The sequence below is a fragment of the Streptacidiphilus pinicola genome (genome assembly GCF_003258295.1).
GTDB lineage: Bacteria > Actinomycetota > Actinomycetes > Streptomycetales > Streptomycetaceae > Streptacidiphilus > Streptacidiphilus pinicola.
Genome location: NZ_QKYN01000067.1, coordinates 1 through 56133, shown reverse-complemented (window position 1 = coordinate 56133; position 56133 = coordinate 1). Strand labels below are relative to the sequence as shown.

The 56133-nt window shown below is 69.3% G+C and carries 55 protein-coding genes and 4 pseudogenes (1 of these 59 only partly in view); 32 read left to right on the top strand and 27 right to left on the bottom strand.

The features are described 5' to 3' along the window. Both DN069_RS17675 and DN069_RS17665 read right to left on the bottom strand, forming a co-directional pair. Positions 1-911: the 5' portion of a hypothetical protein gene (locus DN069_RS17675; RefSeq protein WP_133259955.1), read on the bottom strand. 154 nt of this gene lie to the left of the window's left edge; 911 of the gene's 1065 nt are visible here — the first part of the coding sequence; it begins with the start codon at positions 909-911; its stop codon lies beyond the left edge, outside the window. A gap of 353 nt (positions 912-1264) precedes the next feature. After that, on the bottom strand, positions 1265-2035 hold the full coding sequence (locus DN069_RS17665) for a carbonic anhydrase (protein WP_111501978.1): 771 nt from the start codon (positions 2033-2035) through the stop codon (positions 1265-1267). A 1077-nt stretch (positions 2036-3112) separates the two neighbouring features. On the opposite strand from DN069_RS17665, the gene DN069_RS17650 reads away from it, so the two are divergent. The 5 genes from DN069_RS17650 (at position 3113) to DN069_RS17625 (ending at position 8146) form a co-directional block, all read left to right on the top strand. Continuing rightward, positions 3113-4909, top strand: a complete 1797-nt coding sequence (locus DN069_RS17650) for an alkaline phosphatase family protein (RefSeq protein ID WP_111501976.1) — start codon at positions 3113-3115, stop codon at positions 4907-4909. 158 nt (positions 4910-5067) lie between these two features. Then, a complete protein-coding gene (locus DN069_RS41640) occupies positions 5068-5217 on the top strand; it encodes a hypothetical protein (RefSeq protein WP_243639373.1) in 150 nt (49 codons plus the stop codon). Between the two features lie 729 nt (positions 5218-5946). Then, positions 5947-6429, top strand: coding sequence for a SigE family RNA polymerase sigma factor (locus DN069_RS17635; protein WP_243639384.1), 483 nt, complete (start codon positions 5947-5949; stop codon positions 6427-6429). Positions 6430-6488: 59 nt separating this feature from the next. Then, positions 6489-6968, top strand: coding sequence for a PASTA domain-containing protein (locus tag DN069_RS17630; protein WP_111501974.1), 480 nt, complete (start codon positions 6489-6491; stop codon positions 6966-6968). A gap of 110 nt (positions 6969-7078) precedes the next feature. Beyond that, on the top strand, positions 7079-8146 hold the full coding sequence (locus DN069_RS17625) for an SMI1/KNR4 family protein (protein WP_133259953.1): 1068 nt from the start codon (positions 7079-7081) through the stop codon (positions 8144-8146). 22 nt (positions 8147-8168) lie between these two features. Here DN069_RS17625 and DN069_RS17620 read toward each other — a convergent pair whose 3' ends face one another. Then, positions 8169-9203 carry a LacI family DNA-binding transcriptional regulator gene (locus tag DN069_RS17620; protein ID WP_111501972.1) on the bottom strand — a complete coding sequence of 345 codons (1035 nt, stop codon included), beginning with the start codon at positions 9201-9203 and terminating at the stop codon, positions 8169-8171. 517 nt (positions 9204-9720) lie between these two features. Between DN069_RS17620 and DN069_RS17615 the strand changes: the two genes are divergently transcribed. The 8 genes from DN069_RS17615 (at position 9721) to DN069_RS17580 (ending at position 19650) form a co-directional block, all read left to right on the top strand. Continuing rightward, positions 9721-11196 (top strand): GH1 family beta-glucosidase, encoded by a 1476-nt coding sequence (locus DN069_RS17615; protein WP_111501971.1) that lies wholly within the window; start codon positions 9721-9723, stop codon positions 11194-11196. A gap of 255 nt (positions 11197-11451) precedes the next feature. Beyond that, the gene (locus DN069_RS17610) at positions 11452-11679 is read left to right on the top strand and encodes a LacI family transcriptional regulator (RefSeq protein WP_111501970.1); all 228 of its coding nucleotides are present in this window, start codon (positions 11452-11454) and stop codon (positions 11677-11679) included. 11 nt (positions 11680-11690) lie between these two features. After that, positions 11691-12677: an ABC transporter permease gene (locus tag DN069_RS17605; RefSeq protein WP_111501969.1), complete on the top strand. Its 987-nt coding sequence runs from the start codon at positions 11691-11693 to the stop codon at positions 12675-12677. Positions 12678-12680: 3 nt separating this feature from the next. Beyond that, positions 12681-13655, top strand: a complete 975-nt coding sequence (locus tag DN069_RS41630; RefSeq protein WP_111501968.1) for an ABC transporter permease — start codon at positions 12681-12683, stop codon at positions 13653-13655. Beyond that, positions 13652-14896 (top strand): ABC transporter ATP-binding protein, encoded by a 1245-nt coding sequence (locus DN069_RS17595; protein WP_243639371.1) that lies wholly within the window; start codon positions 13652-13654, stop codon positions 14894-14896. The genes DN069_RS41630 and DN069_RS17595 overlap by 4 nt, the downstream gene beginning before the upstream one ends. Beyond that, positions 14893-16029 (top strand): ABC transporter ATP-binding protein, encoded by a 1137-nt coding sequence (locus tag DN069_RS17590; RefSeq protein WP_111501966.1) that lies wholly within the window; start codon positions 14893-14895, stop codon positions 16027-16029. The genes DN069_RS17595 and DN069_RS17590 overlap by 4 nt, the downstream gene beginning before the upstream one ends. A 220-nt stretch (positions 16030-16249) precedes the next feature. After that, a complete protein-coding gene (locus DN069_RS17585) occupies positions 16250-17968 on the top strand; it encodes an ABC transporter substrate-binding protein (protein ID WP_165845531.1) in 1719 nt (572 codons plus the stop codon). Positions 17969-18240: 272 nt separating this feature from the next. Further along, positions 18241-19650 (top strand): GH1 family beta-glucosidase, encoded by a 1410-nt coding sequence (locus tag DN069_RS17580; protein WP_111501964.1) that lies wholly within the window; start codon positions 18241-18243, stop codon positions 19648-19650. Between the two features lie 248 nt (positions 19651-19898). Here DN069_RS17580 and DN069_RS39425 read toward each other — a convergent pair whose 3' ends face one another. Continuing rightward, positions 19899-20285: a hypothetical protein gene (locus DN069_RS39425; RefSeq protein ID WP_133259952.1), complete on the bottom strand. Its 387-nt coding sequence runs from the start codon at positions 20283-20285 to the stop codon at positions 19899-19901. Between the two features lie 106 nt (positions 20286-20391). Between DN069_RS39425 and DN069_RS17570 the strand changes: the two genes are divergently transcribed. After that, a complete protein-coding gene (locus DN069_RS17570; RefSeq protein WP_243639368.1) occupies positions 20392-20703 on the top strand; it encodes a transposase family protein in 312 nt (103 codons plus the stop codon). 8 nt (positions 20704-20711) lie between these two features. Here the strand turns inward: DN069_RS17570 and DN069_RS17565 are convergent, their stop codons facing one another. From DN069_RS17565 to thpR, 4 genes and pseudogenes are all read right to left on the bottom strand, one after another. Continuing rightward, positions 20712-21236, bottom strand: coding sequence for an RICIN domain-containing protein (locus DN069_RS17565; protein ID WP_111501962.1), 525 nt, complete (start codon positions 21234-21236; stop codon positions 20712-20714). A 294-nt stretch (positions 21237-21530) separates the two neighbouring features. Beyond that, positions 21531-21923, bottom strand: coding sequence for a peptidoglycan-binding domain-containing protein (locus tag DN069_RS17560; protein WP_111501961.1), 393 nt, complete (start codon positions 21921-21923; stop codon positions 21531-21533). Positions 21924-22168: 245 nt separating this feature from the next. Next, positions 22169-22370, bottom strand: a pseudogene (locus DN069_RS42860) (helix-turn-helix domain-containing protein); the annotation flags it as partial. 88 nt (positions 22371-22458) lie between these two features. After that, a complete protein-coding gene (gene thpR / locus DN069_RS17555) occupies positions 22459-23046 on the bottom strand; it encodes an RNA 2',3'-cyclic phosphodiesterase (RefSeq protein WP_243639366.1) in 588 nt (195 codons plus the stop codon). Between the two features lie 432 nt (positions 23047-23478). Here thpR and phoU point away from each other — a divergent pair, with 432 nt between their 5' ends. The 3 genes from phoU to DN069_RS40090 all read left to right on the top strand — a co-directional run bounded on the left by phoU (position 23479) and on the right by DN069_RS40090 (position 25491). Continuing rightward, entirely contained in the window at positions 23479-24138 is a 660-nt protein-coding gene (phoU, locus tag DN069_RS17550; RefSeq protein WP_111501960.1) for a phosphate signaling complex protein PhoU, read from the top strand. Between the two features lie 152 nt (positions 24139-24290). Continuing rightward, a complete protein-coding gene (locus tag DN069_RS17545; RefSeq protein WP_111501959.1) occupies positions 24291-25043 on the top strand; it encodes an SDR family oxidoreductase in 753 nt (250 codons plus the stop codon). A gap of 292 nt (positions 25044-25335) precedes the next feature. After that, a complete protein-coding gene (locus DN069_RS40090; protein WP_165845529.1) occupies positions 25336-25491 on the top strand; it encodes a hypothetical protein in 156 nt (51 codons plus the stop codon). Positions 25492-25513: 22 nt separating this feature from the next. Here the strand turns inward: DN069_RS40090 and DN069_RS17540 are convergent, their stop codons facing one another. Both DN069_RS17540 and DN069_RS17535 read right to left on the bottom strand, forming a co-directional pair. Then, positions 25514-26029, bottom strand: a complete 516-nt coding sequence (locus tag DN069_RS17540; RefSeq protein ID WP_207892179.1) for a hypothetical protein — start codon at positions 26027-26029, stop codon at positions 25514-25516. 41 nt (positions 26030-26070) lie between these two features. After that, positions 26071-27042, bottom strand: coding sequence for an AraC-like ligand-binding domain-containing protein (locus DN069_RS17535; protein ID WP_111501958.1), 972 nt, complete (start codon positions 27040-27042; stop codon positions 26071-26073). Between the two features lie 266 nt (positions 27043-27308). Here DN069_RS17535 and DN069_RS17530 point away from each other — a divergent pair, with 266 nt between their 5' ends. After that, positions 27309-28520, top strand: a complete 1212-nt coding sequence (locus DN069_RS17530) for an NAD(P)/FAD-dependent oxidoreductase (protein WP_111501957.1) — start codon at positions 27309-27311, stop codon at positions 28518-28520. A 125-nt stretch (positions 28521-28645) separates the two neighbouring features. Further along, the gene (locus tag DN069_RS17525) at positions 28646-29104 is read left to right on the top strand and encodes a DUF3995 domain-containing protein (protein ID WP_165845528.1); all 459 of its coding nucleotides are present in this window, start codon (positions 28646-28648) and stop codon (positions 29102-29104) included. Between the two features lie 33 nt (positions 29105-29137). Here the strand turns inward: DN069_RS17525 and DN069_RS17520 are convergent, their stop codons facing one another. Beyond that, a complete protein-coding gene (locus tag DN069_RS17520; RefSeq protein ID WP_165845527.1) occupies positions 29138-29965 on the bottom strand; it encodes a class I SAM-dependent methyltransferase in 828 nt (275 codons plus the stop codon). Positions 29966-30056: 91 nt separating this feature from the next. Here DN069_RS17520 and DN069_RS17515 point away from each other — a divergent pair, with 91 nt between their 5' ends. Next, positions 30057-30716, top strand: coding sequence for a winged helix-turn-helix transcriptional regulator (locus DN069_RS17515; protein ID WP_165845526.1), 660 nt, complete (start codon positions 30057-30059; stop codon positions 30714-30716). A 121-nt stretch (positions 30717-30837) separates the two neighbouring features. Then, positions 30838-31293: a VOC family protein gene (locus DN069_RS17510; protein ID WP_111501953.1), complete on the top strand. Its 456-nt coding sequence runs from the start codon at positions 30838-30840 to the stop codon at positions 31291-31293. A 21-nt stretch (positions 31294-31314) separates the two neighbouring features. Here DN069_RS17510 and DN069_RS17505 read toward each other — a convergent pair. The 3 genes and pseudogenes from DN069_RS17505 to DN069_RS17495 form a co-directional block, all read right to left on the bottom strand. Beyond that, positions 31315-31656, bottom strand: a pseudogene (locus DN069_RS17505) (transposase); the annotation flags it as partial. Between the two features lie 21 nt (positions 31657-31677). Continuing rightward, on the bottom strand, positions 31678-32067 hold the full coding sequence (locus tag DN069_RS17500; protein ID WP_111501952.1) for a VOC family protein: 390 nt from the start codon (positions 32065-32067) through the stop codon (positions 31678-31680). Between the two features lie 217 nt (positions 32068-32284). Beyond that, positions 32285-33394 (bottom strand): baeRF2 domain-containing protein, encoded by a 1110-nt coding sequence (locus DN069_RS17495; RefSeq protein ID WP_111501951.1) that lies wholly within the window; start codon positions 33392-33394, stop codon positions 32285-32287. A gap of 483 nt (positions 33395-33877) precedes the next feature. Here DN069_RS17495 and DN069_RS39420 point away from each other — a divergent pair, with 483 nt between their 5' ends. Both DN069_RS39420 and DN069_RS17485 read left to right on the top strand, forming a co-directional pair. Next, positions 33878-34072: a hypothetical protein gene (locus DN069_RS39420; RefSeq protein ID WP_133259950.1), complete on the top strand. Its 195-nt coding sequence runs from the start codon at positions 33878-33880 to the stop codon at positions 34070-34072. A gap of 434 nt (positions 34073-34506) precedes the next feature. Continuing rightward, complete coding sequence (locus DN069_RS17485) at positions 34507-36564, top strand: SpoIIE family protein phosphatase (protein ID WP_165845525.1); 2058 nt, start codon at positions 34507-34509, stop codon at positions 36562-36564. A gap of 188 nt (positions 36565-36752) precedes the next feature. On the opposite strand, the gene DN069_RS17480 is transcribed toward DN069_RS17485, so the two are convergent. After that, the gene (locus tag DN069_RS17480) at positions 36753-37778 is read right to left on the bottom strand and encodes a hypothetical protein (RefSeq protein WP_133259948.1); all 1026 of its coding nucleotides are present in this window, start codon (positions 37776-37778) and stop codon (positions 36753-36755) included. 80 nt (positions 37779-37858) lie between these two features. Between DN069_RS17480 and DN069_RS17475 the strand changes: the two genes are divergently transcribed. Together DN069_RS17475 and DN069_RS17470 are read left to right on the top strand one after the other, a co-directional pair. After that, positions 37859-38170 (top strand): PadR family transcriptional regulator, encoded by a 312-nt coding sequence (locus DN069_RS17475; RefSeq protein WP_111501947.1) that lies wholly within the window; start codon positions 37859-37861, stop codon positions 38168-38170. After that, the gene (locus DN069_RS17470; RefSeq protein ID WP_111501946.1) at positions 38167-38931 is read left to right on the top strand and encodes a hypothetical protein; all 765 of its coding nucleotides are present in this window, start codon (positions 38167-38169) and stop codon (positions 38929-38931) included. Before DN069_RS17475 ends, DN069_RS17470 begins: the two co-directional genes overlap by 4 nt. A 42-nt stretch (positions 38932-38973) precedes the next feature. Here the strand turns inward: DN069_RS17470 and DN069_RS17465 are convergent, their stop codons facing one another. Continuing rightward, complete coding sequence (locus DN069_RS17465) at positions 38974-39210, bottom strand: hypothetical protein (RefSeq protein ID WP_133259947.1); 237 nt, start codon at positions 39208-39210, stop codon at positions 38974-38976. Positions 39211-39347: 137 nt separating this feature from the next. On the opposite strand from DN069_RS17465, the gene DN069_RS17460 reads away from it, so the two are divergent. Continuing rightward, the gene (locus DN069_RS17460; RefSeq protein ID WP_111501944.1) at positions 39348-40106 is read left to right on the top strand and encodes a nuclear transport factor 2 family protein; all 759 of its coding nucleotides are present in this window, start codon (positions 39348-39350) and stop codon (positions 40104-40106) included. A gap of 511 nt (positions 40107-40617) precedes the next feature. Here the strand turns inward: DN069_RS17460 and DN069_RS17455 are convergent. Next, positions 40618-41196, bottom strand: a complete 579-nt coding sequence (locus DN069_RS17455; protein WP_341538479.1) for a GNAT family N-acetyltransferase — start codon at positions 41194-41196, stop codon at positions 40618-40620. 89 nt (positions 41197-41285) lie between these two features. Further along, positions 41286-41420 (bottom strand): annotated as a pseudogene (locus DN069_RS42855) (IS256 family transposase); the annotation flags it as partial. 396 nt (positions 41421-41816) lie between these two features. Between DN069_RS42855 and DN069_RS17450 the strand changes: the two are divergent. Both DN069_RS17450 and DN069_RS17445 read left to right on the top strand, forming a co-directional pair. Next, positions 41817-44096 (top strand): M4 family metallopeptidase, encoded by a 2280-nt coding sequence (locus tag DN069_RS17450; RefSeq protein WP_243639364.1) that lies wholly within the window; start codon positions 41817-41819, stop codon positions 44094-44096. 231 nt (positions 44097-44327) lie between these two features. After that, entirely contained in the window at positions 44328-44699 is a 372-nt protein-coding gene (locus DN069_RS17445) for a hypothetical protein (RefSeq protein WP_111501941.1), read from the top strand. 394 nt (positions 44700-45093) lie between these two features. Here DN069_RS17445 and DN069_RS42850 read toward each other — a convergent pair. The 4 genes and pseudogenes from DN069_RS42850 to DN069_RS17425 all read right to left on the bottom strand — a co-directional run. Next, positions 45094-45186 (bottom strand): annotated as a pseudogene (locus DN069_RS42850) (IS982 family transposase); the annotation flags it as partial. Positions 45187-45252: 66 nt separating this feature from the next. After that, positions 45253-45975, bottom strand: coding sequence for a class I SAM-dependent methyltransferase (locus tag DN069_RS17435; RefSeq protein WP_111501940.1), 723 nt, complete (start codon positions 45973-45975; stop codon positions 45253-45255). Between the two features lie 78 nt (positions 45976-46053). Continuing rightward, the gene (locus DN069_RS17430; RefSeq protein WP_111501939.1) at positions 46054-47274 is read right to left on the bottom strand and encodes a serine hydrolase domain-containing protein; all 1221 of its coding nucleotides are present in this window, start codon (positions 47272-47274) and stop codon (positions 46054-46056) included. A gap of 449 nt (positions 47275-47723) precedes the next feature. Beyond that, complete coding sequence (locus DN069_RS17425) at positions 47724-48002, bottom strand: hypothetical protein (protein WP_111501938.1); 279 nt, start codon at positions 48000-48002, stop codon at positions 47724-47726. A 119-nt stretch (positions 48003-48121) separates the two neighbouring features. Between DN069_RS17425 and DN069_RS41625 the strand changes: the two genes are divergently transcribed. Further along, positions 48122-48553, top strand: a complete 432-nt coding sequence (locus DN069_RS41625; RefSeq protein ID WP_243639362.1) for a YegP family protein — start codon at positions 48122-48124, stop codon at positions 48551-48553. A 149-nt stretch (positions 48554-48702) separates the two neighbouring features. On the opposite strand, the gene DN069_RS17415 is transcribed toward DN069_RS41625, so the two are convergent. The 3 genes from DN069_RS17415 to DN069_RS17405 form a co-directional block, all read right to left on the bottom strand. After that, positions 48703-49494, bottom strand: coding sequence for a TrmB family transcriptional regulator (locus DN069_RS17415; RefSeq protein WP_111501936.1), 792 nt, complete (start codon positions 49492-49494; stop codon positions 48703-48705). 201 nt (positions 49495-49695) lie between these two features. Next, positions 49696-50547, bottom strand: coding sequence for a class I SAM-dependent methyltransferase (locus DN069_RS17410; protein WP_111501935.1), 852 nt, complete (start codon positions 50545-50547; stop codon positions 49696-49698). Positions 50548-50924: 377 nt separating this feature from the next. Beyond that, on the bottom strand, positions 50925-51464 hold the full coding sequence (locus DN069_RS17405; RefSeq protein WP_111501934.1) for a COG4315 family predicted lipoprotein: 540 nt from the start codon (positions 51462-51464) through the stop codon (positions 50925-50927). A gap of 291 nt (positions 51465-51755) precedes the next feature. On the opposite strand from DN069_RS17405, the gene DN069_RS17400 reads away from it, so the two are divergent. The 3 genes from DN069_RS17400 to DN069_RS17390 all read left to right on the top strand — a co-directional run bounded on the left by DN069_RS17400 (position 51756) and on the right by DN069_RS17390 (position 53463). After that, complete coding sequence (locus DN069_RS17400) at positions 51756-52433, top strand: anti-sigma factor family protein (protein ID WP_111501933.1); 678 nt, start codon at positions 51756-51758, stop codon at positions 52431-52433. A 162-nt stretch (positions 52434-52595) separates the two neighbouring features. After that, positions 52596-53078 carry a hypothetical protein gene (locus DN069_RS17395; protein WP_207892178.1) on the top strand — a complete coding sequence of 161 codons (483 nt, stop codon included), beginning with the start codon at positions 52596-52598 and terminating at the stop codon, positions 53076-53078. A 157-nt stretch (positions 53079-53235) separates the two neighbouring features. Further along, entirely contained in the window at positions 53236-53463 is a 228-nt protein-coding gene (locus DN069_RS17390; protein WP_133259946.1) for a hypothetical protein, read from the top strand. A gap of 556 nt (positions 53464-54019) precedes the next feature. Here DN069_RS17390 and DN069_RS17380 read toward each other — a convergent pair. Together DN069_RS17380 and DN069_RS17375 are read right to left on the bottom strand one after the other, a co-directional pair. Further along, entirely contained in the window at positions 54020-54922 is a 903-nt protein-coding gene (locus DN069_RS17380) for a phosphorothioated DNA-binding restriction endonuclease (protein WP_111501931.1), read from the bottom strand. Positions 54923-55293: 371 nt separating this feature from the next. Beyond that, on the bottom strand, positions 55294-55833 hold the full coding sequence (locus tag DN069_RS17375; RefSeq protein ID WP_243639360.1) for an NUDIX hydrolase: 540 nt from the start codon (positions 55831-55833) through the stop codon (positions 55294-55296). Positions 55834-56133 lie beyond the last annotated feature (300 nt).

Below are 56133 nucleotides of genomic sequence, written 5' to 3'. Positions count from 1 at the left end.
AGAGCCGCCGCCGTGATCGCGTGGCGCGCGGCTCGCGCGGACCCGCGACGGCGGCCGTTCGCGCGCGGCACGGCGATCGACAGCGTCGCGTTGCAGAGCATCGCGAAGGCGAAGAACCCGCACGCGTGGACCGATGCGGCGGTGAGCCAGAGCAGCGGGTCGGTCCAGCCCTCGCCGACGGCCTCCGCGGCGGCCAGCAGCGCGCCGCCGAGCCAGGCCGCTGCTCCAGCGAGGCCCACGACGTGCCGACGGGTGAACCGCATGGCGGAGACGAAGGGCCGGAGCGTCACAGCCCGCTCTACCGCGCACGTCAGCGGGGCTGGGAGGCGCGCGGCCAGGTCCTGGGCCACGGGCGCTAGATCGTCGAGCCAGTCACCCGCCGCCGCACCCTCCCGGCGCCCGCGCAGGCCTGGTGGGAGCAGGCGACGAGCTTGCAGGACGCGTGCCCCCGCCAGGGCTGCCGCCGCCGTGGGGAGCGCCAGGGATACGACCAACCAGGGCGTCGTGCCGCTCCACCGATCGCGGTCGGCGCGCAGCGCCACGGCTGTCCAGTCGGTGAGCGCGGTGGCGGCGATCAGTGCGGCGCTCAGGCCCCAGGCGCGCAGGAGTTGACCGATCCGGAAGTGCGGCTGCGGCTCGTCGCGTCGCAGCAGGACGGACCGGGCGGTGGCGAGCGCCGCCAGGGCGGGAACGAGGAACAGGGTGAACGAGACCACGGCGTCGTACGGGTCGTCCTGCCACGGGCTGCCCGCGCGCACCGCTCGGACGTGGGAGGTGACCTCGGCGAAGGCGGTGAAGAGCACGGCCGCGGCGAGGCCGTCCCGCGCGGCCCGGCGGACCGCGGCCCGGGCGGGGTGGTCGGCGGGGAGCGTCGCGTCGGCGGTCGGCGGCGCGTCGGGACGGTTCGGCATGGCGGCATAGTACACGCCGCGTATTACGCTGTGCGTAGTAACCTGGGCCCAGGCGAACGGAGGGAGGCGGTCGACATGCAGGCCAACGACGCTCAGACGCTGGTGCTCTGCGCCCTGGCCGACGGGCCGCTGCACGGTTACGCCGTGAACGCGGCCATCGAGCAGTTGGTGGGAGAGCGCCTCGGGGCCGGCAGCGGCAGTGCCAGGATCGGCCTCGACGCCCATCATGAAAGGAGCCGCGCATGCACGACTTCGACCCCGGCTACAGGCAGCAGCCCTACGCTCCGCTCGTCCGGTCCTACCCCCGCACGGACACCTGTCCGACGGCGGACTTCCGCACGGGTCGGTGCGGATCAGAGGCAGAAGTCGACCGTTCCGGTGTCCAGGGAGTAGTAGGCGCCGATGACTCGGGCGCGGCCGACGCGCTCGAAAGGTTCTAGCAGTGCGTCGTGCTGCAACTGCCGAACGGTCAGCCGGATCTGGGTGCGGACCGTGTTGTCGACCTGGTCGCCCGGAAGTCCCTTGGCGGCCTCGTAGGCCGGGCGCAGTGCGTCCACGACGTCCTTGAGATGGGCGGGTGCCTCCCGCCCGGCGTTCAGTGTCTCCACGGTGAACACGACTGCGCCACAGCGCTGGTGACCCATCACGACCAGCAACGGCGTCAGTGCTTCCTGTACGCCGTACTCCACTGCGCCCTGGACCAGTCCGTCGTTCGTCTGTGCGGCGGTGCGCACCACGAACAGGTCACCGACGCCCCGATCGAACACGATCTCGGGGGGAACGCGTGAGTCGATGCACGAGAAGACTGTGGCCAGCGGATGCTGGCCGGCTGCTACCTGCTGACGACGCGCCACGCTCTGGTGTGGGTGCTGGAGCCGTCCTGCGACCCAGCGCCGGTTCCCGTCTTCGAGGATGTGCAGGACGCGCTCCGGGGTGAGTGGGCCGCTACCGGCCACGCCACCGGCCCCGGTGTCAGTCTCGGCCGCGTAGGCGCTGGGTGTCGGCCCTGCGGTGGTAGCCGACCACAGCGATGCTGTCGCGAGCGCTGCCGTTCCGGTGACCAGGACACGCCGACGTGTCGGTGAAGTCGGGTTGACCTGGGGAGGCGCTACGGGCTCGGACATCTCGGCAGCTCCTTCTGGAGATCGGAAATAGGTACTTCGCCCGATTGTGGGCGGCTCAGATCGAAATGCCCCGTCATTGCCGGTGGGTCGGGACCGATTTCACCTGGACGCCCAACAGGTGGTCGTGACCTGCCAGGTGGTGCAGTCGATCAAATGGCCGAAGGTGCTCCCAATGTCTCCGCTCGCCGGCACCCACTCGCCGGTGATCGCCAGGGGTGTCGGCGACGGCTCAATGTGGGTTCTGGATCACTTTTGGTGCTGATGCCACGAAGGGTCACCGGGCCGCGATCACCAACGGTCGTGACCCACGACCTGCTCCAGGACCTCTGGCTCCACCAGACCACCGACGTCGCGGTCAGCGCCGTCACACCATCCACGCCAACCACGACCGGGCTCATGCCGCGTGGAGGACGCGTTTGAGCAGGAGGTCGCAGTTGGCGCGGCCGAACATCTGGCGCTTGATCATCTTGATCTTGTTGTTGTTGTGGCCATCCACGGCGAACCCGCCGTCCTCGGGATCCGGGTGGCACCGTCCACCGTCTGGGAGCTCCTCCGAGCCGAGGGCATCGATCCCGCGCCGAACCGCTCAAGCGTCACGTGGGCGGACTTCCTGCGCTCGCAGGCGGAAGCGATCTTGGCGATGGACTCTATCGAGACCGTCACGCTCACCGGACAGCGCCAGTACATCCTTGCCGCTGTCCACCACGCGAGCCGCAGGATTCGGATACTCGGCACCACAACCCACCCGACCCATGCCTGGGTCACCCAGGCGATGCGGAACCTCCTGATGGACCTGGAGGTTCCGGCCAGTTCGCCGCAGTGCGGTTCCTGGTCCGGGACCGGGACGCCAAAACCACCGCCGATATGTCTCATTTCAGGAGGCTGCGCGTGTCGGGAGGCAGGGGCGAGGTGTGTCTGCGGATCCCGGCGACGGCTCGCGCGGTCCCGCAGCATCCGGACGTGGCCTGACGGTTGCTTGATGGACACCCAGTTTTTCTCGTGTGCCCGTCTGGGCGGTGAAGCATACGCGCGCACCGCAATGTGCGACTTCATTGGCTCGACTGTAGGGAGAGCACGATGCCCAGGTACACCCGTCCGGCCTTGGTCGGACTGGCCACGGCGACCGCAGCCGCGCTGTGTGGGCTTCCCGTTGTGAACGCCAGCGCCGAGGCAGACGCGCCCACCAGCAAGCACGTCCTGCTCATCTCGATCGATGGCATGCACCAGAGTGATCTCGACTGGTACATCGCCAACCACCCGGGCTCAACGCTCGCCAGACTGACACACACCGGCAGCGAGTACACCAATGCGGAGACGTCCAACCCGTCGGACTCCGACCCGGGCGGCACCGCGCTGATGACCGGCGGTAACCCCAGATCCACCGGCGTCTACTACGACGTCGAGTACAGCCACAAGACGGACGAGCCCGGGGCCACCTGCACGCCTGGCCGGCCGGCTACCGGTGGTGACGTCATCTACGACTCGCCGGACGACGCACTGGCGAACGTCAACGACTTCATCAACCCGGCGAACGGCACCTTCCCGTCGTTCGACGAGAACGGCTCGGTCTACCCCAAGGGTGTCGACACCAACCCGGCCGCGATCATGAACCTGAAGTTCAATCCGAAGACATCGCTCAACCCGAAGACGTTCCCGGTCGCCCCCAAGACCTGCAAGCCGATCACCCCGTGGGACTACCTCGGCGACAACACGATCTTCCAGGTCATCCACAACGCGGGCCTGCGCACCGCATGGTCCGACAAGCACGAGGTCTACGCGTCCTTCAACGGTCCCGGTTCGAACGGTCAGAGCATCGACGACCTCTTCTCGCCGGAGATCGACTCGCAGGCTGTCATGCCGAACGGCGTCCCGTACCCGCAGGATGACGACTGGGCCCACATCGACGCCGCCACGAAGCAGTACGACGGTTACAAGGTCCAGGCAGTCCTCAACGAGATCGGCGGCCGCGACCACTCGGGCAAGACCAAGGTCGGCGCCCCGGCGATCTTCGGCATGAACTTCCAGGCCGTCTCGGTCGCGCAGAAGATCCGCTCGACCCCGACGACGCTGATCGGTCCGGACGCCCACGGCAACTACACCACCAGCGCTCCGGAAGCGGGCGGCTACCAGTGGGTGCACGGCAAGCTGGTCCCCGGGCCGGTGCTGTCCAGCGCGCTCGACTATGTCAACGCCCAGCTCGGCCGCATGGTCCGCGCCATTCACAAGGACGGCCTCGCGGGCTCGACGACGATCATTGTGACGGCCAAGCACGGTCAGTCCCCGCAGGACCCCAACAAGCTCGTCACCGTCCAGGACGGTCCGATCATCAGCGCGATCAACGCTGCCTGGGCGAAGAGGCACCCGAGCAACAAGAGCCTCATCGTCGCCGGAACCGACGACGACCTGTGGCAGTCCTACCTGTCGGACAACTCGCAGGCCGCCAGCGACTTCGTCAAGCGCTACCTGTGGGACCACACCGCGCAGGGCTACGACGTCAACAAGAAGCCGGTCACCGTTGCGCACTCGGGCCTGGCGCAGATCTGGGCCGGCGCAGCCGCCGCGCACTTCTTCGGCGTCGCGGTGAACAACGGCCACTACCCGGACGTCTTCGGCGAGGTCCAGCAGGGCATCGTCTACGCGAAGCCGACCAAGCTGGCCGAGCACGGTGGCATGAACACCGGCGACCGGCACGTCCTGATGATTGTCGACGGCCCGGGCATCCCGGCTCAGGTCGAGTCCGCCTCGGTCGAGACCACTCAGGTCGCCCCCACGATCCTGTCCGTTCTGGGGCTCAACCCGCACAAGCTGACGGCCGTCAAGGTTGAGCACACGAAGGTCCTTCCCGGCCTCGCTGGACGCCGCTGGGAGCAGTGACCCGGTGCCTCTACTCGCCGGCTGATTGACCGGCAGCACCCAAGCGGGAGGCCGGGGCCGATTCGCCCCGGCCTCCTCGCGTCCGCCTCAGGCGGCTGATCGGCGCGAAGGCGCAGGTCACCGCGTGGCCGAGCGAGGTCTGGGACCACCACGCGCCCATGCCGTCATTCGATTCGTACGAGCGCGGCTGCCTGTCGCGGGACCTGCTTGACCAGATCGGCAGCAAGTGGGCGGTCCTCGTGCTCGGCGAGCTCGCCCGGAACGGGGCCTCCCAGTTCAGCCGGCTCCGCAGACGTTGGCGGGCGTGAGCGAGAAGATGCCCACCCAGACACTGCGCACCCTCGAGCGCGCCGGGCTGGTCAGCCGGACCGTCCACCCGGAGGTGCACCACACACGTGGTGCCGGGCTTCCGGCATTCCCGCCGTGGGGCCGCCGCGAAGCGCCGCCGACCGCACGGGGCGAAGGGGGCCGGGCCGGGGCGAGTCTGCGCATGGCGAGATGTCATCCGCCCAGTTCAGAGGCTGTCTGGGGTGACGGCAAGATGATCACCTGTGTTGCCCCGCCTTGCCCAGCCTGCCGGCTCCTACGCTTTCGCGGCCGTGCGACTCGCGGGTGGCCGCCGCGGGCCGGGGCGTCCACGGACGGTCGTGTCGATCCGTCACCTGGTGCTGCGGCTGGCGCAGGAGAACCCGTCCTGGGGCTACCGCCGCATCCACGGCGAACGGGCCGTCCTCGGCATCCGGGTAGCACCGTCCGCTGTCTCGGAGTTCCTCGAGGCCGGGGGCGTTGACCCCAGGCTGCACCGTTCAAGCGCCTCGGCAGCACTGCCCACGCCACCCATGCATGTCATTCGAGCGGGAGCGGCCACTGCTGTGATCTGCGCCACTCGTCTGGACTGCCGTGCAGCAGATCCGCCCGGCTCGGCGTCGTGGAGGGCGTGAAGAGTGAGGGTGGTCAGAAGGGGGCAGCCGGTGCGGCTACGCAGAAGCGGCCATGACATCGACTTCGTCGACTTCGTCGAACGAAGATCTGCCGCAATCTTCCGCACCGCGTACGTATTGACCGGTGACGCGCACACTGCGGAGGACCTCCTCCAGGAGGCGCTGGAGAAGGCGTGTCGGCACTGGCGGCGGGTTTGCAGAACGGACGCACCCGAGGCGTACGTGCGCCGGATCGTGGTGAATCTGGCCAACGACCGATGGCGCCGACTGAGCCGGGCCGGACGGCACTGGCCCGTGTCCGTCGCCGAGGGCCATGCCGACCCGAGCGACGCCTACCGGTCGGTCGAGCTGCGGGACGAACTCGTCCAGGCGCTGCACGCGCTGCCGATGGGTATGCGGACCGTCGTCGTCCTCCACTACCTGCACGACCTGGCGGACCAGGAGATCGCGCAGATGCTCGGCATCTCCGCCGGAGCCGTCCGCTCGCAGCTGGCCCGTGGCCTCGCGAAACTGCGGTCGGCGCTGCCACGCGAGGAAGAAACCCCTGTGCCCGTGACCTCCTGTGAGCGTGCCCGGTGAACCGATTCCCCTCCCACGGACCTGACGACGCCGACTTCGGAAAGGAACTGCTGGCTGTCATGAACGATTTCGCGAACGGGGCGGTGCCACCCGCGTTCGACGCCGCCCGGATGCGTGTCCGCGCCCGCCACCGCACCGGTCTCAACGCCGCTGCCGCAGCCGTCGTCCTCCTGGTCGCCGCTGCGGGCTCCGCCCTCGCCCTCACCGGGCCGTCACCCGAGCCGACTCAGCACGCCGTGACCGCCGCCAGCAGCGGCTCGTCTCCCGCGGGGAGTCCGGCGCCTCATTCGGGCTCGGCCTCGCCCGTGCCGCAGCCGACCGGTGGCGATCTGGTGGTCGTCCCCGACGTCATGGGAATGACGCTGCAGGAGGCGACCCATGTGCTCGTCCAGGCCGGGCTGACCGTCCAGACCCGTTCTGATCACGACTGGCGTACCCCGGCGGACCATGTCATCGACGCCCAACCGGCTGGCGGCACGAAGGCCCCCAAGGGCTCGACCGTGAGCCTCTTCATCAGCCTGGGGAAGCCGGGGAGTTGAACGGCCGTGCAGGGCAGCCTGCGGAACCGTCGGCGATCTGCCCAAGCAGCAAGGTGGGCGCCTGCACCACGCGGAGCGGTCCGAGAATGCCATGACGAAGGGGTATGCGCATGGGGCAGGGGAACGCGATGGAGCAACGGAAGGCACTGGCCGAGGCGATAGCCGACGCCCGCAGCGGCGACCCGGCCGCTACGGAACGCGCCGCCGGGCTGTTCCAGGAGACGGACTACTACGGACTGGTCGAGCACTACCTTGCCTACGCCGGGCTCGGCGAGCGGCAGCGGGACCAGGCGGCGTCGCGCCTGGCCGCGCACGCGCAAAGCTGCCAGTTCGCACCGCGGACGGCCACGCGGATGCTCAACGCCCTCGCAGATCTCGGCCCTGACCAGGCCCCGAAGTTGCATCAGGCGCTGGCGCACCTCCAGCAGAGGTGGGCGGGTGCGCCGCTGGCGAGGACGTGTCTGGGCGTCTTCCGCCGCCCGTTGGCGGACGTCGGGGCAGCGTTCGCGCCGCACGTGGCGGGTGAGGCGCTGCGGTCGCTTCGCGTCGACCCGGACCGGTTCTTGCCGCATCGCACTGACGGCTTCGTGATGCGGCGCGAGGAACGCGTCGTGGTGGAGCTGGCCGCCGGCACGACGGAGCAGCGCGAGCAGCTCGCCGCTGCCCTGGTCGAGCTGACGCACAATCAGGATCTGTCCCCGCTGCAGCGCCACCGGGCCGTGTCCGCGATGGAACACCTCGATGCTGCCGCCGGCCGGGATTGCGCCGCCCGGCTGCGCGCGGCCGGGATCGAGGATCCCGGCGACCCGATGCCCGATTCGGTGGTGGTTGCCCGCGTGGACGCGGCCTGGCAGCGGATCGAGGACGCCATGCGCGAGCGCTCCCCGCACCTGCTCGGCGAACTCGGCCCGCCGCTGCGGCCGCAGGATGTGGCCGTCTGTCGGCAGATCCTCGGCGTTCCGGACGCCTTCGCGGCGTGCCTGGCTCGCCACCGCTATGCCCGTCTGTTCCCGCACGAGCTGTCCTACGAGGACGTGCGCGGCATGCTCGGTCAGGTTGACGAGGAATGGTGGCAGGATGACGGCGACTGGGGCGACCTCCCGGAGCTCGCGGACGACGCGGCCTGGCTGGATCGCCTGCACGCCTACGCGGAGTATCTGGACTCCGGTGGCGCGTGAGCTTTCAGCTCGTGGAAGCCGGCTAGGCGGACTCGCGTATCACGAGTTCTGTGGAAAGGATGATCTGCCGGTGGCTGCGGCCGGGGGTGGCGATGTCCTCCAGCAGGAGCCGGGCCATGGCCCGGCCCATCTCCTCGCTCGGCTGGCGGACGCTGGTCATCGGGGGTTCGGTGTGGCGAGCGACGGGCGAGTCGTCGAAGCCGACGACCGCGACGTCCTGGGGGATGCGGCGGTCGGCGTGGCGTAGTGCGCGCATCGCGCCGACGGCCATGAGGTCGGAGGCGCAGAAGACGGCGTCGACGGCCGGCTCCCGCTGCAGCAGAGCGGCCATGGCCTGCTCGCCGGAGGCCTCGGAGAAGTCTCCGTGCGCGATCAGCTTGGCCTCGACCGTGAGGCCGGCCTCCTCCAGGGCCCTCCGGTAGCCCTCCAGGCGGACGCCGGAGGCCTCCATGTCCGGCGGACCGGTGATGGTCGCCACCCGTTGCCGCCCTAGGCCCACCAAGTGCCGAACGGCGGCCCATGCGCCGCGAAGGTTGTCCGAATCGACGTAGTTGAGAGGTTCCATCTCGGAACGGCGGCCGCCGAGAACGGCCGGCAGGCCGGTCCGCTCCACGAGTTCGGCTACGGGGTCGTCCGCGTGGACGGAGACCATGAGCACACCGTCGACCCGGCGTCCGTCGAGGAAGCCCGCGAGTCGCTCGCGCTCGCGTTGGGTGCTGACCAGGATCAGCAGCAGCTGCAGTTCGGTGTCGGAGAGCTCGCTGGCCACACCGCGGATGATCGAGGCGAAGAAGGGTTCGGAGGCGAGCCGGGTCTCGGTCTCCGGAATGATCAATGCGATCGCGTCGGCCTTGCTGGTGACCAGGGAGCGGGCGGCGCGGTTCGGCACGTAGCCGAGCTCCGCAATCGCCTGCTCGACCGCCGACCGCGCCCGGGGGCTGACTCCGGCGCCGCCGTTGACCACGCGCGACACCGTGCCGCGGCCGACGCCGGCCAGCGAGGCCACAGCCTCCAGCGTCGGTCGTCCCGTGCCGCGGTCGCTGAGCCTGCTGCCCATCCTGCCGCTCCTTTCCGTGTCCTTGGTCGTGATGTGGTGCAACGTCCTTCTTGCCGCCGGTCACTGACAGGCAGCCAGTGCGCGGACCCTGGTCTTCACGTGGCCCGCCAGGATCCCTCGGCCGGGCTCGCTCGGGGGCGTGGCCGTCGTGGGCCTGGAGTCTACGCCGTCGCTGCGAGAGCGATCTGGGAGCGCGCCCACTATGGCCTTCCTCGGATCGCTCCAGCTGCGACCGGGGCGTGGCCGGGTTGTGGCCGGGGTGTTGCGCAAGGGTGCGAGTCGCTGGCCTTGTAGTTCTCACCATAACGCATCCGTGATCTGGGATTGCTCCCAGATTTCTGGCAGATGTCCGGGAGGGTCTTGACATCCGCATGCAGGAAGATTCAGGCTTCCGGCACGGCAAGTTTTGGGAGCGCTCCCATCCGGCCCCGCCCGGAGTCGACCACCGGCTGCAACCGGAGCGCCTTCGATCTCCGCCTCACCGCATCCGCCTCGGAAACCTCGGGAGCCTGCTGCAATGACCTCCGTCGGCGCCTCGCCATCCCTTCGCCAGCCCGGCCTTCAGGCCGCGCCGCGTTCCCTGCCGGTTGACGACGGCCTGCTGCACTTCCCATCCGGCTTCCTGTGGGGCGCGGCGACCTCGGCCTACCAGATCGAGGGCGCGGCCGCCGAGGGCGGGCGCACGCCTTCCATCTGGGACACCTTCTGTGCCACGCCTGGCAAGGTGCATCACGGCGATACGGGGTCCATCGCGGTGGATCACTACCATCGCTTCCGCGAGGACGTGGCCCTGATGCGCGATCTCGGGCTCACCGCCTACCGCTTCTCGATCTCCTGGCCCCGGGTCCAGCCGACCGGCCACGGCCCGGCCGTCGAGCGGGGCTTCGACTTCTACCGCCGGCTCGTGGACGCCCTGCTGGAGGCCGGGATCACCCCGGTCGCCACCCTGTACCACTGGGATCTGCCGCAGGAACTGGAGGACAGTGGCGGCTGGCCGGTCCGGGACACGGCCGAGCGCTTCGGCGACTACGCGGCCCTGGCTGCGGAGGCCCTGGGCGACCGGGTGACCTGCTGGACCACGCTGAATGAGCCGTGGTGCTCGGCCTTCCTCGGCTACGGCTCCGGCGTGCACGCGCCCGGCCGGACCGATCCGGCCGACGCGCTGCGCGCCGCGCACCACCTCAACCTGGGCCACGGGCGGGCGGCCGCGGCGATCCGCGCCGCAGTACCGGATGCCCGACTGTCCGTCAGTCTCAACCTGCACCAGGTTCGCCCGCTGACCGACAGCGCGGCGGACGCGGAGGCGGTGCGGCGGATCGACGCCGTGGGCAACCGGATCTTCACGGGGCCGATGCTGCACGGCCGTTACGACGAGGACCTGCTCGCCGACACCGCCCACCTCGTCGACTGGGACGAACTGGTCCGGCCTGGAGACCTCGCCGCCGCGCACGCCCCGCTCGACTCGGTCGGGATCAACTACTACACCCCGGCGTGGGTTTCGGCCGACGGGGCGAGCACCAGCACGACGCACGGCACCGGCGGGGGCTCGCCGTGGCCGGGATCGGAGTCGGTCGCCTTTCATCAGCCGGAGGGCCCCGCCAGCAGCATGGGCTGGCCGATCGACGCCACCGGGCTGTTCGACCTGCTCTCCCGCGTGCACGAGGAGCGGCCCGATCTTCCGCTGCTGATCACCGAGAACGGCATGGCCTGTGAGGACTACCCGAACCCCGAGGGTGAGGTGCGCGATCCGGAACGCGTCGGCTATCTCCACGACCACTTGGCGGCCGTCCATCGCGCCATCTCGTCGGGTATCGACGTCCGCGGCTATTTCCAGTGGTCCCTGCTGGACAACTTCGAATGGGCCTACGGCTATGCCAAGCGTTTCGGCATGGTCTACGTGGACTTCGCCACGCAGCGGCGCACACTCAAGTCGAGCGCGCACTGGTACGGGGAGGCGGCGCGTAAGGGGGCGATTCCCCGGCCTGGAAACTGACACGCTTCTTACTGATGCATCCCTTACGGCCTTGACCTGCCAGGTCACTCCCTTCACCGGGACAGCAGGCCAGACGTTGTCCGTGTGCTGATCATTCGCCTTTGGCTGCCCTGAGTTCCTGTGCGGCGCGATACCCCCCGGGGCATCACAGTACCGTAACACCGCATGGCGGCTTCTTGAAATTGATTGAAAGCGCACCTAGTTTTTCCGCATCGATCCGGTAAGCGCTCGCTTGAGGCGCTTCCATCGTCCTCGGTGCAACTCACCACTGTGCGTCAGTCGATCCAGGAGATCGGCGCGCGAGCCTTCGAGGTCCTGCACTCCATGATCACTTCAGCTCCTCCGGTCACGCCTGCGGTCGGCTGGTACGCCATCCCCGCTGAGGCAAGCACCCACATCGTTCTGCCCACCCGGCTGGTCCGCCGCGAGAGCTGCGGCTGTTCCCCCGACCCCGCGACGCCGTCCTGGCGTCGCCTCGTCTGAGCGAGGCCGACATGCGAGCACTCCTGCGAAGGCTCTGGTTCTACCTGGTCGCCGCGTTCGCCGCGATCACGCTCAACTTCTTCATTCCCCGGATGGTGCCGGGCAGTGCCCTGCAGAACTTCCTGGCCAAGATGAACACCGCCTCGCTGACCCCGTCCCAGCTCCAGGCCCTTGAGGCCCAGTACGGCGGCGGTCACCAGGGGCTGGTGGCGCAGTACCTGACCTACCTGGGCAACCTGTTCCACGGCAATCTGGGCATGTCGACCTCGCTGTCCACGCCCGTCTCCACCGTGCTGGGCAACGACCTGCCCTGGACGATCGGCCTGGTCGGCTCGGCCACGGTGATCGCCTTCCTGGTCGGCACCCTGATCGGCGTGCTGGCCGGCTGGCGGCGCAGCGGTCTGCTGGACTCGCTGCTGCCGGCGGCCACCTTCTTCCAGGCCGTCCCCTACTTCATCCTGGCGTCGCTGCTGATGCTCACCCTGGGCTTCTACGGTGGGATGTTCCCGACGGGCGGCGCCTACGACACCGGTCGCTTCGCGACGGTCACGCCCGGGTGGAACGGGCCGTTCATGGCGAACGTGATCGACCACGCGGCGCTGCCGGCGGCGACCGTCGCGCTGGCCTCGATCGCCGGGTGGATCATCGGGATGCGCAACATGATGATCACCACCATGGACGAGGACTACGTCCTGGTGGCCGCGGCCAAGGGCCTGCCACGGTGGCGGGTGGTCGCGGTGGCGGCGCGCAACGCGCTGCTGCCGAGCATCTCCAACTTCGCGCTGTCGATCAGTCTTGTGGTCACCGGGTCGATCGTCACCGAGATCGTCTTCAACTACGCGGGCGTGGGGCGTGAGATCTTCAACGCCGCCCAGGCCGCCGACTACCCCGTGATGCAGGGCATCCTGCTCGTCGTCACGTTCACCGTGCTCGGCGCCAACCTGCTCGCGGACATCGTCTACGTCGCGCTCGACCCGCGCGCGAGGAAGGTGGCCTGAGCCGTGTCCCCTGTACTTCGACCCCGACGTCGCTCAGGCGGCAGTGGCAGCCGCCCGCGCTGGCTGCGGTCGCCCAAGGTCGCCGCAGGTTCGCTGATCCTGCTCTTCTTCGTGCTGCTGGCGGTCTTCGGGCCGATGGCGGCCCCGCACTCGCCCGAGTGGCAGGCGTCCACGCTGGACAACGTGCCGCACCCGCCGTCATCGCAGTTCTGGCTCGGCACGGACGTGCAGCAGCACGACCTGTTCTCGCAGCTGCTGGCCGGTGGCCGGGACACGCTGCTCATCGCCTTCGTGGGCGGGCTCGTCGCCACCGCCCTGTCCGTGGTCGTCGGCGTGAGCGCCGGCTTTCTCGGCGGCAAGGCCGACGAGGTGCTGTCGATCCTGACCAACATCTTCCTGGCGCTGCCGGGCCTGCTGATCCTTATGGTCGTCATGAAGATGATGCCGGACGGCGACACCGGCAACCCGCTGCTGATCGGCGCCGTCATCGCGCTCAGCGCCTGGGCCTGGGGCGCCCGCGTCCTGCGGGCGCAGACCCTGGCGCTGCGCAACCAGGACTACGTCGACTCCGCCCGCGTCGTGGGCGAGGGCCGGGTCCGGATCATCCTGTTCGAGATCCTGCCGAACCTCCTGCCCATCCTGGCCTCCTCGTTCATCTTCACCGTGATCTACGGCATCGGCGCCTACGCGTCCCTGGCCTGGCTCGGTCTGATCAATCCGACCAATGCCTCCTGGGGCACCATGCTCAACACCGCCCAGCAGTTCAGCGCGACCACCAGCGGCACCTGGTGGTGGTACGGGCCGCCGGCCCTGTGCATCGCCTTCGTCGGTATCGCCCTGGCCCTGCTCAACTTCGGTATCGACGAGATCGTCAACCCGCGGATGCGCAGCACCCGCAGGGGGCTGCGCAGCAAGGGACCGCGATTCCAGCTCGGCCTCACCCCCGTCGTCCGCGCAGAGGAAGGAACACGTCCGTGACGCAGACCCAGACGCTCAACCCGTCCAAGGCCACGACCGGACGGGAGGTCGTTCTTGAGATCCGCGGCCTCGACGTGGACTACGGCTTCGGTCCCGACGCGGTCCGTGCCGTCAGCGGTGCGGACCTCACCCTGCACCGGGGCGAGGTGCTCGGCCTCGCGGGCGAGAGCGGCTCCGGCAAGTCGACGCTCGCCTATGCGCTGACCCGGCTGCTGCGCGCACCCGGTGTGATCACCGGCGGGGAGGTGCTGTTCCACTCCCGCCCGCAGGGCGCCGACGCCGGTCCTGTCGAGACCGTCGACATCCTGGCCGCGGACGCGAAGGAGCTGGGCCGGATGCGCTGGTCGGAGCTGGCTGTGGTGTTCCAGAGCGCCATGCACGCCCTGAACCCCGTCGCCCGGATCGACGCCCAGCTGACGGACGTGCTCAAGGCGCACCGCCGGCACATGAGCCCCGCCGAGAGGCGCGAACGCGCGGTCGAGCTGCTGCGCATGGTGGGCATCAGCGCCGACCGGCTGCGCAGCTACCCCCACGAGCTCTCCGGCGGCATGCGCCAGCGCGTCATGATCGCGATGTCGCTGGCTCTGGAGCCGCAGGTCGTCATCATGGACGAACCCACCACCGCCCTCGACGTGGTGACGCAGCGCGAGATCCTCGAAGAGCTGATGCTGCTGCGCGAACGTCTCGGCTTCGCGGTCGTCTTCATCACCCACGACCTGTCCCTGCTGCTGGAGCTCGCCGACTCGATCGCCGTCATGTACGCGGGGCGGATCGTGGAGCGTGCGAGCGCGGCCGAGCTGTTCCGGGCACCCCGCCACCCCTACAGCCTCGGCCTCAAGGGCTCCTTCCCGAGCCTGCACGGCGAACGCGTCCGCATGGAGGGCATCCCCGGCGCCCCGCCCAGCCTGAAGTCCATGCCGAGCGGCTGCGCGTTCCACCCGCGCTGCAAGTTCGCCGTGGACCGCTGCAAGGTCGACCTCCCGCCCCTGGCCACCCCGGCCATGGACCGGATCGACGGCCTGCCGGACGTCTCCGCGCCGACGCCCACCCAGCGGGTGAGCTCCTGCTGGCTCCACGACGGACAGCAGGCCGCCCCCGACGCGCTGGCGCTCCCGTTCCCCACTCCGGTGCACCTGCCCGACCAGGTGGCCACAGCCCCCAACGGCGACACCGCATCCGGGGCGGACCGGGTGCCCAGCAGCACGACCGTGACCCACCCGACACTCGGGAGCACTTCATGACCGACATCGCCGACACGGTCAACGTCGAACGGGTGGTCCACGGGCCGGACCGTCCCGGGACGCCAGCGCTGGAGGCCCGCAACCTGACCAAGCACTTCAAGGTCCACGGCGGCCTGGGACGCGGCGCCGGCGTTGTGCACGCCGTCGAGGACATCTCCCTCGCGCTGCCCCGCGGCACCGTCACGGCGGTGGTCGGCGAGAGCGGCTCCGGCAAGTCCACCCTGGCCCGGATGCTCACCCAGCTGATCAGCCCAACCTCCGGCGAACTGCTGCTCGACGGCGAGCCGGTGCGCGGCGACGCGAAGTCCCGCCGCGCCTACACCAGCCGCGTGCACCTGGTGCTGCAGGACCCGTTCTCCTCGCTCAACTCGGTGCACACCGTCCGCTACCACCTGGAGCGCCCGCTCAAGCTCCACGCCGGCCGACGCCTGGGCCGGGAGGAGCTGGAGCGGCGCGTCCTCGACCTGCTGGAGCGCGTCTCCCTCACACCCGCTGACAACTACATCGACAAGTACCCGCACGAGCTCTCCGGCGGGCAGCGCCAACGCGTCGCCATCGCCCGCGGACTTGCCGTGGAGCCGGAGGTGCTGCTGGCCGACGAGCCCGTCTCGATGCTGGACGTGTCGATCCGGCTCGGCGTGCTCAACCTGCTCGACGAGCTGCGCGAGCGCGAGCAGTTGGCCATTCTCTACGTCACCCACGACATCGCCTCGGCCCGCTACCTCGCGGACTCGATCGTGGTCATGTACGCGGGGGAGATCGTCGAGTCCGGTGACGCGGTGCGGATCACCGACGCGCCGGCCCACCCCTACACCCAGCTCCTGCTCAGTGCCGCGCCCGACCCCGAGCGGGCCGAGCCTCCGGTGCTGCGCGGGCGGGGCGCGCCGCCCAGCCTGGTCTCCCCGCCCAGTGGCTGCCGCTTCCACCCGCGCTGCCCGTTCGCGATGCCGGTCTGCGCCGAGCAGGCGCCGCCCACGCTGCAGGCCCCCGACGCGGAGTCCGCGCGGCATGTCGCGGCCTGCTGGCTGCTCGACCCTGAGCACACACCCACCACGTCCGCCGAACCGGATGTGCCGCAGACGAGGCACATGCCCTCGCCCCAGCGCCACGAGGACCCGACGGATCCGGCGTGAACCGCCGCTCCGTCGGCCGGCACCTACCACCCAAGGATCGCCGGAATGCCCCGGGCGAGCGCCAACTCGCCCGAAGCGACGTCCGCTTCGACACACCGCGAACCGTCCGGCACGCACCGGCCGGATCGCAGCAGCACCACCGCACCACCGCTCACTGACCTGGACATGGTCGTTCACCACTGGCCGGCGCGCGCCGGTCGGACCCAAGGAGCGTACGACAATGAGACGCAGCACCACCTTCACGAGCATCGCCGTCCTGGCGGCCCTGGGAATGAGCCTCACGGCCTGTTCGAGCTCCTCCTCTCCCAAGTCGAGCGGCTCGGGCGGCGGCAGCGTCGCGGCGGAGACCCTCTACCTGGAGGACAACACCGGCGCGACCGCGTTCACCGAGGACTTCAACCCGTTCGACGGCAACTCCTTCGGCCGGACGCAGAACACCGACTCGCTGATCTACGAGCCGCTGCTGCAGTACAACACCCTCAACCCGACCCAGGCGCCCACCCCGTGGCTGGCCGACAAGATCGACTGGTCGAGCGACGGCAAGACCGCCACGATCCACCTGCACGCGGGCGTCAAGTGGTCCGACGGCTCCCCGCTCACCTCCGAGGACGTGGCCTTCACCTACCAGCTGGTGACGGACAACGCGGCGGCGAACACCCAGGGCGTGCCCAAGGCCGCCTCGATCGCCACGCCCGACACCAGCACCGTGGTGCTCACCTTCGCCTCGCCCGAGATGGCGAGCGCGCAGGCGATCGGCAATCAGCTGATCGTGCAGAAGAAGCAGTGGTCCGCGGTTTCCGGTCCGGCGACCGCGGTCATCAAGGCGTCGCAGGCGATAGGCACTGGCCCCTACGTGGTCGACGCCTTCGCCGCGCAGAAGGTCAGCTACAAGGCCAACCCGGCCTACTGGGGCGGCAAGCCCAAGGTTCCCGAGGTCGCCGTGGCCAACTACGCGAGCAACGACGCGGCCACCACCGCGCTCGCCCAGGGCCAGCTGGACCTGGCCGGCAACGACATCAACAACGTGCTGACCTCCTTCGTGGCCAAGGACACGCAGCACAACCACCTGTTCCAGACCGACGCGCCGTACTTCCCGGCCGGCAACACCGTCGCGCTGCTGCTCAACACCAAGAGCCCCACCGCGCCGGCGCTGGCCGACGTGGCGGTCCGCAAGGCCGTCAGCGCGGGCATCGACCGCGCCTCCATGGCCAGCCAGTGCGAGACGAACTACGAACTGCCCGCCTCCTCCTCCGGCGGCCTGACGCTGCCGCTGGACCAGAGCTCGCTCAACCCGGCGACCGCCAAGGACCTGAAGCCGGGTTCGGACGCGTCCGCGGTGCAGAGCCTGCTGAGCGCGGACGGCTACGCCAAGGTCGGCGGCAAGTGGACCAAGGGCGGCAAGACGATCTCGTTCACGATCATCGACCCGAACTCCTTCACGGACTACTGGTGCGACGCCAAGGCCATGCAGCAGACGCTGAACGGCCTCGGCTTCGACGTGAAGGTCAACGGCGACATGGACTACAACGGCTGGAACACGGCCATCACCACGGGCAAGTACGACGTGGCGCTGCACTGGGGCCAGGGCACCACGGCCTTCCAGCGGCTCCAGTTCATCCTGGACTCCACCCTGACCTCCCCGGTCGGCCAGCCCTCCGCCGGAGACTTCAGCCGCTACCAGAGCAGCGCGGCCGACGCCGCGGTGAAGCAGTACCAGAACGCGACCACCCCGGCCGACCAGCAGACGGCGCTCAACGCCCTGCAGCAGGAGCTCTCGACGAACGTGCCGGCCGTGCCGGTGCTCTACGGCGCGTCCTGGTACGAGTTCAGCACGGCCAACTTCACCGGCTGGCCGACGAAGGACAACGCCTACGTCAACCCGACCCCGCAGGATCAGTCGTACGAGTACATGATCCTGCACCTGACCCCGGTCAAGTAGGGCTGCAGATCGGACGATCCTCCCTCGGGCCGCGGTCAAGGAGTGCCTTCCCGCGGCGGTCCGAGGGACGGAGGAGAACCGTCGACGCGTGCTGCCCACCGTCGTCGTGACGCCTCCGAACCGCGGTGACGCGGAGGCACTACGGACCTCCTCGTCACCCGGTCCAGGACGCCGGCCCGGAATCCGACCCCGCGCCCGGCCGGCGTCCTGGACCAGCCCCGTTCCCCATGGTTCCCCGGTTCCTCCGCTCGGCCTCCGTAAGGAGCACATCCATGACTGACCGTCAGTTTCCGCCCGGCTTCATCTGGGGCACGGCCACGGCCGCGTACCAGATCGAGGGCGCTGCCGCCGTGGACGGGCGGTCTCCGTCGATCTGGGACACCTTCAGCCATACCCCCGGAAAGGTGGTCGGCGGCGACACCGGCGACGTCGCCGCCGACCACTACCGCCGCTGGCCCGACGACGTCGAGTTGATGACGCGGCTCGGCGTCGGCGCGTACCGCTTCTCGGTCTCCTGGTCGCGCGTCCAGCCGACCGGGACCGGTCCTGCCAACAAGCGCGGACTCGACTTCTATCGCGCGCTGGTGGACGACCTCCTCTCGCGGGGCATCCAGCCCTGCCTCACGCTCTACCACTGGGACCTGCCGCAGGAGCTGGAGGACGCCGGCGGCTGGCCCGAGCGCGAGACCGCCTACCGCTTCGCCGAGTACGCCGAACTGGTGGCGTCCGCGCTCGGCGACCGCGTCCGGCTGTGGACCACGCTCAACGAACCCTGGTGCAGCGCGTTCCTCGGCTACAGCTCCGGCGTGCACGCCCCCGGCCGGACCGATCCGGTGGCCTCGCTCAAGGCCGCGCACCATCTCAACCTCGGCCACGGCCTGGCCGTGAAGGCGCTGCGCGCCGGGCTGCCGACCGAGGCGCAGGTGTCGGTCACGCTCAACCCCGCCTACACCCGTCCCTTCTCCGACGCGCCCGCCGACGTCGACGCTGCGCGTCGCATCGACGCCCTGGCTACGCGCGTTTTCACCGGCCCGATGCTGGAGGGCGCCTACCCAGCAGACTTGCTGGCGGACACCGCGTCTCTGACCGACTGGTCCTTCGTGCGCGACGGCGACACCGCGACGAGCAACCAGCCCCTCGACAGTGTGGGCTTGAACTACTACTCGCCGACCCTGGTCTCGGCCGCCTCCGGCCACGGCCCACGCGTCATGGCCGACGGCCACAAGCCCAGCGAGTTCTCCGCCTGGCCCGCCGCCGACGACGTCGACTTCCACCAGGCACCCGGCGACCGGACCGCGATGGGATGGTCGATCGACCCCGCCGGGATGTACGAGCTGCTGATGCGGTTCACCCGCGCGTACCCGGCCCTGCCGCTGCTGATCACCGAGAACGGCGCCGCGTACGACGACAAGCCAGGGACCGACGGCTCAGTGCACGACCCGGAGCGGATCGCCTACCTGCACAGCCACCTGGACGCCGTGCGGCGCGCCATGGCGGACGGGGCCGACGTGCGCGGGTACTTCCTGTGGTCGCTGCTGGACAACTTCGAGTGGGCCTACGGCTACTCCAAGCGCTTCGGCGCGGTCCACGTCGACTATGCGACACAGCAGCGCACCCTGAAGTCCAGCGCCCTTTGGTACGCCGACCTGATCAGCACGGGCTGTCTCCCGCAGCTGGAGTGAGCGCCCGGCACCCCGAGGCAGGCGGCGGCCGCACACCTGAGGGTCTGTGCGGCCGCCGCCGCGTTCACACCCTGACGCACCGTCAAAGATGATGGCGACAGCCGCCTCGGGAGCAGTTTTTTGACCCTGCGCCTTCCGACGACCCAGGAAGGCGCTCCGCCCGTTGCGGCCCCGTGATCTGTCGCCGGTCAATGCGAGCCGGCCGGGTCGGGAACCCGGGCAGGCAGACCTTCGCGACAACGCGCCTGTTAGTAGTAGGTGTCCGGGCTGCTGTAGACAGCGCCGGTGGCCTTGTCGGTCAGCGTGATGTGGCAGGTGCCCTGCGGATCGACGTTCCAGAAGTACGTGTACCAGCCCGACGTCGGGGAGAAGGTACCGGAGTCGGGATCCACCCAGCCGTTGTTGCAGACCAGGGTGAAGTCCATGGGGTCACCGACCAGCGGGTTATTGCCGCCGTAGAACAACGCCTCGGCGTTGTAGCCGCCGTTTCCGCCCTGGGCACAGAGACGTACCCAATAGGCGCTGTCAGTGCAGTGGAGACTGTCGGCGTGGGCCGGTGCAGTGACAGCCAGCCCCATACCTGCAGCCATGCCAAGGGCGGTGGCTGCGGACGCGATGCGTCGCGTGATGCTCATGTGCTCTCCTTCGTTGTCAGTGCAAGCACTGAGAAGATGCTCTGGTAGGACTTGCCAGGTCTTCCGCTTCCAGAGCTGGTCGTTGTTGCCGTTGCAGTCCCACTGGATGGCCTGGGTGTCCGGGCGCCTGAGCCAGCTCCACCGCGCCCCCGTTCCCGACGAGCACCCCGGCCTGTTGGAACGCCTGACCGCTGTGCCCGATCCGCGCCGGCGCGCCGGCCGCCGTCATCCCCTGGACTTCGTCCTGGCACTGGCCGCGTGCGCCGTTGTCGGGGGCGCGAAGTCCCTGGCTGCGATCGTGGAGTGGGTCGCCGACGCGCCACTGGGCGTGCTCTCCCCGCTCGGCGGACCGGTGCGCGAACCGACCGAACCGGTCGCCCCGCCGAGGCCACGGGCGTTCACCGCAACCCCTGGATAAGGGTGGAATCAGCTGATGACTACGTCTTCGTTCGGGACGTCCGCGCACTGATACAGCTTCGCCGGGTTGCCATTGCCCAGACCGCCCCAGATGTTCAGACAGTTGGCGGCCGCCGACCTCGGCTGGAGCTGCAACCCGCCGATCGTGTTCACAGTGTTCCACGTACCGTCATTGTCACCGTTGCAGGTGTACAGCTTGATGTCGTTGCCGGAGACGTCGCCACCCTGCCAGTCGTTGGCGCACATGTTCGGGTTCGTCACCGACTGGATCTCGAAGTGGTAGCTGTCGGTGTAGATGATGTTCCACCTCTCCGCCTGGTCGGTGTTGCCGCATTGCCACGACGTGAGCTGCTGACCTGAGGCGGCGTTATTGCCGGGAATATCCAGACATTGGTAAGGCTGGTTGTTCCCGACCAGAGGGAACCAAATGTTGATGTTGTACTCGTTACTGGCGGCGTGCGCCGGGGCGGCACCGAGGGTGAGGGCTACGAGCGGAACAGCAGCGGCGGCCAGGGCGGCAAGACGCTTACGCATGGGTGACTCCCAGTCATGCTTCGGGGGAACGACGAGGCTGCCGTGAAAAACTCGGGCGCGCTTTCGGTCGGTGGAGATGCTGCCAGTCGTCCCGCCCACCGAGAACCCAGGATTTCGGTGGTTGCGGTCGAGGTGTCAGTTCTCGGTCCGCTGCACGCAGGCGACTCCCGGGCTGTAACTGCCCCGGCGCAGGTTGGTAGCTGAAATTGTCGCGGCGTCGGCCGTGGGCACCGCGGTGACAGGACGGTTCCGGCGGCGGCCATGCTGGCCGCACCACACCTGCTGGTGGAAGCACTAGGCGGGGGTCTGGCTAGTGGCCCAGGCCAGGCAGCTCATCGTGTTGGGGCCCGCGACGCCGTCGATGCCACCAGCGCAGTTCAGGGCGCTCTGGAACTTGTTCACCCAGTACAGGGTGTTCTGGCCGAAGTAGCCGTCTGTCGCAAGACCCGCCCCGAGTTCCTGGTTCAGTTCCTGCTGCAGGATGACGACGCAGCCGTCCTGATAGTTGGGCGCATAGGAAAGGTTGTGGTCGGGGATCCAGTAGCCCTTGGGGGCGAGGTCGGAGTTGTAGTAGATGGTTTGGTAGCAGTTGGCGTTCGCTGAGGCGGTCGTTGCGGTGGCGACGGTGCCGAGGCCAGCGAGCATGGCGGCGGCGACTGCAGTGCCGGCTGCCTTCTTGAGAATCAACCTGAGGTCCTTTCAAGATCTGAGCCCGGCTCTTCACTTCAGCCCAGCAGGAGGCCCCAAGGGCTGCCCTGGGTGGGTTGTGAAGGCCGAACGATGGGAGCCTATGAGGCCTGCGTCCATAGCTGTGTGCTTGCTGTGCAGACTGTCTTGACGATGCGCGCAAAGGCGCTGGAGGAAGGACGGGATGAGGGTCCGTGTCCCTCAACGGTCGGTTGTTCGGCTGTGGTGTTCACGGGGTGTGGTGCTTACGTGGTGCGGAAGGCTCGGCTGAAGGCGGCGGATTGGGTGAATCCCCAACGAGGGGCGATGGTGTGGACGGGCTGGTCGCGCAGGCGGGGGTTGGTGAGGTCGGCCTGGCAGTTCGAGTCGGTGTCGGCGGATGGACGCGGCCACGCTCTCTTGCTGGTCTTGGAACAGCAGGTAGAGGGTGCGCAGGGAGATGTGGTGGGTACCGCTGAACCACCTAGACCACCCCCGCGCTGCCGTGCCGGTCGCGGGGCCCCCGTCCGCGCGTCTCGCTCGCGCATCCCAGCGGTCAGGATCCGCCGGCGAGCCGCCAAGACTCAATGTCGCGGTAGCGGATCACCCCCGGGCCGCGGCCGATGTTGCTGCCCACCAGGTGGAGGCGCTCGGCCTGCCAGGTGCGGCCGGCGAAATCGGTGAGACTCGCGGCCGCCGACAGGATGTCGGCCTGCTGGCCACGCCGTCCCCGGGCCAACGTCAGGTGGGGGCGCAGCGGGCGCTCTTGGAAGGCGATGCCGCAGGCCCGCACCGAGTTCCGGACTTCATCGGCGAGGACGTGCAGTCCGTCGAGTTCCCCCTCGATCCCGCTCCACAGCAGCCGCTCGTCGAAGTGGCCGCCGCCATTCAGGTCCAAGTCCAGGGAAGGACGATCCGCAGCCAGATGGGCGAGGGCCGACCGCAGGAGTGGGACGACCGTGACCGGGAGCTCGCCGAGGAATGTCAGAGTGATGTGCCAGTCCTCGATCCGATTCCACCGCAGGTGGGGGTATTTCGCGTAGGCGAAGTGCAGGGCGCCCGCCAACTCATCCTTGGCATCGTCGGGTGGGGCCAACGCAACGAACAGACGCACGGTCGGGGACTGCTGAGGATGATCGGTCACCAGGGCTTTCTAGCATCCCTCGCGCGCCCGCCACGTTGTGCCTTCGGTGATCGAGTCCCAGGCCCGCCAGGAGCTTCCCTACTTCACCAGGCTGGCACAAAATGGCCCCGGTCAGGGCGAAGCCAGCCAGGAAGGGACCCCCGACCGATCCAGCCAGTCCGGCTGCCTCGGGATAGCCGAAGCGCAATGGTCGCCGCCAGCAGGGTGGCCTGGCCACGTCTGACCCGTCCTCGGGTGTGGCCGAAGCGCCGCGGCGGTGGATCGGGTGACGGGCCCGGCTGCCGAAGGCTCCGAAGCCGTTGTATAGGCCCTCAGCACCCGCGGGACGCTCCGGCACCGTGCGGCCGAGGGCACCTTGATGCGCCCGGGGTGTATCCCTGGGACCACACGACCGCACGTAGGGTAGCCACGGCGGGGATGAAGGGAAGCTGGATGCGCGATGCGTACCGCGAGGAACTTGCGGAGATCACCGACGGCCTGGAGCAGATGGCCCTGATCGCCGCCTCAGCGATCGGCCGTGCCACCACCGCCTTGCTGGACGCCGATCTCCAGCTCGCCGAAACTGTGATCGCCGCGGACGACCGGCTCGACCAGCTGCAGCGCGACCTGGAGGAACGGGCGATCGCCGTCCTCGCGCGCCAGCAGCCCGTCGCCACCGAACTGCGCACCGTGGTGACCGCGCTGCGGATCAGCGCCGAACTGGAGCGCTCTGGCGACCTGGCCCTGAACGTGGCCAAGCTGGCGCGCCGCCGCTTCCCCGACCATGCCGTCCCCCATGAGCTGCACGCCACCGTACTGGAGATGGGACACGTCGCTCAGCGCTTGATGGCCAAGGCCGCGGACGTCATTGCCACCCGCGAGCTCAAGACCGCGCTCGAACTCGAGGGCGACGACGATGCCATGGACGACCTGCACCGCGCCCTGTTCCGGCGCCTGATGGACGACCGCTGGCAGCACGGCGTCGAGGACGCCGTCGACGTCACCTTGGCCGGCCGCTTCTACGAACGCTTCGCCGACCATGCCGTCTCCGTCGCCAAGCGCGTCGTCTACCTCGTCACCGGCACCTACGCCGACGACCTTCCCCCGCAGTAGCCCTTGCTGGCACACGGGCTGACACGGGGCCGCCCCTCGGTCCGCCCAACCAGGGGCAGACCCGTCGGGATCCTCCCGCATCACGACGCCCATACAGGGACGATCCAGATGCCGGCAGCGGTGGTCGCTGCCGGCGAATCAAGGAGGTTGAGATGAGTGCGGGACTTGTCGGCAAGGTCTGCGTCGTCAATGGCGCGGCCAGCCTGATCGGCCAGGCCGTCGCCGAGCGGTTCGCACAAGAGGGCGCGGTCGTGGTCGGAGTGGACAAGGTCGAGCACAAGGTCGGCGCGCACACGCTGCAGGCCGACCTCACGGAAGAGGCCCAGGTCGAGGACATGTACCGGCAGATCGTGCTCGAGCACGGCCGGCTCGACGTCATCTACAACAACACGGGCCTGATGGACCGAGGCGACCACTCCGTCCTCGACATGAGTCTGCAGACGTGGCGCAACGCGCTGGATGCGAACCTCACCAGCGTCTTCCTTTCCTGCAAACACGGTATCCCGCACCTGCTGGCCACCGAACCGGCCGGTGGCAGCGTCATCAACGCCGCCTCGTTCCTGGCCGCTGTCGGTTCGGCGACCGCACCGATGGCTTACACCGTGGCGAAGGCCGGGGTCGTCCAGCTGACCAGGGACCTGGGCGTCCACCTCGCCCGCAGCAACGTGCGGGTCAACGCGGTGCTGTTCGGGCCCATCGAGACCCCGCAGCAGCGAGCCATCCTGGAACGCGACCCGAGCGTGCTTCAGAAAAGGCTCGTCCACTGGCCCATGGGCCGCTTCGGCACCCTCGACGAGGCCGCGGGCACGATCGCCTTCCTCGCCGGCGACGACGCCGGCTTCATCACCGGCGCCGCCATCCCCCTGGACGGCGGCATCACCGAGGCCTTCACCGTCCCCGAATGACATGCACGACCACGGGTCGATGTGGCTGGGCACCTGAACGCCCCGCTGACGCCGGAAGGGCGTCGCCTGGTGGTCGCTCGGCAGCCCTGCTCGCTCCCGCGCCGCCGGTTGCCTCGGGTTCGCAGAGGTGCCGGCGGGCATGAGGGCGTGAAGCCGGTGCCGGTGCTTGTCATGCCGGCCAGCAGGATCTCTCGTGCCGCCAGTTGAAGGTCGGTCGAGCGGCCGCCGCTCGCCCCGGGCAGAGCGGCGCGCTCAGTCGCGGCTGCTCCGTGGCTGGGCCGCCAGTAGTCATGTGCCCGCCGTGCCCGCCGTGCCCGCCGTGCCCGCCGTGCCCGCCACGGCCGCCGGGCACGCCTTGGCGCTGCGGGCGGCTGCTCGCCGCCCGCGCCATGCCGCCCGCTGCCCGGCCCGCCGCGGGGGCGCGCGCTGCATCCTCACCCACCCGTGAGCTTCCAGGGCAGGACAGATGATCAGTCATCGGCCGCAACGAGGAGGGTCAAGACCTGCCGATCGTGGTCGATGGCAACGAACTCGTGGAAGTCGATGTGGACCCCGCCCCAGTCGTGGAAGGCGTCACGGCCCAGGTCACGGAGACGGTAGAGACGGCTGGCTGAGTTCACCACAGCGAAGAGCGTCGCTTCGAGTGCGTCCTCCAGCGAGCCCGGAAGGCCGCCTTGCTGATTCGCCCACTCCTTCAAGACCTGCGCGGCCTCGGCGCGAGCGACCGGTTGGTAGTCGTGGGGGCTGACCGTGCGGAGCCAGTAGGGGCCGTGGCGGGTTCCGCCGGGATCGACGCCACCTCCTGCATAGTCGTCGCGGAACTGCGCGTGGGCGACGACAGCGGCCAGCAGGTCGGAGTCCCGGCTGCCTTGCGGAAAACGGAAGGACTTCAGGTCGACCCAGCGAAAGCCGTGGGCGCGTCCATCGGCGAATGGATGGTCCCGAAAGTTCACGAAGGTCAGGTCAACGAAGTCGAGCTCGGTCACTGAAGCACGCTATCCCGAGGCTGACGCAAGGCTGGTGTGCCTCAATGGCCGGTTGCTTGGCTGCGGTGTTCGCGGGGGGTGGTGCCGTAGCTTGTGCGGAAGGCTCGGCTGAACGCGGCGGGTTGGGTGAATCCCCACCGGGCGGCGATGGTGTGGATGGGCTGGTCGCGCAGGCGGGGGTTGGTGAGGTCGGCGTGGCAGTGTTCGAGTCGGCGTCGGCGGATGGATGCGGCGACGCTTTCTGGCTGGTCCTGGAACAGCAGGTACAGGGTGCGCAGGGAGATGTGGTGGCGGTCGGCGATCGCACGGGGCGTCAGCTCGGGATCGGCCAGGTTGGATTCGATGAAGGTGTTGATCTGCCGGAGCAGAGTCCGGCTATGAGACGCGCTGGACATGTCCGGCAGCTCACCGAGCTGCTGGGCCAGGCAGGCGCTGGTCAGTTCGACGGCTATGGTCCCGAGCCCGTCGAGATCCTGCGGGCGGCAGTCGGGACCGTGGCTGCCCAGGTTGATCAGGAATTGGGCGAGGATGGCGCCCAGCCCGGTCCTCCCGGAGATCTTCCGCGCCAGCAACCGGTCGATGTGGTCCGCGGGTAGCGGCAGCTGCGATTTGGGGATCTGCAGGACGAAGGCCTCGACCGTTGGATCGGTGGGTCCGCAGCCGGACTCGAAGGGGCGCGAGGTGTCCCACAGCACCATGTCCCCGATCAGTGTCCCGGATTCGCCCCGGTGCTGGGAGAGCCACATGGAGCCCTTGGTCACCAGCCCCAACTGGTACTGCTCCGGGTCATTCCTCCGGATCAGGGTCGGGGTGCGCCTGGCCCGGACCGGGGAGTAGGAGTAGCGCGAGATCTGGACGTGTCCGAGTGCCAAGGCGGCGCCCTCGGCTTGGAACGCCGTTGGGTTCTCGGTGGCGAGTGCCACCGGCGCCAGGGCGCTCGCGACGACCTCGTTGAACCAGTCGAACCTCTCCCGAGCCGAGACCTCCGCGGTCGAACCGCCGACCCACTCCATCAACGCCCCCGTTGTTCATCAGTTTTTACCGTCTGGACACCAGGGCGCCCAGGCAGTCTGCAGTCTGACGCACACGGCCTCGGCCGCGTCGCACGACACCCGGTGCTGGTCACGCCGGGCCCCTGTGTCCTGCCGCACGGAACGGCAAGGAGGTTTGCACGTCCTGCACACTCCCAAGATCGCCGGCCGCCTACGCTCCCAGGGGCGGCGGCAGTTCGGCCCCGCAGGTCCGGCCGGGCAGTGCCGGCGTGAACCGGGAGGACACCATGGTGAACACCGATCAGCACGACTTCGGCAAGGCAAGGCCGCACCGGGTTGTGATCTTGGGGGCCGGGTATGCGGGCATGTCTGCGGCTGTTCAGCTCGCCGTCCGCGTCAGGGGGCGCGAGGATGTGCTCGTGACCGTGGTGAACGCGCAGGAGCGCTTCACCGAGCGCCTGCGGCTGCACATGTCCGCGACGGGTCAGTCGCTGGCCGAACTGAGCATCGCGGAAATGCTGGAGAGCACCAGCGCTCGCTTCGTGCCAGGCCGGGTGGCCGCGGTGGATGCGGACGCGAAGGCGGTGCGGCTCGACGACGGCCGCGTGCTGCCCTACGACACGCTGGTGTACGGGCTCGGCGGGGTGGCCGATACCGCGGCGGTGCCCGGAGCCGATGACCACGCGTACACCCTGAGCAGCGCCCAGGACGCCGACCGGCTGCACGACCGGCTCTCGCGGCTCGGTAGCGGCACGGTGGTGGTGGCCGGCAGCGGGCTGACGGGCATCGAGTCGGCCGCGGAGATCGCGGAGCAGTTCCCCGGGCTGAACGTTGTCCTGCTCGGCAGGACGGCACCCGGGGCAGCCATGAACCCCAGAGCGCGGGCGTACCTGCGGACCGCGCTCGACCGGCTGAGCGTGCAGGTGCGAGTCGGCGTCGACGTGGTGAAGGTCCTGTCGGACACGGTCGAACTGGCCGACGGCGAGACCGCCACCGCGGACGTCGTCCTGTGGACGAGCGGCACCCGGGGCCTGCCGCTGGCCGCCGACGCCGGTCTGACTGTCGACGCGCTGGGGCGCATCGTCACCGACTCCACCCTGAGATCGGTGTCCCACCCGGACGTCTACGCGATCGGGGACGCGGCCGCGATCCGCCAGAAGTACGGCGTGATGCACGGCACCTGCCAGGGCGGCATGCCGACGGGGGTGCACGCCGCACTGTCGATCGTTCGCGTGCTGCGGGGCAAGCGGCCCAAGCCGTTTCGCTTCGGCTACTACCACACGCCGGTCAGTCTCGGGCGCGGTGACGGCGTCGTGCAGTTCACCCACCCAGACGACAGCCCGCGCCGGATCTGCCTGACCGGATCCCTCGCAGCGAAGTACAAGGAGACCGTGACTGCCGCGCCCTGGCCCACCTACGCTCGAATGGCGAAGTTGCCCGCCGCCGGCGCGTTCTGGCCCCGAGGGGGCCGCTTCACCCGCACCCGGAAGCCCCAGTGACAGGCGGCCACCCATCCCGCCGGTGGCGGCTGGGGGCTCCTCGGCGAAGCTGCTGTACCGCCGAACCACCCGAAGCACCTCCTGAATCGCTCAACCTGGTTGGCCGTGCCACCGTCAGTTGGGTCGTGGTCTTCGCTGGCTTCCACATCTACTGGGCACTCGGAGGCACCTTCGGCTTCGGCGACGCGAGCACCACCGTGCCGCCGGTCCACAGTGCGACCCAGTGGGCCTACACCGTCCTGGTCACCGGTCTGTTCGTCGTGGGCGCCGCATTGCCGTTCGCCCTGTACCGGTCCTGGGGGCGCGCGTTGCCCCGCTGGTTGCTCCACGGCTGTGCCTGGATCGGCGGCGCACTGCTGGGACTGCGCGGCTTCTCGGGGCTGCTTGACACCGCGCTGCGCCGGACCGGCCTGATGAAGAACGGACTCACCGGCCTGACGTACCAGCAGATCCTCGGCGTCGCCCATCCGGACGCCTACACCTTGTGGTCCTCCAGCGCCATCGACCTCTACTTCGCCACCGGCGGCGTCCTTTACTGCCTCCTGGCACTGGCGCACCAGCGCGCCCGGCCCCCCACGCCGTGACGCTGCCGCGGTGACCGGCACGCCGACGACCCGTCAGAGCTTCCGGTCGACGACGGTGATCAGATAGGCGGACTCGACCAGGACCCCGGGGTGCGGATCGTCGGCACGCCGGTTCCAGCGCGGGAACACCGCAGCGAGGTCCTCGTGCAGGGCCTGCCAACGCCCCTCGCCTTCCAGCCGGGGCCGTTCGGCCTGCACATGCCCGGCCGTGCGGAGCCAGAAGGCGGCCGCCTCCGACGCCGAGGCGAAGGAGAAACCGTGCCGCTCCACCCGGCTCGTGACCGAGACCGTGCCAGGCACATCGAACAACGCGCGGACGAAGTCCGGGTCACCCCAGCGGGTCGGTGGCTGGGCGCCGACCGGGGGAGGAGGGAGGTAGGGGCCAATGGCCCGGTTGATGGTGGCCATCAGGCCGTCCGGGGTCCAGGCGGCCAGGACGATCCGCCCGTCGGGTGAGCACGCGCGCAGCATGGCCGCTGCGGCCTTGTCGGCGTCCGGCGCGTACATGGCGCCGAAGACCGATACCACCCGGTCGTGGACACCGGGGAGTTCCTCGGCGTCCGTCTGTCGCCACTCGACCGTCAGCCCTTCGACGCGGGCGCGTTCGACGGCCAGAGCCAGCAGTTCCGGCGTGGGGTCGGACATCGTGACCGCCGCGCCGAGGCGCGCGGCAGCGAGCGCGGCGTTGCCCGTGCCGCAGCCGACGTCCAGCAGAGTCATACCCGGGGTGAAGCCTGCCGCGGTGAGGACGCGGTCCGCGACGGGTTCCAGACGCCGGGCCATAGCTGGGTAGTCGCCCAGCGCCCAGGCGGCGGCGGCCGGGCGGGAGGTGGAACTGCGGGGAGGGTTCTCGGTCACCATGGAGCCTTTCTCGCTGTGATGTCCCCCAAGCCTCGTACGATCGAACGGCAAGCGGTGGTACAGGAACTGGACCGCTCGGATCTGGAGAAGCGTGCGACAGGGGATTGAGTACTGCCCGGTCACGGCCGGCGTCGAGGCGGTCGGCGACCGCTGGACACTGCTGGTGCTGCGGGAACTGCTGCTCGGCTCGCACCGGTTCAACGACATCCACCGCGGCCTGCCCGGCATCAGCCGAACCCTCCTTTCGGCGCGGCTGCGCCGAATGACCGACATCGGCCTGCTCACCCGCACGGTGGACGAGTCAGGCCGCCCCCGCTACCTGCTGACGCCGGCCGGCACCGCGCTGGAGCCGCTCGTCTGGCAGCTCGGAGACTGGGCGCGCCGCTGGTTCTTCGGCGACCCGGATACGGAGCAACTGGACCCTGGCTGGCTGCTGTGGCGGCTACGGCAGTTCGCCATCCACGACGCGCTGCCCACGGGCCGGGTCGTGGTCGAGTTCGTGCTGACCGGCGGTCAGACCGAGCGCGCCTGGCTGGTCCTGGCACCCAACGACGTCAGCGCCTGCCGCAAGCACCCGGGGCACGACACCGACATCTGGGTCACCGCCGACCAGCGGGAACTGCACCGCATCGTCGCGGGAACCAGCACACTGGTCACCGCCACGCGCCAGGGCCTGCTCCGCCTCGACGGCGAGCCCCGGCTCGTCGCTGCCTTCCCGACCTGGTTCGCCTGGCGGACACCGGGCAGCTGACACTGCGTTCGGCGGCCGCTATCTTGATCCACAAGCCGGACCGCAGATCGGTGTGAAGGGCAAGCAAGGGGGCTGCCGCGGAATTGGATCGCCCGTCATACCTGTCTGGGAGGCTCCGGGCATGGAATCGACAATGCAGCTGACGATCGACTGCTCCGACCCGCAGAGGATGGTCGCTTTCTGGGCCCTGGCTCTGGGCTATGTGCCCGAGCCCCCGCCGGACGGGCACGCCACGTGGCGCGCCTACTGGGAGGCGATAGGGGTGCCCGCGGAGGAGTTGCCGACCGGGGCCGGCGACATTCCGGAGTCGATCGTCGATCCGGCGGGTCGTGGACCGCGCGTGTGGTTCCAGCAGGTTCCGGAGCCGAAGACCGCCAAGAACCGGTGGCACTTCGACCTGAAGGTCGGTGGCGGCCGTGACGTCCCGCTGGACGTCCGCGCGCGGCGGGTCAGGGCCGCGGTGGACCAACTGGTCGAGGCCGGCGCCACCGTGCTGAAGATCAAGGATGAGCCGAACGCGGGGCTCTACGCCGCGGCCATGCAGGACCCCGAGGGCAACGAGTTCGACGTCGTCTGAGGAGCGTCGCGATGGTGCCTGTCACAGCCACTCATTCACGGCTGCGACAAGCACGGTCGCCTCGTTGCGAACAGCGAGCTTGTCGTAGCGCGTGGCGACAGCACGGTTTCTCTTGAGGCGGTTGATGCCGCACTCGACCGCGTGGCGCTCGCGGTAGTCGGTCGGCTCGAAGCACGGCGGCCGACCACCGCGGGATCCGAGCTTCTCGCGGTTGTGTGCCTGGTCGGCCTTCTCCGGGATGGTACAGCGGATCCCGCGGCGGCGCAGATAGGCGCGGTTCTTGCGGGACGCGTAGGCCGTGTCGGCCCGTACCCGATCGGGGCGGATGCGTGGCCGACCCGGCCCGATGCGGGGCACGCGGACGATCCCGGGCAGGAGCGCCGGTCACCTGAGGTAGTCCGCGCGTCCCTCGTCGTCGAGTTCGAACGGGCCCTCAGGGATGATGCAGAACTCATTGCCCTCAGGGTCCGCCATCACCAGGAACCCGCCGTCTGCGTACTGCTCCAACCTGTGTCCGCCGAGCGTCTCAACACGCTGTTGCTCGGCGGCGGGGTCGGGTGAGCTGACGTCGAAGTGCATGCGGTTCTTGCCCAACTTGGGTCCGGCGGTCTGCTGGAAGCCCAGCCCCAGGTCGTTCTCCCGTCGCAGCCATACGTAGGGGCCCATTCGGGCCACGATCGGCCTGCCGAGCAGTTCGGACCAGAACGTAGCCAGCTGCTCCGGGTCAGTGGCATCGATGATGAGGGCATTGATCCGCACAGATGAGTCCGCCATGCGCTGATCCTCTCAGGTCGCGCGGGGCTGCCCAGGCGAGTACACCGACGCCTTCGACGCCGTCTTCGAGGCCGAAGGCATCGGCGTGCTGCTCAGCGCACCTCAAAGCGCACTTCCACCGACCCGCACCGTTCACGAGACCAACGGCCGCCGGAGGCCGCGGAACAGCAGCCGGACCTGTCCGTGAATGCGGCGGGCAAGCTGCTGGTGGCGGTTCTTACCCGGCGTACCGGAGCACGGCGGCGCAGCCGTCGTCGGCGCGTTCGCCCGGAAGCAGCTCGCTGAAGGTGGCATCGGTGGCCGTCGCCGCGCGCAGCAAGGACGTCGCCGCCGAGGCCTGGAATGCCGCGCCGGCGTGATCGCCGAGGGCCTCCCGGGCGCTGCCCACGAGTTGTGGGGCGGTGTGGCTGCCCCACTTGAGCGGGTCGTTCCCGCGATCCGCGCTCAGTAGCAGGGTGCGGACGTTTCCGCGGGCGAAGGCCTCGCTGACAGCGGGGATGCCGTGAACGGCCAGGCCCTGGCCGAGTGCGGCCCGGTAGTCGTCCATCGCCTGCCGGTGACTGCGCAGTGAGGCCTCGGCCAGGGCCCGGTCGACGTCGGCGCGCAGCGCGGCGAGGGCATCGTCGCCACCCCGGCCGCCGCCGACGTCCACCAGTTCCACGTCGAGCCGGTGCGGCGCCAGCGCCTCGCGCAGCACACCGAGGGCCTTGGGGTCGGCACCGACGAACACGACCTTCGCGTCGACCGACTTGACGGCTTCGGCGAGCTCTTCGGCGACCCCCGCCGCGTTCTCCGACCAGAGGTTCCGGCTGCGCCGATGGTACGAGGCCATGGACGGGCCGCCCGCTCGAACGCGGGTGATGTGCAGGGTGCTGCCGTCGTAGGTGCGGCTGGTGGCGGGATCGAACGCGCCGGCCGGGTAGGCGTCGATGTCACCGCCTTCCCGGTCCAGCGCGACGACCGCGTAGGGCAGCTGGTGGTCCAGATCGAGCACGGTCTCCAGCGGGTCCGCGAGCGGCCCGGTGACCGCCCGGCTGCGCGTCGGCGGAGTGGTGAGGGTGAACGCCCCGAGCAGCCGGCCCTCGGTGGCGAACAGCGACTCGCCCTGCGGGCCCATCACGTGCGGGGCACCGCCCACCGCGTCGTCGAGTACTTCCAGGGTGGCCACGTCCACGCCCTCGGCCTGAAGCGTGCGGCGCAGATCCCGCCAGGTCACCTCGAGGCGCTTGTCGGAATCCTGGTCGATCCGGCTGGTGTCCAGGTGGACCGACACCACGGGCGCGGATCCGTCGGAGGCGTACAGCGGACGGAGCAGTTCGAGTTCCATGACGGACCTTCCAACTCGGCCCGCATCGGGGCTGGCTACCGGTGAGGTACCGGGCACATGACTCTCATGGGACAGCACGTCAACCCGGCTGGCGAGCAGGGTGATCCCCCCGGGTGACAAGGGTCCGCGACGCAGACCGGGGCCCCGATCGCGCGGAGGATCGGGCGGGAGCTGGCCCGCCCCGGGGCTTCAGCGCCTTTCGGTCTGCAGACGACGTGCGAGTGGCATGTTGTAGGCGGTCGCGGGCCGTTTGGCCGTCATCGCCCAGACAGGCGGTCGGCGCGGTCCTGCTTGCAGCGCTTCCGAGCCGCCATCAATCCGAGCGTCAGGCCGACTACGCCGGCAGCCCAGAGGTGCTGCGGGTCGGCATGCCCGGTCGCCCTAGAAAATGCGGCGCCCGCGATCGTCGCGGGGACGGCAATGAGCAGCGTGATCAGCGCGAAGCGGAGAGCAGGAGGCACGCGCGGACCCTACTGTCCGGCCGTGTGGCTGGTCGATCCGCATGCCACCATCCGAGACACCATCGTCCGGGGGCTCGCCCGGTCTGCACCTGAACGACGAGAGGACCACATGCTGACACTGCTCGAGATCGTGACGCCGTTGGTCTGCATGTTGCTGCTCGTGGTGGTCGTCACGACCATCGTGTCCCTACTGTGCCGGAGGCTCGGCAGGCAGTAGTGCGGACTTGAGGCCACAGCCGCGGCCGCCCTCGTACCTCCGAGTGCAGACGCCGTGCCGGCTGAGGGAACGTCACTCGATCGGTGTCTCTCAATCGGCGGAGAATTCCGGCCGCACGGACAAGCACATCGCAGCCACGTACAGAGCAAGGGTGGCCCTCTACCGCCAGGCCTTGGAGCGCCGGCTCCGCGATATGTAGCAATAGGCCCGGGCACGGGCGGCAACCGCCCCCCAGAAACCGGCGTGAGCCCGCGTCCTTTGGGGGCGGCGCGCTGGCGGCTGCAATGTCGTGGGGCGGGCCCGGATTCAGGGATCATGTGGGCCATGAACGAGCGTGTGGCCGTGGGGTGCTCCGCGATGGACGGCCGGTCGAGCAGCCGGTTGTCTCGCGAAGGGCCGAGTCGGGCGCTTGGGTGGTCGGGTCGGTGAGCGGGGTGGAGGAGTCGGTTGAGGGGCTGACGCTGGACGCGCTGCTCAGTCTGTCGCCATTAGGGCTGCACATCTTCGACGCGGGGCTGCGCTTGGCGCGGATCAATCCGGCGACGGCGGCCATGCGGGGCCGTGACGTCGGGGAGCTGGTGGGTCTGCCTCTGCGGGAGGTGTTCGCGTTGGAGGATCCGGATTTGGTGGAGGCTCTGGCGCGTTCGGTGCTCGAGGACGGGCGGCCGGTGCTGGAGCGGCGTGTGAGGGCGTTCGTCGACTCGCATCCGGCGTCGGCACGGACACTCTCGGTGTCGCTGTTCCGGTTGCGGTCGCCGTCGGGGGCGGTGCTCGGGCTGGCGGCCGCGGTGGTGGACGTGACGGAGCTGGAGGTGGCGCAGGCGGCCTCACAGGTCCTGGGCGCGGTACGGGCACGGGCGGGTGCCTCACTGGACGCCGTCGACATCTGCCGGGAGGCGGCGGATGTTCTCGCGGGCGGGATGGCTGATGCGGTGGTCGTGGAGGTCGTCGACGCGGTGATGACGGGCGACGATCCTCCGCTGCTGCCTTCACCGCAGTTCACAGCCCTGCACTGCGCGGCCGTGGGACGTCGCGGTACCGGTAGGGGAAATGGGCCGTTCGGGTCCTCGCGTGTGCCGGACGCGACGTCGCCCGCTGGCCTTGCGCTGGCGCAGGGCAGACCGGTCACGGCCACGATGGAGGGCGATCCGGCCTGGCTGCACACCGCCGCCGACCACGCCGCCGCCTTGCGTGGCGCGGCACCCGTGGCGGTGCTGGTGGCGCCGCTCATGGTGCGGGGCACGCTGTTGGGCTTGGTGAGCCTGTACCGGTGGCGGGGGTCGCCTTCCTTCACTCAGGAGGACACGGGCCTGGCCACGACGGTGGCCGACTACGTCGCCCTGTGTCTGGACAACTCGCGTCGCTACACCCGAGAGCACGCGGTGGCCGCCACCGTGGCGCGCAGGTTCCTGCCGCAGGCACCGCAGACAGCCGTCGGCCTGGAGACCGCGCCGGGGCATCTGGCGACGCGTCCGGCCAGCGGTGGCTGGTACGACGTCATTCCGCTCTCCGGCGCCCGTACCGCGCTGGTCGTCGGCGAGGTCGACGGGGCCGGGATCCACACGGCCGCGACGATGGGCCAGCTGCGCACCGCTCTGCGCTGCCTTGCATCGCTCGACCTGGAGCCGGACGAGCTGTTGGCCCGCTTGGATGAGACCACCCGGCAGCTGGCAGCGGAACGGCGTGCCCTTCCCGCGGCCGACCCGCTGCGGGAGCAGGCGCTGACGGCGAGCTGCCTGTGCGCGGTCTACGACCCGGTGGCCGGCACCCTCATCGCGGCGCGCGCTGGAGGCGCTGGTCTGGTCCTCGTCGACCCGGACGGATCCCTCGCTGAGGTCGACCTGCCGGATGGGCCGGTCCTCGGGACTTCCGAAACCGCGCCCTTCGCCGGGACCAGGATGCCCGTCCCCGACGGCACGGTCCTGGCGCTCACCACCCCGGCCCTTTTCAAGGCCCTCGGCGCGCAGGGTCTGCACGCTCAACTCGCCTCGGCCGGCGGCTCACTGCGCGAGCGGTGCGACCAGGCCCTGCTCGCCTCCGAACCCGCCGACGAGGCGGGAGCGGTGATCCTGCTTCTGGGCCGGGCCACCGGACTGGCTGGCGACGACGCCGTCGACTGGGTTCTGGACGCCGACGAGCGAGCCCCGGCACAAGCACGGTCACTTGTCCGGCTGCAGCTGGGACACTGGGGACTGCCCCAGGAGGCCGTGGACACCACCGAGCTCCTGGTGAGCGAGCTGGTGACCAACGTCGTCCGCTACGGCAAAGCCCCCTGCCGCCTGGGCCTGATCCGCGCCGACCGTTTGAGCGTTCAGGTCAGCGACGGCGAGGCTTCCAGCCCCCACCTGCGCCACGCCCGGACCACGGACGAAGGCGGCCGCGGGCTCTACATCGTGTCGCAACTCGCGGACCGATGGGGCGTCCGATTCACGGACAGGGGAAAGACCGTGTGGGTCGAGCAACGTTTCGCGGACGGGACCGGCCCGGCCTGAAAGAGGACTCCTGTGCGGCCCAGCCGCCAGGGGATCGGAACCGAGCAGTGCGCAGATCTGGCCGGCTTCCACGGCGAAGCCGAGCTCGCTGACGGCCTGCCTGCGTCTGTACCGTTTGGACAGCTCGCGGGCGCAGATCGCAGGTGTTGCCTGTTCCTGCGGTGTGAACAGGTGCATTGTCACGCCTTTCACCGGTGCTTGTCCGGTCGTCGAAGGTGAGTGGCGGCCGCGCCGAAGCGGCGGCGCAAGCCAAAGGAGTCGTCCGGTGAGCAGGCGAGCAGGACCGCGGCCGTGACCAGAGAGGTGGCCAGCCCCACGCCGAGTGTGAGGGCGACCAAAGCCGGCACGGACGTCAGCGATCCCGTCCCGAACATCGGCCAGAGTGCGTCGCGGAACGCCGTCGCCACACTGATCGCGACGCATCCGGTGACAACCGATACCTCGGCGACACGGCGGAGCCGGGTACGGGCCGGCCGGGCGATGAATCCCGCGACCGCGTTGCTGATCGCGCAGAACGCGAGGTTGGAGGTCGCTGCCACGACCAGAAACCAGGCGATGAGCAGCGGATCCGTCCAGCGTTCGCCGATGGCCTGCGCACTGGTGACGGCCGCCCCGGCCAGCGTGCTCAGCGCGACGAACACCGTCATCGCGCGACGGCGCACCCAGACCGCCGCGTCCGGACCGACCCAGCGCCGCAGTACGGGAATCCGTCGGCAGAGGAAGACGACGTCGCCGAGCCAGTCATGCCGCCATGGGTCGGCCGAGCCGTGCCCTCTGCGGCCTCGCACGAGCAACACCGCGACCGCCACGGTGAGTACGGAATTGACGACCAGCCCGCCGATCAGCACCGATGCCCACGTCCCCGAGGATGAGGCAGGCGTCCTGGAGACGACCGCAGCCCACTCGGACACCACCGTGAGCCCGACCAGCGTGACCATCGCCCCCGCCGCACGAACCGTCTGCCGCGCCCGGTCCGCGCCGCCCGGCGCCCGCCACACGAGCAGCCGTAACGCGATCACCAGCGCGAGCATCGGCACCGCAAACTGAGCCAGGGACACCACCACGTCGTACGGGTCGTCCTGCCACGGGCTGGCAGCCCTGACCGTCTTGTCCTGGGTCTCCAGCACCGTCAACGCCTCGAACACACCGGCCGCGCCGAGGCTCGCCCACACCATGGCCGAGGAGGCCCGGCCGTTCGCCATCAGGTGTTCCATGGCGGCCATAGTACGCACCTCGTACTACGTGACAAGTAGCATCGCGACTCGTAGTATGTGGATCGGAGGGAAGGAGGCTCATGCACAGCAACGACGCCCAGATGCTCGTGCTCACCGTCCTCGCGGACAGGCCGCTGCACGGATACGCCATCAACACCGCGATCGAAGAGCTCACCGGCCGCAGACTCGGCCCCGGCAGTCTCTACGGCGCGCTGTCCCGACTGGAGGGGCGCGGGCTGATCCAGCCTGCGGACGAGGCGGCCGACCCCCAGGAACGCCACCGCACCATGCAAATCACCGACGCCGGTCGCGACCAACTGCGCGCCGAACTTCAGCAGATGGCCCGGATCTCCGCCGCAGGCCTGCGCGCGCTCGGGGTCAACCCGGCATGAACGCGGCCACGCTCCTGACCTGGCTCTACCCACCAGCCGTGCGCGAGCGATGGGGCGAGGACATCCGTCACGAGATGTCCGCCTCCGGAATCCGGTCCTGGCCCGACACCCTCGCGGGGGCCGCGCGCCTCTGGCTGCACCCCGGCGACTGGCCCGAGACATGCACCGGGCAGACCCGCCGTGTGGTAACCGTCGCCCTCTTCGCGCTCACCGCGGCCACCGGACTGCTGCTGCGCTCGGCCGAACCCTCCTCCACCCTCAAGGCCGACATCCACCACCCCGCCACCAGCCTCTGGCTCGTCCCGCTCTTGCTCGGCATCGGTCTCGCCGCACCACTTCCCCCGCTGAGCGGCGCAGCGCTCCGCAACATGACCGCCGCTGCGGTCCGCACCCTGGCCGTTCCGACCGCCGCGGTCGTCGCCCTGTGCCTGACGGCATGGAGCGGTATGGCCGAACGCCTCACCGGCTTCGCCGACACAGCTGCGGTCACCTGCTACTGGCTCACGCTCGGATTCGTCGCACTCCGCCTCTGCGTCCTCGTCGCCCGCATCGCCCGAACCGCTGCCCTGCCGACCACGCGCCGGCTGTCCACGGCCCTGCTGCACATCGGGACCGGACTGACCCTCGCTGCGAGCCAGAACCTCCTTGCCATGGTCCGGACTACTCCTCATCCAGGGTCCCTGGCCGAGAGCACGGCACTGGGCCTCCTGGCCGCCATGGCCATCAGCGCCGGCCACGACCTACGGCAGAAGAGGGCGTAGACCCCAATCAGTGGAGTGCGATCAGCGCTCCGCGACGCACGATCACCGGTTTGATCGGGAGAGGGTGTGCCGGGCGCTGTCCGGGATGCCGCTCCGATCAGGGTCGAGCGCCTGCTGCGCGGTCAGCAGCACCCTTGGTGCGAGTGGCACGGTCGTGATGAGCGAGGTGACGTCGGCGCCGTGCACCGCGCCGTCGTCGTTCAGGACGAAGGCCACCGGCGGGCCCGTCGCGAGCGCGCCGCGGTCGTAGTCGGCCAGTCGGCGTACGCCTGCTTGCACGGCGCACACGATCGGGGCTGACTGGGGGTCGAAGGCGCGATGGATGGGCGCGGAGCCGCCGGCCGGCGGTTCCGCGTCGGACACCCTCCAGCGACCAGCAACACTGTCCGCCTCCCACCGCACGAAACGGACCCGTGATGAACAACAGGGAAGTCGTCCTCAAGGCGGTCGGCGAACTGTTCGGCGACAAGGACCCCTCCGCGGTCGACCGATGGGTCGCCCCCGACTACAAGCAGCACAGCTCGCTGGCCGCCGACGGACCCGAGGCGTTGCGCGGCCTGGTGGCCGGGCTGCCGGAGGGCTTCCGCTACGAGAATGCCCGGGTGATCGCGGACGGCGACCTGGTCGCCCTGCACGGCACTTACCACGGTTTCGGCCCCGAACCGCTGGTCGCCTTCGACCTCTTCCGTGTCAAGGACGGCAAGCTCGCCGAGCACTGGGACGCACTCACCCCCATGGCCAAGACCACCAACGTCTCCGGCCGCTCGCAAACCGACGGCCCCACCACCCCGACCGAGCTCGACCGGACCGAGGCCAACCGGAGGCTGGTCACAGAATTCGCGAAGAAGGTCCTCAAAGGCGCCGACTACTCCCTGCTGACCGAGTACATCTCCACCCAGACCTACCTCCAGCACAACCCCGAGGCCGGCGACGGCCTCGAAGGCTTCGCCACGGCCGCGGCAAAGTGGGCCGAGCAGGGCAAGCACTTGGTGTTCAAGACCACGCACAAGGTCGTCGCCGAAGGCGACTTCGTGCTCCTGCAGTCCGAGGGCGAGTTTGGCACCCCGGTCGCCTTCTGGGACCTGCTCCGCGTCAAGGACAGCAAGATCGTCGAGCACTGGGACATCATCGTCCCGATCCCCGCCGAGCTCCCGCACACCAACGGCCTCTTCTGAACCCAGCCAGGTTGACGAGGTGGGGCAGCGCATGGTCGGCCAGGGCCGGGGTGATGATGATCTGCAGGACGACGAGCAGGATGACCGGGACGGTCCGCTGACCCGTCAGCGCCGCGAGGCCGTGTCCGACGGTGAACCCGATGATCAGGTGGAGCTCGAGCCACAGTCCGGCGAAGCAGGGTGTAGTTCCGTCCGGAGGACGGCGCGCCTCTCGCCGCTGCAGGCACCGCTGCCGCGAGGCTTCCGAGCCGGTTGCGGCTGCTGGTCGCCCGGACACGGTGCTGCGGTGGCACCGTGATCTCATGAGGCAGCATCATGCGCGCACCTGGCGGACGAGGCGGCCCGGGTGGCCTTGTGAGGTTCCAGGGCATCCTTGACGCTTTGTCACCATGACTCGCTTGTCGTACTGGCAGGCGACTCGGGAGATGCTTGACGCCCTGGCGCTCGGAAGGCCGCTCCCGAGGCAGGTACGCCTCGGCTCAGTCCCGACCCAAGCCTCGGGCGAGCTATGTCAAGACCTGTGGATCGGCTCCGGTGATGACTGCTGGTGGTCGTGCTGCTGAGCCCAGGTCTCGCGCGTGATCGCGTACTCCGCGTCGCCGTGCTCAGCCCCCTCGATGTATTCCGGCCACTCCTCGAAGAAGGTGCGGATCAAGGACAGTCCTACCTTCTCCATGACGCGCCGGGAGGGGGTGTTGACCGTCATCGTGGTGGCCACGATCAGGTCCACTTGCAGCTCGGTGAACGCGTGGTGCAGCAGTGCTCGCGCGCCTTCGGTGGCATAGCCCAGGCCCCAGACGGAGGGAAGCATGCGGTAGCCCAGCTCCGTTCCGCTGTTCAGGCCGATGCTGGCCGCGGGTCGCAGTGAGAGCCACCCAAGGAACTTGCCGGACGACTTCTCCGCCGCGACGAAGCAGCCGTGTCCGCTCGGGAGCTCGTCGTACTCGCGCAGGATGCGCGGGAGCTGCTGCCGCGTGACGACGGCCTGGGGCACGGGTCGGCCGTTGTCGATGTGCCGCATGACGTCGGGGTGACCGTGCAGAGCGGCCAGGTCGTCGACGTCCGCCTCGGTGAAGCGGCGAAGATGCATCCGCCCGGTTTCCAAGTAAGCGTCCACGAGCGCGATTCGAGCAGGACGCCCGCCGAGCGGCAACTGCTTCCCCCCGCGCAGTCACCTGATCAGGCCGCGGCGGCCTCCTCGCGCTCGACCAGGGCGCCGTCTTGAACCAGGTGCCGGAGCGGACCAGGGCGACGAGGGAGGCCCCTGATGGCGCGCCAGCGTTCCTGGGCGGACTCGATGAGCTTGAAAACCATCGTTCGGCCCGGCAGCCTCTGACCACCCTCTGTGGGGGTGATAGCTGGACGTGAGCGGTACCTACCTGGTGTCCGGCCGACAAGAGTGCGGATGGCGGCCGGGTGTCCGGTCGTGGCTGGCAGACCGGGGTGTGGCGCGAGGCTTCTGGATTGTTCGACTGGAGTGGCTGGGACCCCGGCCGACCTGCGTGGCTATGAATTTCCTGTGAATCCCATTGACGCAGGCGCGCACGCCCTGCTTCCCTGATGGCAATGCGGCACACCACGCCTTGTGGTGACAAGCCGTCGGTTCCTCCGCGCCGAATCCCGGCGTGTGCTCCATTCGTTGACATGCACACGATATGAGAGTTGAGGATCTCCATGGGCATTTCGCGACCCCGCGTCGCCTTAGCCGGATTGGCCGCGGCCGCACTGATCGGTGCCGCGCTGGCCACGACCGCACCAGCTGCCACCGCCGTCCCACCGCCCTCGCCGAACACCGCCCAGGCGCTCGCCGCCCGAAGCGCCGACACGTTGGTCGCCAGCCGACCGGCCTTCCTCCACGCAAGCGCGAACGAGCAGTTCGTTCGGCACGCGGTCGCCTCGTCGAACGGGACGCAGTACGTGCCCTACGACCGCGCCTACGCGGGTGTCCCCGTCGTCGGCGGCGACTTCGTGGTGGTAACGAACAGCGCCGGCCAGGTGCTGTTCCACTCCGTCGCGCAGCAGCACGCCATCGGCCAACTGTCGGTCACGCCGACGGTGAGCAGCGCCAAGGCCGCCTCCGTGGCCGCGGCGCAGCTGCGGTCGGTGTCCAAGGTCGAGGGCACCCGACTGGTGGTGGACGCGCTCGGCTCGGCGCCCGCCGCGCTGGCGTGGGAGACCACGGTCGACGGTGTGGGCGCCGACGGTTACAGCCGGTTGAGCGTGGACGTGGACGCGCACACCGGGCGCGTTCTGCGCACTCAGGAACACGTGGCGCACGGCAGCGGCACCGGTGCGTGGAACGGCCCCGAGCCACTCACCATCGGCACCACCGCCTCCGGCGGCTCGTACTCCATGGACAGCCCGGGCATCGCCAACATGCCCTGCCAGGACGCCGCGACAAACACCACCTTCACGAAGTCGACCGACACCTGGGGCAACGGCGACGCCACCAACCGGGAGACCGGCTGCGTCGACGCCCTCTACGTCGCCCAGGGCGAGTTCCGGATGCTCGGACAGTGGCTGGGCCGCAACGGCATGGACGGCAACGGCGGCGCCTGGCCGATCCGGGTTGGCCTCGCCGATGTCAACGCCTTCTACGACGGCACCCAGGTCCAGATCGGGCACAACAACGCCAACCAGTGGATCAGCGCGGTCGACGTCGTCGCCCATGAGATGGGCCACGGCATCGACGACCACACCCCGGGCGGTATCTCCGGCAACGGTACCCAGGAGTTCATCGCCGACGTCTACGGAGCCTCCACCGAGTTCTTCCTCAACGAGCCCTCGCCCTACGCGGTCCCCGACTTCCTGGTCGGCGACCAGATCAACCTGGTGGGCAGCGGCCCGATCCGCAACATGTACAACCCCTCGCTGGTCAACAACGACCCCAACTGCTACGACAGCAGCATCCCCAGCGCCGAGGTGCACGCGGCAGCCGGGCCGGGCAACCACTGGTTCTACCTGCTCGCCGAGGGCAGCAACCCCGCCGGCGGCCCGACCAGCCCCACCTGCAACGGCTCCAGCGTCACCGGGATCGGCGTGGAGAACGCCCTCAAGGTTGTCTACAACGCCCAGCTGATGAAGACCTCAGCCAGCGACTACCTGTCCTACCGCACCTGGACCCTGCAGGCGGCCAAGAACCTCGACGCGTCCTGCGTCGAGTTCAACACCGTGAAGGCCGCCTGGGACGCCGTCAGCGTGCCCGCACAGTCCGGCGACCCGACCTGCACCAGCGGCACCAGCGACTTCTCCATGGCCGTCTCGCCCAGCTCCGGCACCGTCAGCCCCGGCGGTTCACTGACCACGACCGTGTCCACCACGCTCACCAACGGGACCGCGCAGACGGTCAACCTCTCCGCCTCCGGCCTGCCCGCAGGCGCGACCGCCTCCTTCAACCCCGCCTCGATCGCGGCCGGGGGCACCTCGCAGCTGACCATCACCACCGCGGCCTCGACACCCGCCGGGGCATCCACGGTCACCATTACCGGCGCCGGAGCCTCCACCACGCGCACGACCACCTTCGCGCTGACGGTGGGCGGCACAGGCGGCCCCGGCATCACCAACGGGGGCTTCGAGACCGGTAGCCTCTCCGGCTGGACCACCTCCGGCGCCTCGGCCACCGTCGTGAACAGCGGTGCCCACTCCGGGACCTATGCCGCGCGGCTCGGCAGCACCTCGGCGACCAACGGGGACTCGAGTGCGGCGCAGACCTTCACCGCCGCCACCGGCAACACGGCGTTGTCGTTCTGGTACAACGTCACCTGCCCTGACACCGTCGCCTACGACTGGGCGACCGCCACGCTGAACGACAACACCGCGGGCACCACAACTACGGTTCTGGCCCAGACCTGCGTGAGCAGTTCAGGCTGGACCCAGGTCAGCGCGCCAGTCACCGCCGGGCACAGCTACACGCTGACCCTGACCTCGCACGACGACAACTACAGCGGCGACGCCACCTACACCCTCTTCGACGACGTCAGCGTGAGCTGACACGTCCGACACCGCCTCGTCCGGGACCGTCGCCTCGACGGTCCCGGACGAGGTTCGCACCGCATCGCACATCTCGGGGCAAGGGAGAATCATGACCGTGCGAGGCAAGCCATGAAGACGAGACTGGCGGCTGCCGTGATCCGAACTGGGCTGGTGCTGAGCGTTCTGATGACCACGGCGTGCGGTGTCCAGAACGCCGGAACGGCCCGCCATGGCCCTGTAGGAGACAACATGCCCAGCGCCGATCACTGGCCGCCGATCACCCTCCAGCGGACCGGCGGCTTTGCCGGCCTCAAGGACACCGTGTTCCTCGACCCACGCGGGGCATGGACCGTCACCGACAGAGCGGGTGCCCAGACCACCGGAGAACTGACCGCCGTTCAGGTAGCGGCTGTGATGACCCTTGCAGCCGATCCGCAACTCGCCTCTGAGGCAGGCCGCACACCAGCGCCCAGCCGATGCACCGACGCCTACCACTACATCCTCACCGTCGGCACCGCGCGGATCAGCTACGCCGACTGTCCTGCCGATCCGGACCAGCCGGTAGCCAGCATGGCTCTGGTACGTCAGCTCCTGTACTTCGCTGGGCTCGCCCCGGCATGAGAGTCGGCCCGAATGGTCTCGCTCACCAGCTGCCGCGAGCCGAGTGCGTTCTGGTGCAGTGCTGCGACAGGGAGGGACCGCGCTGGCCGTCGCCTCCTGCCCCGTCGTCGTGCGTGGCCTGGCGGTTCGCACGGCGTTGAGCAGCGCGGATGGGCCAAGAGGGCGGCGCCGTGAACGTGATTCCGATGCCACCGATGGCGCCGATCAGTTCGGGGCCGGCGCTGGGTGAGGTCGCCCGATTCCATGTTCCTAGCCACGCGCACCGCGGTGATCGGTTTCTTCGGGTGGGGCGTGCTGGTCACCGTACGCGCACGGTGACCAGTTCCCGCCGGGCCGTGCCGCGGCGTGGCTCGGGGGAGTCGCGGTGATCGCAACCGCCACCTGTCGACGTCTCCGGACGCCAGGGGGCAAGCTGCGGCGAATCCTTCAGCAAGTCGTCGGTCTTGACGTAAAGTGCGGTCGCGAGGGAGTCCAAGTCAGTCTTCACACACAGACATTGGGATCCCTCGTCCTGCTTTGCTGTCGAACGGATGCGGTTGGCACCGGTTTGTAGTCAAGCGCGGCGAGCGCGGATGACAAGGAACGGGGGCAGCCCGCTCCTGTGTGGTTGCTGAGCCGCCACCTGGACGGATGGGGCTGGCTCGGTGACGGCTTCCAGGAGGAAGCCGTGCCGCAGCAATGCGGTCAGGTACGTGGACAGCGTCCGGTGCTGGTTGCCGGCCCGGCGGACGGCCTGGGGGTTGTCCGAGCGCCAGAAGCCTTCGGCGAGGTAGTGCCCGATCACCCGACGGACGGCACCCTCGGTGACCGGTGTCCAAGTCGCGTCAGGCGCTTCGAAACAGGGGTGAGGGATACTGAAAGCGAGGGAGCCCCGGGCCTTCAGCACCCGCCGTACAGCCGCGAGCGCGGCATCGAGGTCGGGCACGTGGTTCAGGGACAGCCCAGCAGTCACCCAGTGAACCGAGTCGTCGGCAACTGTGCCAAGGACGCATCCGTCGTCGACGGTGTAGGTCACCGTGCCGGGCCCGGCAGTCCCAGCGCTCCGCGCATGTTCGATCAAGCGCAGCGACGGATCGATACCCACGACAGAAGCCCCACGGGCGGCCACCGCACGGGCGATGAGCCCCTCGCCACACCCGAGATCAAGGACATGATGGTCACTCAGCGCATCAGGGAGATGGTCGAGTAGAACGTCACGATTGAAGTCGTTCAGAGCGGAGCCAGCCCGCAGGAGTTCCGCGTACCAGTCGGCGATGGTGTCCCAGGAGTCAGTCATCAAAGCCAGAACGCTACCCAGCCTCTCCCGGGTGCCTCTACCGATTTTCCTTCCGGCTCGTCCCTTGGAATCAGTCGTCTAGAAGGGGCCCAGGGTCAGCGGGTCGTTCGGCACGAGTGGCTTGGAGATGTCCTCGGCGACGTTCTGGGCGAGGTTGGTGATGTTCGGGTTGGTGTCGGCGGTGTCGGTCGCGGCCACGGCGATCGACAGGTGCCTGGACGGCAGGTACGCCATGATCGCGGCGTATCCGGTGAAGGACGGGTTCTGAATGATCCAGCCGTTGACGACCAGCACGGACATCCCGAAGTGTGCGGCCTTCGTCCCATGGATGCAGTGCGGGCATCGCTGCGTCGGCTCACCGAGGCCGATCGTGCCCGGGTTGAGCAGGGTCCGGTGGCCCTTGGGGGTGAGTGTCTGCCCCGAGCCGATGCCGGCGCCCGCACGGGCGAGGTCGCAGATGTCCATGGTGATGACCGCGCCCGGGGCCGTCGTCCACGAGGGGTTCCAGAACGTTGTCTCCTCGTACTTGCCACGCCCGGCGGAGAAGGCGTGCAGCACCGGGGTAGGGATGTCGGGGGTGTAGCTGTTCGAGGTCGCGTCCAGGCCGAGGGGGCGGTAGATCCGCTGCTCCAGCAGATGGTCGAGCCGGGTGTGGGTGATCCGCTCCAGCGCCTCGCCCAGCAGCAGGAAGTTGCCGTGCGCGTAGCTGAAGTTGGTGCCGGGCTTGTAGAGCAGGTCCTTCGGTCTCGTGTAGGCAAGGAGCTCCTGGGGTGTCCAGTGCCGGAACGGGTGTGACACCAGCTCGGCGACGAAGGCGGGGTTCTTGACGTAGTCCTGGAACCCGCTGGTGGTGTCGCCCAGCATTCGCAGCGTGATCTCCTTGGCATGCGGAACCGAGGGCAGCCACTTCGAGAGCGGGTCGTCGAGGCGGACCCGCTTCTCGTCGACGAGCTGCAACAGGACCGTGCCCATGAAGCTGATGCCCACCGACCCGGCACGAAAGCGCATGTCCGGGCGGGCCGGCACGTCCGTCATCGACGGCCCCAGCGCGCCGGTCCACACGTCGCGGCCGTTCTGCGTCACCCGGGCCACGACCGCCCGCAGTTTCAGGTCGCGCCGGTCCTTCTTGACGATGTCGAGGATGGTGCGTGCCTCGCCGCGCGCCGGGGTGGGCGAGGCGAGGCAGTCGTACCCGCGGTGCGCTGCTGGGTCGGCGGATGCGGTGGTGCCCGTGAGGAGGGCGGTGGAGGCGAGCAGCAGAGCGGTGGCGCACATCAGTGCGGTTCGCTTACTTGTCATGACTCACCATGAGCACTCCCGGCTTCGGAACCCCGGCAGGACACCACCACCGCCACCCTGATGGCGCACCGTCAGCGGGTGAGCGTCCCCGGGCCCGTGGTGTCCGGGTTCTCGACCGTGACGGAGCCGACGGCACCGGTGGGCCGGCGCCGCACCGCTGCTCATTAGCGCGAGCATCGCTGGCAGGCCGGCCACACGTTAGCCCTTCGCCTAGTCCGATTCGTCGGTCAGCTTCACCCGACCCGCCGCAGCAGCTTCCAATCGATCAGGCGATGGCGGGTCCCGGTGGCAAAGAAGTCGCTCTCCAGCCGGGGTGAGGCGGTCATCAGTCTCCTGCGCGGGTGGCAAGCCGGCCCGGCCCGTCGCGCTGTGATCCGCCCCTTGCGGCGACGGGTGATCAGACGCATTGGACAGCATGCCCCGCCACTGACCTTGCCTCACCTCGGGGCCTACGTGCTGGGGTCGTCGGCCTGCCAACCGGAGGCGGGCCCCATGAAGAACGCGAAGGCCTGCGGCGCGGCAAGCTGCATGGCCTGGTGTTCAGCGGGGTCGTCGCGATCTTGGTCATAGCATTCCCAAGAGCAGCGTTCGAACGGTGTCCAGGGCCGCTGGCGGTTGCAGCCCCGGCAGAACATGGTCGGCTCCGTGGTCACAATGCCCTCCTGCGTTTTGCGTTGGGTGAGATTGTGCCCGGCCCTTACGATCAAGCGGCCTTCGGCGGCGTCCATTTGGGTGGGTGGGTTGTGCTGCCACGGATTCTGGGACACCGCGTTCTGGGTGGAGGACTCGAAAAGTTGTTCTTACCTGCTGTCTGGGCCTCGGGGCAGTCAACGTGACCATGGTGAGCTTGCGTCAGACCCAGGTTCGTGCGCTCTCTGGGCAGGATGAACGCGGCATCCCGGACCGGGCTGTTCGACAGCAGCGCCATCGGCGGCTGCACTGGCGGCGTGGCTCGCCTCACGGGTATCTCGGGGCTGGGGGTAGCGCGGCCGTACTGGTGATCCCGTACTCTCTCGCCGGTAAACCGGTTACGGCACAGAACTCGTCGGCTTCGGACGGCGGTGGGATCAGCGTGACGATGCCGGCGCACCTCGAGGTCTACGGAGACAAAGCACACCAGTGGCGATTTCGACTCAAGGCTGGCAACGGCGAGATCGTCGCCGTCGGGGAGTCCCACCCCACGAAGGCCAGCGCCGAGCGCGGGTGCGAAGCGGTGAAGCGCGCCGCGGCGGAGGCTGACATCGTGGAAGCCAAGGCAGCGTTACGGGCGCGCACGTGACCGGCCAGATCCTCACAGAAGTCAGCGCCAGGTTCGCACCAGAGTGGGAGGCCGACCTGCTCGCCGCCTATGATCAGGTCCTTGCCCGGCCGCTCCCTGACGGCCTCCTGTGCGCTGAGCCAGGCTGGGCTGGGTGTCGATGTCGGTGCTCAGGTACTCAATGGGGCGGCACCATCCCAGAGTTGATCGAAGGTGGTTTGCAGCTCCTGGACTGCGTGGGCGTCATCGACCAGGAGGACAGGCCCTGACGCAACGTCAGAGACGTGGGAGGGAAGGGCGACCAGGGCGCGCCCGCTGTCGGTGAGGATCATTCGGATCGGGACGCGTGGTGCTATCCGCGCTTGCTCGCCGGCCGCGGCGAAGGCAGCGGCGCGATTGAGCAGATGGGTGTCGTTAAGCAGGTCGGCGTGGTAGACGCAGCGGACCGTGCCTCCGGCGCGGGTCAAGGCGTGGACCTGGTGGACCCAGTCGGGGGCGCGGAGGCCGTCGAACGGTGGGCAGGCGGTGACGAGCACCGAGTGGGTGGCATAGTCGCGCCAATGCTCCATTTGAGGGCCGGCCTTCCTGTCCGGTACGAGTCGGCGCTTGGGCGCGGCTCTGGCCGCGAGCCAGTCGGGGCGCAGCTCGGTGACGAGATCCGCTGCCATGGCCTCCAGTTGGGTGAGTCTGTCGTGATGTCCTCGAAGGAGCGCGGCGGAAGCGTCCATGGGATCGGCCGCGCGGTAGGTCGCCGGTTTGCCGGGCGCCTTGACCACCAGTTTCAGGTCGACTAGTGAGTCCAGGACGTCGTAGATGCGCTGACGTGGGAGCTTGCTCTCGTCGGCCAGTTGCGGGGCGGTGGAGTGGGGCAGTCTCGCGAGCGCGGCGTAGGCCCGTGATGCGTACGAGCCCAGGCCGAGGGCTTCGAGTGCGTCTTCACAGAATGACCCAGCCATCTTCATGACGCAGTCATATCAAAACCGGGGATCCGGTTGCGAGCGGTGATCATTCAACTACTGAGGAGGCAAGGGTTTAGGCAAGGCGAACCGTCCACGTTGCCGGGATCGGGAGTCGCTTGCCGGGCGGCGTCGGCCCTGGCGAGGGGATTGCAGGAGGCGGACCTCGGTCGGAATCGATTATCCAGCGAACCGGGGGGAGGCGCTCTACCGGCGGACGGCCGCGATCAGTCCGCCGGGCCGTTCCTCGCGCTGCGGCGGGGTGCTGATCGGGCGGCCGTAGGCGGCACCGCACTCGCGCAGGGTGTGGCTGCTGGCCTCCCAGCCGTGCCCGGCCAGCCAGCCCACCGGGTCGTCGGGCATCTCCGAGATCCACATGGACGCCGCCGATCCCGGCACGGCGTCCGCGCCGAAGCGCTCGATCACGCCGCGCGAGCCCAACGTCAGCCCCATCCAACTGCCTGCCGCCGACTGCGCGCTGATCCGGGCCAGCAGCAGTTCCACCGCGTCCTCGGGCAGATAGATCAGCAGTCCTTCGGCGATCCACACGGTCGGCACGGCCGGGTCGTGCCCTGCGGCGGCCAGCGCGGCCGGCCAGTCCTCACGCAGATCCACCGCGACGCTGATCCGCTCGCAGCGTGCCACGGCCCGCTCCTGACGCAGCACCGGAGACTTGAAGTCCAGTGGTACTGCGGTGTCGACCTCGAAGAGCCGGGTGCCCTCGGGCCAGTCCATCCGGAAGGCTCGGCTGTCCATGCCGGCGCCGAGCAGCACGACCTGCCGGACCCCGGACGCGGAGGCCTGCTGCAACAGGTCGTCGAGGAACTTCGTCCTGATGACGATGGAGTACGACACGGCCAGCCGGCGGCGGCGCGCGGCCTCGTCATCGGGCAGCGGTGGCGAGGAGGGCCACAGACCGCCGGCGGTGGCGAAGGCCTGTGCCAGTGGGTCGCGGAACAGCGCGTTCTCCCGCTCGGTCTCCAGGGCCCGCACCCTGGCCACTCCCACCGCCGTGGCCCACACTCCCGACAGCTGCACCCGCTCCTGCTCATCAGTCACCGCGCCAGCCTAGGCGATCGATTCCAAGGGGCCCCTATGACTGGATCCAGGCTCATGTGCGGCCAGCCGGGCAGGCGCGCATCTACCGCCTACGACCATGCCCGGGGCGGTGTCATGACGGCATGTCACGGCGCTTCCTGGTGTGCCACTCGAACTGGCCGTCGATGGGGGCCGACAACTGGCCGTACCTGGGGAAAAGATCTTGGCCGCTGATGCACCCAAGCGAGCTCGTCGGGTCGTCGTAGGCGTGATCGCCCGGGTTGGGCGCGCACGGCTGGGCCCGTCGTTGGCGGCCGCGGGGTGGTCCGCTCACCCCGCGGCCGTGGCACGGTGCCTACTCATGCATCGTGCCGCCCGGTGTTCGCGACGTCTGGTACTCAGTAGCCGTAGCCGCCGCCTCCCGAACCGCCGCCTGAGGGGCTCGGGGTGGTGGCCGCCGGGGCGCCCATGACCGGATTGCCGTCGGCGCCGACCACGTACCACGTGCCGCCGAAGGTCTTGAGGCCTTCGCCGTTCACGTCCCCGGCCTTGCTGTCGTGCGCAAACGTGTAGAGCGGGTGGCCGTGGTAGGTGACCTGGGTCGTGTGGTCGGTGCGTGCGGTGGTGCCGACCATGGAGGCGGTGACGCCGCTGTTGGACGGTATCCCCGTGGTGGCGTCGGGCGGCCAGATGGACGCGCAGGTGCTGTAGCAGGTCGACTTCGTGCCGGTGTCCGCGGTCAGGAGATACAGCGTGCGGCCGGACCCGTCGACAAGGACCTGCCCGTACTTCGTGCTCGCGGTGTGCAGGGCGGCGCTCGACGTCGACGAGCCACCGGTAGGGGGCGAGACGACCGCGTTCTTGGTGCTGGAGCTGCATCCCACGGCCAGGGCCGCCACGGCGACCGCGCCGGCTGCGATGGCGAAGACACGGTTCATGACGAACTTCTTCCGTCGGGGCCGCCGCGACACCTGGTGCGAAGCGGTCGGTCCGCCGGCCCGCCAGGGCGGGTCCTGCTGGGGATACGCACGAGGGTGTGTGCGGGTTCAGGATTTTCTTCTCTTCATCCCGAATGGAGCGATTTTTCTTGAACGGCTCGCGCGTGGTGGGCGTATCCCTGGTGAGGCACCTGCACGAACGTGTCGGATCAGCGCTCGCCCACGTCATCGCCCGTGCCGAACCTGCAGATTCTGCAAGCGCTGCCGAAAGTGGGATGGGGTGAGCGGACGATGGCGTGCAGCGAGAACGACTCCCTCAGCGCCTACCTGCTCGGCTCCCTGGACCCCGCCGAGCACGCGGCCGTCGAACGGCACGTGGCCGGCTGCCCGCGCTGCCAGGAACAACTGCTGCAACTCGCACCGCTGGTCGGGCTGCTGCGGCACACGCCCTTCGAGGAGTTCTCCGTAGCGCCGGCCCTGGCTTGGCAGCCCACCAAGGACACGCCGCCACATGGCCGCACGGCTGCGGACGGAGGGAGCCATTTCGCCCTCTCCTGGGGGCGCCGTAACCGGCTCGGTCGACTCCTGGCCGGCATCGCCGCCACTGCGGCGGCACTCGGCGCGGGACTGGGCATCTACTTCGGGGCCTTCGCGTCCGGACCTGCCCGTCCTGCGTTCACCTTGTCCGCCACCAGCCCGGTCACCGGTATCTCGGCGTCCGCCACGCTCACGCCCGACCAGTCGGGCACCGCGCTGCAACTGAAGGTGACCGGCCTGCCTCCGGCCATCACCTGCCGTCTGGTGGTGCACGCCCAGGACGGCCGCAGTGAGACCGCGGCCACCTGGGCGTCGGGCTACTCCACGGCGGTCAGTGTCCCCGCCTCCACCTCGATCAGCCCGCAGGACATCAGCAGGATGGACGTCCTCGACGCCTCGGGCCGACTCCTGGTCGAGCTACCGCAGACCTGACCACACCGCGCTCCGCCCAGTCGTGCGCAGCGTGAACCGAAAGGTCGCGGTCCGCGTAGTCCCCACAGCAGAGCGCCGACCAGGAGTCGGCCGAAAGGGGATGGCCTGATGCACCCCAGCCACGACACACGCCGCCAAGCAAGCAGCGAAGGGGAGGCCGCCATGCCGCCCGACCATACGACCGCCGCGCCCGGCATTGGCATCGCGGTCACCGGTGTGGTGGCCCTGTGGCTGCTACGCCTGCTGACCGCCGCCGGACTCGGGGTGGACGCCTACGTGCACGCCGACCTGGCGCCCACCTACGACTTCAGTGGCCAGGGAATCAGCCAGGGCCAGCTCTTCCGCATCGAAGCCGCGGCAGCGGCCCTGGCCGCACTGCTCTTGATCGCGTTCGGTACGCGGCGCCTGGTGTGGCTGTTCGCGCTGCTCGTGGCGGCCGCGGGCGTGGCCGCCGTGCTGCTGTACCGCTACGTCGACGTCGGTGCGCTCGGGCCACTGCGGAACATGTACGAACCCGTCTGGTACCCCGAAAAGAACCTGTCCCTGATAGCCGAAGCCGCTGCGACCGCCCTGGCCGCATGCGGCCTGCTCCTCGCGCACCGGCAGCACCAACACCCCGATACCGAAGCTCGTCGAGGTGGTTGACGTGGGGGAGGAGGAGGGCAACCGGCCGTCACGGGGCCCCCGCCGGCGCTCTCTCACACCGACGACTCTGTGCTCCGTGGGTGCTTGGAGTGCACGGGAGGTAACTGCCCATGGGGGTGGATCCCACTGACTGGAGTGGTCTGCGATGGTCGCCTTGATGGCCGAGTACGGGGTTGGGGCCGGAGTGCGTTGGCACATCGTCCCGGAGACGGACGGCAGCCGCGCGCTGTGCCACCGCATGCTGTCGCCCAACGCCGAAATGCGCCCGCTGACCGGGACAGCTGGTGGGATCGAGGGCGCGCAGGTGTGCCGGCGCTGCTGCGAGGTATTCGAGCGCGGTTCGGCACCGGCGGAGCGCACCGACGACACATCCGAACCGCCCTGACCCGACTGTGGATCCCCGGTCAGCTGAGGATTGGGACGAGCCCGAGGCCGAAGATGCCGTAGAGGCCCGCGGCGGCAGCGAGTCGAGCGGGGGTGAGCTTGTGGTCCGGCATGGTGGCGAGGAGGTGGACGATCGCGGCCAGCGTGATGATCCCGGATCACAGCAGGGCGGCGTTGAATTGCCAGCTGGTGAACAGCAGACCCAGCCCGCTGGGGACGGTGGCCTGGATCATCATGGCACCCGAGATGTTTGCAAGAGCCAGCTTCACCTTGCCCCGACTCGGCGGAGTCCTCCACGAATACCGGCACGCCGCTTGACCTGCACGGACGGGGATTTCGGCACCCACAGCATCCGCGAGGGTGGTGTCTCGGAGACTGAGATGGGACTTCCTCCGGGCCTGCGGAGTCGGACGCGGGGAATGCTACTCACCGTTACGTCGCCTTCTCCGTGCTCATGCTGGATGAGTGGAGTTCGTGGCCGCCGAAATCCTGCGGAAGTCCCTACGGGTGAGGTGAACCGTCAGCGCCCCCTGGAAACGCATCCCTGGGGTGGCTGACTATGGTCCAGCGGGCACTCGGGGTCGGGGGAGTCCGTGGAACACCTGCTCGGCGTGCCATGCGCGGTGTCGGGGATGGATGCGCTCCGTTCCGAACTGGGGGCCAAGGAGAGGTCCGCCGGCCAGGTCGAGCACCTGGCGCCCGGCGGGACTGCGGGAGACGAAGCGCTGGGAGACCGTGATGGTGTCATCGTCCGCGAGGCCGAGGACACCCCTATCGAAGAGCTTGTGGTGCAGTGAGCACAGGCAGAGCCCATTGTCGACTGCGTCGGGGCCGTCGAAGGCCCACCAGCGCACGTGCGCGGCCTCGAGTCCGACCGGGACGGTGCCGATCCGTCCGTCGTAGCCGCAGAAGGCGCACTGGTACTCGTAGGCGGTCAGTACGAGTTCGCGCATCCGGGCGTCGCGCTGCCGCGATCGCGGGCCGTCTGGCAGCGAGACGGTCTTGGCCGGTTCCAGTTCGAGGCCGATGGCCTGGCACAGGTCGTCATGCAGGGAGGGTGGGAAGTGCAGGTCGAGCAGGACGCGGGTCATGCGTGGAAGTAGCGAGGGGTCACGGCGGAGCGAGGTGCGGAGGTCTTCGGCGAGCCGGCCGGTGGCGCCCGATGCTCGCAGCTCGCGGACGCCGGTTCCGGGGCTTCCGGGACCGCTGGTGGTGTGCACCTCCCAGACTCCGTCGTTGACGAGATGGTGGAACGGGTACGCGGGGCTGGTTCGGCGGCTGGGCCCGTACTCGACGAGCAGATCGCCGAGCGCTGTCTCGACGGTGCTGTAGGGCAGTTCGCCGTCGGGGTCCTGCTGGAAACGGGCGAGGGCGTAGAGGAGGAGCAGCGGCTTGTGGGGCGCCCGGACCCCGCCCGCGGTCCACTGACGAAGCCGGGCGGTTTGCTCAAGCCAGTCCATGGCCCAAGATCCTACGGTCGCGTGCAGTGGCAGGTCCTCGGGATGCGTCCGTCTCCTCAGTTGACCGCCCGATGCGGGCCGCGCAGGTTCCACGACCGCGACTGAAGGGCTGTTGGGGGTGCGGCCGAAACATGATCAACGCGCCACTTCACCTCCATCGACGCGAAGGACGGTAAGGGGGACGGATGAGACCCCTGCTGTAGAAGGTGATCGGCATGCGTGCCCACGATCCGGTGGGCCGCCTCGAGGACGAGTGGATCGCCCTCCCGCACCCTTACCTGCCCGAGGCAGCATGGGCATCTATCCCGTCGGGCTCCCTGAAGCGCCCCCGCACTACCTCTCACCACCAAACACGACCGCGGGCTCTTCGGCTAACCAGCAGAAGGGGGCCATCCGTCAGCACCCGATCTCAAAAGGCTCACGTACTGTCGGATGCGCTGCACGTCATCGGGGAAGCAGCTGTCCCAGTCCTGGTCCAGCCGCATCCAGGCTGCGGGCTGCCCGTCCTCCGCGATCAGAGGCTGTTCCGGGTCGCCGATCGCGGCATAGGAGAGGGACAGCGTCACTGGCAGACCCGGGCCGAACGACCGCACCGCCACCGCGGCGGGCCGCTCCAACAGCCGTGGCCGCAGGCCGGTCTCCTCGGCCAGCTCTCGGGCCGCGCCCTCACGCGGACACTCTCCCGGCTCGACCTTGCCACCTGGCGGCACCATCCCGCGCCACGGATGCCTGACTAGCACGATCTGCTCCAGGGCCGTATCCAGGACCCACACTTCGGCGCCCAACGGCTCCACGGCGCCAACCATCGCGGAGCGCAACCAGGCCCTGGCCCGGTCGAAGTCCAGCATCGCGCTCCCGGCGTCAGCGACGGCAGCATCAAGCGGACGCTGCTCAAACACGCTACGGATCACTTCGACAGGCTATATACCGCCACCGACACCACCGGGCCGCAGCAGTTGTCGAGGCCGTCGGCGGACACCCTCGCAACCCTGCGTGCGGCACGCGAGTGGGCCGTCGAACGCAACGGGCAACCCCGGTGCGGCGGCGACTACCAAGCGGGCGCTGTGCCCCCTTTTCCGAGCGTTCCTTTCAACTTGTATTCGTGGGCTAGTTGTTCTGTCCCGTGAGGTTGGGGACGCGGCTGGCGGGTGGGCGGCCCTTGAGAGCGGTGTGTCCGCGGTGGGGGTGGGCGTGTGGGCGCCGGCCCGTGG

Bases quoted from the DNA above. Each gene is read 5' to 3' on its own strand.
- DN069_RS17665 (WP_111501978.1), bottom strand. From the start codon at position 2,035: ATGTCCGAGCCCGTAGCGCCTCCCCAGGTCAACCCGACTTCACCGACA.
- DN069_RS17650 (WP_111501976.1), top strand. From the start codon at position 3,113: ATGCCCAGGTACACCCGTCCGGCCTTGGTCGGACTGGCCACGGCGACC.
- DN069_RS41640 (WP_243639373.1), top strand. From the start codon at position 5,068: ATGCCGTCATTCGATTCGTACGAGCGCGGCTGCCTGTCGCGGGACCTG.
- DN069_RS17630 (WP_111501974.1), top strand. From the start codon at position 6,489: ATGAACGATTTCGCGAACGGGGCGGTGCCACCCGCGTTCGACGCCGCC.
- DN069_RS17625 (WP_133259953.1), top strand. From the start codon at position 7,079: ATGGGGCAGGGGAACGCGATGGAGCAACGGAAGGCACTGGCCGAGGCG.
- DN069_RS17620 (WP_111501972.1), bottom strand. From the start codon at position 9,203: ATGGGCAGCAGGCTCAGCGACCGCGGCACGGGACGACCGACGCTGGAG.
- DN069_RS17615 (WP_111501971.1), top strand. From the start codon at position 9,721: ATGACCTCCGTCGGCGCCTCGCCATCCCTTCGCCAGCCCGGCCTTCAG.
- DN069_RS17605 (WP_111501969.1), top strand. From the start codon at position 11,691: ATGCGAGCACTCCTGCGAAGGCTCTGGTTCTACCTGGTCGCCGCGTTC.
- DN069_RS17590 (WP_111501966.1), top strand. From the start codon at position 14,893: ATGACCGACATCGCCGACACGGTCAACGTCGAACGGGTGGTCCACGGG.
- DN069_RS17585 (WP_165845531.1), top strand. From the start codon at position 16,250: ATGAGACGCAGCACCACCTTCACGAGCATCGCCGTCCTGGCGGCCCTG.
- DN069_RS17580 (WP_111501964.1), top strand. From the start codon at position 18,241: ATGACTGACCGTCAGTTTCCGCCCGGCTTCATCTGGGGCACGGCCACG.
- DN069_RS39425 (WP_133259952.1), bottom strand. From the start codon at position 20,285: ATGAGCATCACGCGACGCATCGCGTCCGCAGCCACCGCCCTTGGCATG.
- DN069_RS17570 (WP_243639368.1), top strand. From the start codon at position 20,392: ATGGCCTGGGTGTCCGGGCGCCTGAGCCAGCTCCACCGCGCCCCCGTT.
- DN069_RS17565 (WP_111501962.1), bottom strand. From the start codon at position 21,236: ATGCGTAAGCGTCTTGCCGCCCTGGCCGCCGCTGCTGTTCCGCTCGTA.
- phoU (WP_111501960.1), top strand. From the start codon at position 23,479: ATGCGCGATGCGTACCGCGAGGAACTTGCGGAGATCACCGACGGCCTG.
- DN069_RS17545 (WP_111501959.1), top strand. From the start codon at position 24,291: ATGAGTGCGGGACTTGTCGGCAAGGTCTGCGTCGTCAATGGCGCGGCC.
- DN069_RS17535 (WP_111501958.1), bottom strand. From the start codon at position 27,042: ATGGAGTGGGTCGGCGGTTCGACCGCGGAGGTCTCGGCTCGGGAGAGG.
- DN069_RS17530 (WP_111501957.1), top strand. From the start codon at position 27,309: ATGGTGAACACCGATCAGCACGACTTCGGCAAGGCAAGGCCGCACCGG.
- DN069_RS17520 (WP_165845527.1), bottom strand. From the start codon at position 29,965: ATGGTGACCGAGAACCCTCCCCGCAGTTCCACCTCCCGCCCGGCCGCC.
- DN069_RS17510 (WP_111501953.1), top strand. From the start codon at position 30,838: ATGGAATCGACAATGCAGCTGACGATCGACTGCTCCGACCCGCAGAGG.
- DN069_RS17500 (WP_111501952.1), bottom strand. From the start codon at position 32,067: ATGGCGGACTCATCTGTGCGGATCAATGCCCTCATCATCGATGCCACT.
- DN069_RS17495 (WP_111501951.1), bottom strand. From the start codon at position 33,394: ATGGAACTCGAACTGCTCCGTCCGCTGTACGCCTCCGACGGATCCGCG.
- DN069_RS17480 (WP_133259948.1), bottom strand. From the start codon at position 37,778: ATGGAACACCTGATGGCGAACGGCCGGGCCTCCTCGGCCATGGTGTGG.
- DN069_RS17475 (WP_111501947.1), top strand. From the start codon at position 37,859: ATGCACAGCAACGACGCCCAGATGCTCGTGCTCACCGTCCTCGCGGAC.
- DN069_RS17470 (WP_111501946.1), top strand. From the start codon at position 38,167: ATGAACGCGGCCACGCTCCTGACCTGGCTCTACCCACCAGCCGTGCGC.
- DN069_RS17460 (WP_111501944.1), top strand. From the start codon at position 39,348: ATGAACAACAGGGAAGTCGTCCTCAAGGCGGTCGGCGAACTGTTCGGC.
- DN069_RS17455 (WP_341538479.1), bottom strand. From the start codon at position 41,196: ATGCATCTTCGCCGCTTCACCGAGGCGGACGTCGACGACCTGGCCGCT.
- DN069_RS17445 (WP_111501941.1), top strand. From the start codon at position 44,328: ATGCCCAGCGCCGATCACTGGCCGCCGATCACCCTCCAGCGGACCGGC.
- DN069_RS17435 (WP_111501940.1), bottom strand. From the start codon at position 45,975: ATGACTGACTCCTGGGACACCATCGCCGACTGGTACGCGGAACTCCTG.
- DN069_RS17430 (WP_111501939.1), bottom strand. From the start codon at position 47,274: ATGACAAGTAAGCGAACCGCACTGATGTGCGCCACCGCTCTGCTGCTC.
- DN069_RS17425 (WP_111501938.1), bottom strand. From the start codon at position 48,002: ATGGACGCCGCCGAAGGCCGCTTGATCGTAAGGGCCGGGCACAATCTC.
- DN069_RS17415 (WP_111501936.1), bottom strand. From the start codon at position 49,494: ATGAAGATGGCTGGGTCATTCTGTGAAGACGCACTCGAAGCCCTCGGC.
- DN069_RS17405 (WP_111501934.1), bottom strand. From the start codon at position 51,464: ATGAACCGTGTCTTCGCCATCGCAGCCGGCGCGGTCGCCGTGGCGGCC.
- DN069_RS17400 (WP_111501933.1), top strand. From the start codon at position 51,756: ATGGCGTGCAGCGAGAACGACTCCCTCAGCGCCTACCTGCTCGGCTCC.
- DN069_RS17395 (WP_207892178.1), top strand. From the start codon at position 52,596: ATGCCGCCCGACCATACGACCGCCGCGCCCGGCATTGGCATCGCGGTC.
- DN069_RS17390 (WP_133259946.1), top strand. From the start codon at position 53,236: ATGGCCGAGTACGGGGTTGGGGCCGGAGTGCGTTGGCACATCGTCCCG.
- DN069_RS17380 (WP_111501931.1), bottom strand. From the start codon at position 54,922: ATGGACTGGCTTGAGCAAACCGCCCGGCTTCGTCAGTGGACCGCGGGC.